The sequence below is a fragment of the Pseudoalteromonas sp. bablab_jr011 genome, from assembly GCF_016464045.1.
GTDB classification, from domain to species: domain Bacteria; phylum Pseudomonadota; class Gammaproteobacteria; order Enterobacterales; family Alteromonadaceae; genus Pseudoalteromonas; species Pseudoalteromonas lipolytica.
Genome location: NZ_JACDWU010000079.1, coordinates 1 through 57671 on the forward strand (window position 1 = coordinate 1; position 57671 = coordinate 57671).

Consider the following 57671-nt stretch of genomic DNA (forward strand, 5'->3'; position numbering starts at 1 on the left):
GATCTTCGGCTTCATGATCGTGGAGGCTGTCGGCGGCGTGCTGTCGGGCTCGCTGGCCCTTCTGGCCGATGCGGGCCACATGCTGACCGATGCAGCAGCGCTGGCTCTGGCATACGCGGCATTCCGGTTCGGGCGCCGACCGGCTGACAGCAAGCGCACCTTTGGCTACCTTCGGTTCGAGGTCATCGCCGGCTTCCTGAACGCTGTGACGCTCTTTGTGATCGTGGCATGGATCGCCTATGAAGCATGGGAGCGACTGCAAGCTCCGCCCGTCATCCTTGCCGGCCCGATGATGATCGTTGCCGTGCTTGGATTGCTGGTAAACGTTCTGGTGTTGTGGATCATGACCCGCGGAGAGACCGAGCACGTCAACGTGAAGGGGGCCATCCTGCACGTGATGGGCGACCTGCTGGGCTCGGTCGGTGCCATCGTCGCTGCAGTGGTCATCTATCTCATTGGTTGGACGCCAATTGACCCCATCCTGTCGGTGCTGGTGGCAGCCCTGATCCTGCGCAGCGCCTGGAAGCTCCTGGCGAAATCGATCCACATTTTGCTCGAAGGTGCGCCCGAGGACGCTTCTCCGGAGCAGGTGGAACAAGGCCTGATGGGCGCGGTGCCTGGCTTGGCGGCCGTCAGTCATGTGCATGTATGGCAGCTTACCTCTGGTCGCACGATGGCCACGCTGCACGTTCGCCCTAGTGTGGCTGAGGAAGCGCGCACCGTGGTCAAGTGCGTAGAGGTGGTGCTTCGAGAGCAATTTGGCATCGAGCACGCGACGGTCGGGATCGAATGGAACTCTCCTGGTGAAAAGAACCTTTGCAGCTTGCAGCCGACAGGTGGGCCGCAAGGGCACACCCCACATGAGCATGACACTAGCCACAGCCATGAAAAGGGTCATAAGCACGACCATTCCGTCCCAGGTCATCAACACTGATGCTGCAGCCAGCGTAGTGCTGGCAACTCAGGGACAAGAAATCCATGACTTCTCGAAAACACGCCAATGGCGACAATGCTCAGAATTGCGCCACCAATGCTCAGCGTTCGGCCCCAGAGCTCTTGGCGCTCTCTCATAGTGACGTCGCTGTTCTCGCTGAGACTTTTCTCCTGTTAGGAGATCAATCGCGCCTGAAGATCCTGCTGCAGTGCATGCGCGGATCAGTCGCGGTGGGCGACATCGCAGAAACGCTCGATCTATCCCAATTCTTGGTCAGTCATCATCTGCGGCTCCTGCGTGGAGCTCGACTTGTGCGTGGATAACGTCAGGCGAAACATATCTTCTACTGCATCGCGGATGAGCACATCAGTCAAGTGTTTCAGGACATGGTCTGTCACTTCTCTGAGGAATGATTGCGAATTGCGTCGAACGCAAAGATGCCTACTTTTTGCTGGGCATTTTCGCGATTGTGCAAGAGAGGTGCCAGCCCGTCAGCAACTGTAATGCGCCATCCCAGTCCTGAGTAAGCGCGACTTCGCCCATGCGTGATGTTTGGGTGACGGTTGTATGAATCTGACCGCACTCAATCCCCTGGGCCTCATCAGCCGACGCCAGCTTTCACTCCCCCCCATCGTGAGCGTAGAAATTAACCATGCTAACTTCATGAATTAAACAATTGAACATATCTTCATATGTGTGCTAAAATTCAATCTGCATTTTGAAAATGTGTCGAAACTGTAAGCACGTGCGCCGCACGCCACAACCACAGACGATCGTAAACAGAAGGACAACAGCCTTCTTTTTTAATGATTAACACATGAATGTATGTTTATGTGTTTGTTTTATTTAAGCGGTTTGTGCGGCGTGCGGCGAACCTAACTTGCAAAGTGTTCAGAGAACTTGGAGGTAGATATGACAAGGGAAATAACGGAGTACCAGGACAAGGCTAGGGAGCAGCTGAGCTTCCGTGTGGAGGGCATGGATTGCGCGAGCTGCGTCGGCAAAATCGAGAAGGCCCTTTCCCGAATGGATGGGCTGACGGACGTGCAAGTCAATTTTTCTAGCGAAACGCTGACGTTGACTCGCAATCTGAAAAGCCGCTTCACTGCTCGCGATGTAGCTAAGAAAATCAAAACTTTGGGGTTCGGCGTGGAAGAACTGCCAGTGTCGTCGCTCTCGATTGCGGCCTTATCGCGCCAATCGGTCCATGCACATGACCACAGCGAAGATCACAAGGATGGTCACGCTTGCGGCGGTGATCATGGGCACGGCCACACGCAAAAGACAAACGGCGGGCATGAACACGGCTCCTGCAGTGGACATGATCACACCTCACACGCTCGCCGCGAGCCCCCTGGTAACCCACCCAACGTTTCGATGCATGTGGAAGGCATGGACTGCGCGAGCTGCGTTGGCAAGATTGAAACGGCTCTTGCTCGCATGGCGGGCGTATCAGATGCCCGCATCAACTTCACGGCAGAAACGCTTGAGCTGACGCTCGCGTCTGGAAGTCCTACACATATTGGCGACATCGAGAAGACCATCAAAAGCCTGGGTTTCGGCGTCTCCGACGTGCGCCGCCTTGATGGATCCTCGCCTGCCGCGCCTGCCCGCGTGCCCTCAGCTATCACTCAACGCTGGTGGCAGACGAAGAAGGGTAAGCATGTGCAGGGCCTAGCAGCTCTCATGGGCTCGGCATATGCAGTTGCTCAATTTATCCCCGGCTATGCCGAATGGATCTTTGCCGCTGCCGTGATCGCTGGCGTACTCCCGTTCGCGCGCAAAGCCTTCGCGCTGGCCATATCTGGCTCCCCGTTCTCCATCGAAACACTGATGGTTGTCGCCTCGCTGGGCGCGCTCGTGATTGGCGAGGCCGAGGAGGCCGCTGCTGTGGTGTTCCTGTTCGCGGTCGGCGAGCTGCTTGAAAGTGTGGCCGCTGGCCGCGCCCGCGCCGGCATTAAAGCGCTGGCTTCTCTGGTGCCTAAAACTGCTGTCTTGCTCGACGCCAATGGTGGGCAGCGCGAAGTGCCCGCTGCCTCCCTGAGCGTGAACGACCGGGTTTTGGTGCGCCCGGGTGATCGAGTGCCCGCTGACGGCAAGATCTTCCGCGGCGAAAGCAGTCTCGATGAATCTCCGATCACAGGGGAGTCCGTGCCGCGTCAAAAGGCCGGTGGCGATGACGTATTTGCCGGCTCGATCAACGTCGATGGTGTGCTTGAAGTTCTGGTTGAGAAGGCTGCATCGGACAACACCATCTCGCGCATCATCCAGCTCGTCGAGCAAGCTCAATCCTCCAAGGCGCCGACGGCACGCTTCATCGAAAAGTTCAGCCGTTACTACACCCCGGCCGTGATGGCCATCGCGGCGCTGATCGTCGTGGTTCCCCCGCTTACCATGGGTGGTGATTGGGGCACTTGGCTGTACCGTGGTCTTGCTTTGCTGCTAATCGCGTGCCCGTGCGCCTTGGTTTTGTCAACGCCGGCGGCCATTGCCTCGGGACTGGCTGTTGCTACTCGCCGTGGTTTGCTGATTAAAGGTGGCAACGCCTTGGAAACCATTGGTCGCGTTCGCACAGTCGCCTTCGATAAGACTGGCACGCTGACAGAGGGCAAGCCGCGCATCACTGAAGTCGTGCCTTTCGGGCAATCCAAGCAGCAACAGGTACTGGCGCTCGCCGCCGCCGTCGAGTCTGGATCGAATCACCCGTTGGCGAAGGCAATCGTTGCCCACGCCAAGAGCCTCGATGTGGAGGTTCCACAAGCCACCGAAGCATTCGCTATCCCGGGCAAGGCAGTTCGCGCTACCGTGAACGGCAGCAAGCTAGCCGTGGGATCGCCCGTCCATGCAGGGCAGATGGCCACGCTGACCCTCGCGCACCAGCAGGAAATCGCCAAGCTGGAAGATGGTGGCAAGACGGTGGTGGTTCTGTTCGACGAAGCAAGCAAGAATGTCATGGGCCTGTTGGCCTTGCGTGACGAACCTCGCCGTGACGCCCGCGAAGGCGTGGCCCAGCTCAAGGCGATGGGTGTGCGCTCGGTCATGCTCACCGGTGACAATCGGAGAACTGCGCAGGCCATCGCCGGCAAGCTGGATATCGAGTGGGAGAGTGAGTTGCTTCCGCAAGACAAGTTGCGCCTGGTCAACGACTTGAAGCGCGACGCGAAGGTGGCGATGGTCGGCGACGGCATCAACGACGCGCCGGCCTTGGCGACCGCCGATGTAGGGATCGCCATGGGCGGCGGCACCGACGTGGCCCTAGAGACCGCAGACGCTGCTCTGCTCAAGAGCCGCGTCACGGACGTTGCGCACCTGGTGGCGCTGTCCCGCGCGACGATGGCCAACATCCACCAGAACGTAGTGTTCGCCATTGGCCTCAAGGGCCTGTTCCTAGTCACCAGTGTGCTGGGTATCACTGGCCTTTGGGTTGCTGTGCTGGCCGACACCGGTGCCACCGCTTTGGTCACGCTCAATGCGCTGCGCCTACTCCGCTTTAAGGGTGCCCAAGAGCCAGCCGATGGCCAGAACGGAGGTCATCAAAGCTCTGTGTCCGTACAGGATGCCCATTGAGGTATTGCAGAGGGCTTGAACTGCCGTTGTTGCGGCGCCAAGCCCTTCCATATCTTCATCTGTAAATCGATCTCCGAAAACATCGATGTTAGGCGATAAACGAATGCCTTTAGAACAACGAGTTTAAATAGATGGGATGATCGGACGTGGATAATGGGCTCAGATGCGTCCCTTTCGGCCGTAACTGCATCTCATGCGTTCACCGGGAGGCCGGAAGGTTCCAGAGCTTGTAGTCCAGTCCCATGCTCGTCATGGTCATCGAAAAAGGCTTGACCTTGACGTGGTTGTAAGGGCTAGCCTTTAGAAACATATGCGAACCGCTTCGGATGGACCGAAGCCCCGTAATAAAAAAGTAACTTCCATGCATAAAAAAATCAGGATCATTTTGGTAGCTAGCGTCATCGCGGCCGTCGGGGGGATAGCGGTGGCTGCCCGAGATGGCAAGGATGAAAGTAAACCAGCAGCACCACCACCAGCTGGCGCACCGATGGCACCGCAGGTGCCTGTGGCTGAGGCCATCACGCGCACAATCACGCCGTCAACTGAGTTCACCGGCTTCTTGGCCGCACCGAAGGTGGTCGAGTTGCGCTCGCGTGTGGGGGGGGCCGTCGACGCGGTGAGCGTGCCCGAGGGAAGTCTGGTACGCAAGGGGCAATTGTTGTTCCAGATTGACCCACGGCCTTTCCAAGTCGCGCTCGACACCGCCACGGCGCAGTTGCGGCAGGCTGAGGTGCTGTCCAGTCAGGCTCAGGCCGACTTTGATCGTGCCGAGCGGCTTGTTGCCACTGGCGCCCTGTCTCGGAAGACCTATGACGATGCAGTCTCCGCACGCAATGCGCGTCAGGCGCAGGTACAGGCGGCAAAGGCCACAGTCGCAGCGGCGCAGCTCGACCTGTCCTACGCGCGGGTATCGGCACCAATTGCCGGGCGCGTGGACCGAGTGCTGGTAACCGAGGGCAACCTGGTCAGCGGCGGCGGTGCAGGAGCAGCCACGCTACTTACCACGATCGTGTCCATCGATCCTGTGCACGTCTATTTCGACATCGATGAGGCAACCTACGTCAATGTGGTGAGCCGCTCGAGACCTGGTTCAGGGACTCATGCTTCGTTGCCCGTTCAAGTAGGCTTGAGCACTGACAGAAACTTTCCGTACAAGGGCGTGCTCGACTTCGTCGGCAATGCGATTGATAGAAGTACCGGCACGATCCGCGCTCGCGCGGTCGTCCCCAACCCTGATGGACGGCTGACGCCTGGGCTGTTTGCGAGGGCCAAGCTCTCCACCGCAAGCTCTCGGCAGGCCGTCCTCATCGACGACCAAGCGGTTGGCACCGATCAAGGCCGAAACTATGTTCTGGTCGTGGGTGAAAACAACCAAGCTCAGTATCGTCCGATTGAGCTGGGTCCCGTAGTCGACGGTCTGCGCGTTATAAACGGTGGCCTGCAGGGTGGCGAAAAAATCATAATCAAAGGCCTCGTACGACCTGGTATGACTGTCACGCCGCGCATGGTGCCCATGCAGGGGCCGGCAGCACCGGCCGCCGGCGCTCCCGACGCGACTAAGACTGCGGCTAGTGCCCCGGCAGTCCCTGCGGAGTCTGCCAAGGCCGCTGGGGCGGCTGGGGCCGATCAGGTCAAGGCTGACAGCGCAGCTGGCTCAGCGGAGGCTCGCAAATGAATTTCCCCCGTTTCTTCATCAACCGCCCTATCTTCGCAATCGTCCTTTCGGTGCTGATGCTGATCGCGGGCGCGATCAGCTACTTCCAGTTGCCACTGAGCGAGTACCCTCAGGTTACCCCCCCAACGGTACAGGTCACGGCGAGCTATCCCGGCGCCAATCCGCAAGTGATTGCCGACACCGTGGCATCGCCGCTAGAGCAAGCCATCAACGGCGTGGAAGGCATGATGTACATGCAGTCCCAGATGTCCACGGACGGAAAGATGGTGCTCACCATCTCTTTCGAGCAACACATCAACGCCGATATCGCGCAAATCCAGGTGCAGAACCGGGTGTCGCGTGCGCTACCCCGGTTGCCACCCGAGGTCCAACGCATCGGCGTTGTGACTGAGAAGACCGCGCCCGACATCCTGATGGTTGTGAACATGCTATCGCCAGGGGATCGTTACGACCCGCTGTATGTGTCCAACTACGCGATGCTCAACGTCCGTGACGAACTGGCACGCCTGCCGGGCATCGCCAACGTGTTGCTTGGTGGTGAGGGTGAGTACGCGATGCGGGTCTGGCTCGACCCCGAAAAGGTTGCGTCTCGTGGCATGACCGCTAGCGATGTGGTCGCCGCCATTCGGGAGCAGAACGTGCAGGTTGCGGCCGGCTCTATCGGTCAGCAGCCTAACGCCTCGTCTGCCTTTCAGGTCACCGTCAACGCACTCGGGCGTCTCACCACCGAAGAGCAATTCGGCGATATCGTCATCAAGGCTGGCACCCACGGCCAGGTTACACGCTTGCGCGACGTGGCACGTGTGGAGTTAGGTGCGGAGAACTACACCATGCGCGCCCAACTTGATGGCGGCAACACGGTTGGCATTCAGATCCTGATGACGCCTGGCTCCAATGCACTAGATGTGTCTAGCGCGGTACGCGCGACGATGGATCGTCTACAAGCAAGCTTTCCAGAGGGCATCGAGTACAAGATCGCCTACGATCCTACGGTCTTCGTGCGGGCCTCGCTTCAGTCTGTAGCGGTCACGCTGCTAGAGGCGATTCTGCTGGTGGTGATCGTGGTGGTGCTGTTCCTGCAATCCTGGAGAGCGTCGATCATCCCGCTGATCGCCGTGCCGGTCTCGCTGGTCGGCACCTTCGCCGTAATGCACATGTTCGGCTTCTCGTTGAACACACTGTCATTGTTCGGCCTCGTACTCTCAATCGGCATTGTTGTGGACGACGCCATCGTCGTGGTAGAAAACGTGGAGCGCCACATGGCACTTGGCGAGTCGCCCAAGGACGCAGCGCTCAAAGCCATGGACGAGGTTACTGGCCCGATCCTGGCCATCACCTCGGTGCTGGCGGCGGTCTTCATTCCCTCGGCGTTCCTGTCTGGGCTGCAAGGCGAGTTCTATCGCCAGTTCGCGCTGACCATCGCGTTCTCGACCATCCTATCGGCGATCAATTCGCTCACACTGTCGCCCGCGCTGGCCGCCATCCTGCTCAAGCCGCATCATGGCGCGGCCCAGCCCGATCGAGTCACGCGCCTCATCGACGGCCTGTTTGGTGGCTTCTTCCGCCGCTTCAACCGCTTCTTTGACAGCGCCTCGAATGCTTATGTCGGAGGCGTGCGCCGCGCAGTTCGCGGAAGTGCTGTGGTGCTGCTGCTCTATGTCGGTTTCCTGGGGTTGACGTGGCTGGGCTTTCATAAGGTACCTGCCGGCTTTGTGCCCGCACAGGACAAGTATTACCTCGTGGGCATCGCCCAGCTTCCGACTGGTGCCTCGCTGGACCGCACCGACGCGGTTGTCAAGGAAATGAGCAAGATCGCGCTTGCCGAGCCTGGCGTCGAAAGCGTGATGGCATTCCCCGGCTTATCCTTCAACGGCCCAGTGAATCAGCCCAACACCGCGCTGGTGTTCGCCATGCTCAAGCCCTTCAACGAACGAAAGGACCCGTCGTTGTCGGCGTTCGCCATTCAAGGCAGGCTCATGGGCAAATTCAGTCAAATACCGGACGGCTTCGTCGGGATTTTTCCTCCGCCACCGGTGCCTGGCCTGGGTTCAATGGGCGGCTTCAAGTTGCAGATCGAAGACCGTGCGGGCCTGGGGCCAGACGCACTTGCACAGGCCCAAGGTCAGATCATGGGCAAAGCCATGCAAGCGCCTGAGCTGGCCAACATGTTGGCCAGCTTCCAGGCCAATGCTCCACAGTTGCAGGTGGACATCGACCGCGTAAAGGCCAAGTCGCAAGGTGTGTCGCTGACCGAAGTTTTTGACACGCTGCAGATCAATCTGGGCTCGCTTTATGTCAATGACTTCAATCGATTTGGCCGAACTTACCGAGTGATGACGCAGGCCGATGCGAAGTTCCGTATGCAGGCTGAAGACATTGGCATGCTGAAGGTGCGGAACGCTTCGGGGGACATGATCCCGTTGAGCGCGATCGCGACGATCTCACGTAGCTCCGGTCCCGATCGAGTGATGCACTACAACGGGTTCCCATCAGCTGACATCAGCGGCGGACCAGCACCGGGCTATTCGTCTGGCCAGGCTACTGCCGCGATCGAGAAGATCGTGAGCGAATCGCTGCCGGACGGCATGACCTACGAATGGACTGACTTGACGTTCCAAGAAAAGCGGGTTGGCAACACCTCCATCTACATTTTTGCGTTGGCAGTGCTGTTGGCATTCTTGTTCCTGGCAGCTCAGTACAACAGTTGGTCGCTTCCATTCGCTGTTCTGTTGATCGCGCCCATGGCGTTGCTTTCGGCGATCGCCGGTGTTTGGCTTACGGGCGGCGACAACAATATCTTCACGCAAATTGGCTTCGTGGTGCTCGTAGGCCTGGCAGCCAAGAATGCAATTCTGATCGTGGAGTTTGCCCGTGCCAAGGAGAGTGAAGGTGTCGATCCGTTGGCGGCCGTGCTTGAAGCGGCGCGGCTGCGGCTGCGCCCGATTCTGATGACGTCACTGGCTTTTATCGCTGGCGTGATACCGCTGGTGCTCGCGAGTGGAGCGGGTGCCGAGATGCGTCACGCAATGGGTATCGCTGTGTTCGCCGGCATGTTGGGCGTGACGGCATTCGGTCTGGTGCTCACGCCGGTGTTCTACGTCGTAGTGCGCAAGCTGGCGTTGCGTCGTGAAGCCAGTCAAGCCCGCGTCGGTATGAGCGACAAGCATAACGGCCAGGAGGAATTTTGAGATGAAGAAACCTTTCGCACTCACACAACCTGCCAAGAGCTTGGCACCGGTAGCTTTCGCGATAGCGTTAGCCGGTTGTTCCATGGCACCCAAGTACGATCGGCCGCCAGCGCCGATTGATATAGTATATCCTTCGGGCGCGGCCTATGCAGAACCGGCGAAAGCGACGCCAGAGGCCCCAGTCACGGACGCGGCCGATATCGGCTGGCGAGATTTCTTCCGCGACCCGCTGTTGCAACAATTGATCGGTATCGCGCTGGAGAGCAACCGCGACATGCGCAAAGCTGCGCTCAACGTTGAGGCGGCGCAGGCACTGTACCGCATTCAGCGCGCTGAGGTGCTCCCGAACTTGGGGGTATCCGGCAGAGGGGCCGCAGAACGACTGCCAGCCGATCTCAGCAACACCGGCGCTGCCGACGTCGTGCGTCGTTACGAGGTTGCTGGGGTGACCGCTGCCTGGGAACTGGACGTCTGGGGCCGTATCCGCAGCCTCAGCAACCAAGCGCTGGCTTCCTACTTGGCTATGGACGAGACTCGCATAGCGACGCAGATGAGTTTGATCTCTGAGGTTGCTAACGCCTATCTCACGTTGCGGGCTGACCAGGAGTTACTGCAGTTAACAGGCGAGACGCTCGGCACGCAAAAGCGTTCGCATGAACTTACTGCCCAACTGTTCGAGGCTGGCAATGCCACGCAACTTGACGTGCGCCGCTCGGAAATTGTACTGCGTACAGCCGAGGCCAACTTCGCGGACTACACACGTCAAACGGCCAAAGACCGAAACGCGCTAGTGCTACTGCTCGGCCAGCCGCTGACGCTTGAGCTGTCGCAGCAACTTGACAAAGCCATAGTGCTGCCGGATGGCATCGTGCCGACCGAACTGCCCAGTGGCCTACCTTCTGAGTTGCTCGTGCGCCGACCGGATGTGCGCGCGGCCGAGCAGGTACTTCTGGGTGCCAACGCCAGTATCGGAGCAGCGCGAGCCGCTTTCTTCCCCACCATCAGCTTGACGGGTTCGGCGGGGACGGCAAGCGCATCGCTTGATGGGCTCTTCGAATCGGGTTCGCGCGCCTGGAGCTTCTTGCCGCAGATTACGGTGCCTATTTTCCGGGGTGGCGCGTTGCGCGCCAATCTGGATGTGGCGCACGTAAAAAAGCGCATCGAGATCGCCAACTACGAGAAGTCCATTCAAGTTGCTTTTAGTGAAGTGGCTGATGGCCTTGCCGGCAAGCGAACACTTGATGAGCAGATTCGTTCAGAGCAATTCCTGGTTGCTGCTAGTCAGGGCATGTATGACCTGGCCGAGCAACGTTTCAGGGAAGGTGTGGACGATAACCTCACCTTGCTTGACGCGCAGCGTACGCTGTACAGCGCGCAGCAGACGTTGGTGCGTACGCGTCTGGCTCGGTTGAGCAACCTTATCGCGCTCTACAAGGCTCTGGGAGGCGGGTGGACAGAGAGCACACCAAGTGGTGTGGCGCAAGCGAGTCGATAGTTAGTTTTTCCCTACTGGCACTGGTATTGGATATTCGTACCAAGAAATGACGCATGGTGGCAGTCGCCTCCATGCGTGTGTAGATGAGTATGAAAACCGGCGAGCTTGCAAAGCTAACGAGGACTCCCTGGGTTCTACGAGGCTCAGGGTCTTTTACCTGCTCCTGATCGTTATAGCAACAACTAAAGGCAATAAAGGCAGGAGCAAGTTGAGCGGTTGCAGCTTATACTAAGTTGCAAAGTATTAGGTATCAGTCTGGAGCAGATCCGGACTATCTCAGGGGGTAGCTTTGACCGACATTTTTGATGTATTACAGGTAAATTTGGGATCGCTTTACGTCAATGATTTTAATGGATTTGGCCGTACCTACCGTGTAATAACTCAAGCTGATGCCCCATTCCGTATGCAGGCAGACGATATTGGATTATTGAAAGTCAGGAATTCTGCTGGTGATATGATCCCTTTATAAGTATTGATCAATATCAAACTAACTTCAGATCCTGATCGCGTTATGAGATACAACGGCTATCCATCCGCTGATATTACGGGAGGTACTGCATCAGGATATTCTTTTGGTCAGGCTACAGATGCTATTGAGAAAATAGTTAAGGAAAATCTACCTGAAGGTATGGCGTACGAATGGACTGATCTGACCTATCAGGAAAAATTAGCGGGCAATTCCGCACTGTATATTTTCCCATTGGCGGTATTCTTTGCATTCTTGATTCTTGCCGCTCAGTACAACAGTTGGTCGCTTCCATTTGCTGTGCTGCTTATTGCACCAATGGCACTCCTTTCTGCAATTGGCGGTATATGGATCTAAACGGTGATAATAACATCTATACTCAAATTGGCTTCGTTGTTTTAGTCGGGCTGGCCGCAAAAAATGCCATTTTAATCGTTGATTTTGCAAGGACTCAGGAGAATTAGTGACGATCACCGCTTGGGGCCGTACTCGAGGCAGCGTACTTACGTTTGCGTCCTATTTTGATGACTTCTCTTGTATTTATTGCTGGTGTGATATCTCTTGTACTAGCTAGTGGTGCTGGAGCAGAAATGCGTCACGCCATGGGTATTGCAGTGTTTGCCGGTATGCTTGGTGTAACCTTCTTTGGATTACTACTTACGCCGGTGTTTTACGTTATAGTAAGAAATCTGTCATTAAGAAAAAACGCAGAAAGTATAGTCAATCTTTAGTGAAAAGATATCAGAGTGAAATGAGTTTAGACCTTGACCTTACAACAGTGGAAAGCCCTACAATCAGAAGTACTCAAACCAAACTGGAGGTATATAAATGCAATTTCATTTAGAAAATATGACATGTGGGGGCTGCGCCCGGACGGTAACTAAAGCAATTAAGGATATAGACCCAGAGGCTACAGTTTTAACTGATCCTCCGACTCGTAAGGTGACGGTAAAAACTTCATTATCAGTTGAAAAGGTCTCCTATGCTCTAATTGAAGCAGGCTTCCCTCCTCGGGATTAGTATTTTCCTTTTACGGTTGCCTCCTGAATGAGGCAACTTTAAATTTCGCATTCAGGGCATTCATTCATAGACTGGACCTTAAGAATTAAGCCCATGCAGTATCCCATCTAACGTGATGTTTTGTTTGTCTTTTGACTGTTGGGCTTTTTGGGCGTTCTTCGTTATATAACGGGTCGCCCAATCTATCCTCTCCGCTATTTCTGACCATGCGTGCTGGCTGATGCTTTCAAGATCGGCAACAGCCAAATTTCCACATTTTTGGCGGCCTTGAATAGCTAGACTGATGGCATGATTTGAAGAAAGACGCTTCGCCGAATGATCAGAGCGAGCAGGCTTGACCATACCAAACCATCTACAATCGCTTTCTGTGCCGCCATAAATTTCTGCAAGTTTGTATGGGATTTCAACTCTTTGAATCGCAACTTCACCTGCCAGCGACAACGATAGATTGCCATAACATCATCCGCTTAGTAGGTTTCCCGCGGGAGGTTGATAAGCCAGATGCAAAATCGTATTTCTCCGGCAAAACAGAGCCTTATTACTCTGAATATCTGCTTTCCTCGACGAACTTGCAAATCGAGCGTAAGCGCCTCATAAACCGCGCATTCTAATCACCTAACACGCAGAATAAGATCAAGTCTCCAACCATAAGGAGATTTAAAATGGCAAACGATGCACCAACCAATAATGGCAAACGCTAATCAAGCAATCTGAATCGAGTTCATTATCAACACTCACATTTTGTAAGCTCAATCAACTCAATCCCTCAACGTTCTCTGCCAAGCGCCAGCAACTCAACAACACTGGCGCATCTCAAGGTTTTGTTAGAGCAGAAGTCGTTGAAAAGATAACTCAGTATCAGGCCCAAGTGGCAACCGCCAACATGACACTCTTCGTCAATGATATCGAACTGCGCAATCCCCAATGCACGCCAGTAAGTAACCTGGCTGAACTCATCGGTGCGCTATCATGAAAGGCATGCTGAGCTCACTAGAGATTTATCTGTATCGTGAAAGTGTCGATTTTAGAAAGTCCATCAACGGCCTTGCCGCGATTATCGAAAGTGACACCGATTTACCGTTAGTAAGTGGCGCATTATTCCTGTTCACCAAAAACAGCGCGATAAAATCAAAGTGTTGTGCTGGCGTGTGCCACGAACAAAAGGTTAATACCTTTTGGATCTGTATTTCTGATGAGAGAAGGCCTCTCGAAATCTACCTGTAGGGGGCGGTTTCAAAACCACCAAGTGCTTCTGTAAAGTGCGGTTTGGAGACTTATCTGATCGCTCATTCAACACTGAGTTCACCTTCGCAGGTGATCTACACTTCGGAGCAGCTATTTAGTAAGGTATTCAATTCTTCAATCTATCTAACCGAGTCCACATAGGACAACTGCATAGACTGGAGCCTCGATTTACATTAACGAGGACTCCTCATGCGAAAACTATCTCCATTTATTCTGGCGCTTGCGCTGTCTCCTTTTGTTCAAGCTGAACCTGTGTCTGAAGTGTCGCCCGTTGGCAAAATTGACGGCATGGTTTCTTTACCTGTCACGGGTATGAAAGCGGTCGAAAGCAATAACCGTATTATTTTTATGTCAGACAGTGGCCGGTTCGTCATTGATGGCACGCTCTATGATGCCTGGTCCAAAAAGCCGCTTACCAGTCTTGAAGAAATTCGTGAAGCGGGGAACACGCTGGACTTAAGTCGTCTTGGCTTAAAAATGGATGATTTGAACCCACTGACGCTGGGCGAAGGCAAAAAGAAAGTGGTGGTCTTTGTTGATCCACGATGCCCGCACTGCCATGAGCTTTTGAAACAAGCTTTACCGCTAACCAAAGAATACACCTTCCAAATACTCCCTGTGCCAGTGCTTGGTCCTGATTCAGAGCGTCAGGTTCGCCAGCTTGGCTGTGCGCGTGACAAGAAAGCGGCCACCGATGCATTGCTCAATGGCCGGATTGGTAACCTAGAACAGGATGATGCCTGCAACTTAGAGCCAATGCAGCGTACCTTGGTGACGGCTCAAATCCTGGGCATTCAAGGTGTGCCTTTCATCGTCGCCAATGATGGTCGCATCAGTCGAGGCCGTCCTTATGATCTTTCTGCTTGGTTGGAGGGGCGTTAATGAAAGCCTCTCTGTATTCAGGGCAACGCGCTTCAGAGCTGTTGCCAGTATTGGCCTATTCAGACGATGAGCAACTGTTTTTCATGGAAGACCAGAGTGTTGGCTTTGGTTTTCTATGTGACCCATTGCCGGGTGGTGATGAGTCTGTTGCAGATAGGGTTAATGTTCTACTCAACAACGACTGGCCAAAAGACACTTTGCTGCAATTTGGCCTGTACGCCTCGCCTGATATTCAAACCGACCTTCAACGCATGATGGGCTTACGGCATCGTCAATCCGATCCATTGCTCAGGGCGTCGATACGCAAACGTGCGGATTTCCTCGATGGGGGCACGGTTCAACCGATAGAAGAATCGACCCAGACTCAGGTACGCAACTTTCAACTGATCGTCACCTGCAAATTGCCTTTGGAAAGTCCTATACCGACGGAGCGTGAGTTGAGTCGAGCATCCGCGATTCGGGCTTCTTTCTCGCAAGCGCTGGCAACGGTTGGTTTTCGCGTCACTGAGATGACTGACCGAAATTGGCTCGCGGCATTAAGTTCGCAACTTAACTGGGGAAAAGATGCTTCTTGGCGCAATCCATCTCCAATCCGCAGTGAGGCAGATAAACCACTTCGAGAGCAAGTGTTGGATTATGACCGAGCTATCAAGGTGGATAGCCAAGGTCTGATGCTGGGCGATTACCGAGTTAAAACCTTATCGTTTAAGCGCTTGCCTGAGCGGATCTGGTTTGGTCATGCCGCAAGTTTTGCGGGCGATATGATGACGGGCAGTCGCGGTTTACGCGGCAGCTTTTTGCTGAATGTCACCATTCACTTTCCTTCAGCCGAGGCCATGCGATCTCGTTTAGAGACGAAGCGTCAATGGGCGGTCAATCAGGCCTATGGCCCGATGCTCAAGTTTGTGCCGGTGCTTGCAGCCAAGAAAAAGGGATTTGATGTTCTTTTTGAAGCCTTGCAAGAAGGTGATCGTCCTATTCGGGCAAACATGACCTTAACGCTGTTTTCCCAAACGGAAGAAGCGTCCATCAGCTCTGTTTCAAATGCTCGAACTTATTTCAAAGAACTCGGATTTGAGCTGATGGAAGACAAGTACTTCTGTTTGCCCATTTTTCTGAATGCCCTGCCATTTGGTGCCGACCGCCAGGCGATGAACGACTTGTTTCGATTCAAGACCATGGCGACACGGCATGTGATCCCTCTGTTGCCTTTGTTTGCGGATTGGAAAGGCACGGGCACGCCAGTGATTAACTTTGTTTCCCGTAATGGCCAGATCATGAGTGTGTCCCTTTATGACTCGGGCAGTAATTACAACTGTTGCATCGCGGCGCAATCGGGGTCGGGTAAGTCATTCCTGGTGAACGAAATCATCTCCTCCTACTTATCTGAAGGCGGCCAATGCTGGGTGATTGATGTTGGCCGCTCTTATGAAAAGCTGTGTGAAGTCTATGACGGTGAGTTCTTACAGTTCGGGCGGGACAGTGGCATTTGCTTGAATCCGTTTGAAATTGTTGAGGACTATGACGAAGAAGCGGATGTGCTGGTTGGGCTATTGGCTGCAATGGCCGCACCTACGCAGTCATTAACTGATTTTCAGATGGCCAACCTAAAGCGTCAGACCCGTGAACTTTGGGAGAAAAAAGGTCGTGCCATGTTGGTTGATGATGTGGCTGAGGCCTTAAAAAATCATGAAGACCGTCGTGTGCAAGACGTGGGTGAGCAGCTCTATCCGTTTACGACACAGGGCGAATATGGCCGTTTCTTTAATGGTCACAACAATATTCGTTTCAAAAACCGTTTCACTGTTCTGGAGTTAGAAGAGCTCAAGGGGCGCAAGCACCTACAACAAGTGGTGTTGCTTCAGCTTATCTACCAAATCCAACAAGAGATGTACTTAGGTGAGCGGGATCGTCGCAAGATTGTGTTCATTGACGAAGCCTGGGATCTGCTGACTCAAGGTGATGTCGGTAAGTTTATCGAGACGGGTTACCGTCGATTTCGAAAATATGGCGGCAGTGCTGTAACGGTAACGCAGTCGGTCAACGATTTATACGACAGCCCTACAGGTAAAGCCATCGCTGAAAACTCGGCCAATATGTACCTGCTTGGCCAAAAAGCTGAAACCATCAACGCGCTCAAAAAAGAAGGCCGCTTGCCACTCGGTGAAGGCGGTTATGAATACCTGAAAACCGTTCATACCGTCACTGGTGTCTATTCCGAAATTTTCTTTATTACCGAGATGGGCACCGGGATTGGCCGCCTCATCGTCGATCCGTTTCACAAGCTGTTGTACTCGTCCCGTGCAGAAGATGTAAACGCGATTAAGCAGTTAACGCGTAAAGGCCTTTCTGTTGCTGATGCCATCTCCCAGTTGTTAAAGGAGCGAGGCTATGAATAAGTCCACGCTTTGGCCATTTATGGCCTCTATTACTTTGTCTATTGCAGGCAGCGGTTTAATGACCAGCTGGCTCTTAATGAAAACACTCGAACCTATCCACAGCCAGTTGGCGTTAAGTACGCCCATTGCAGTCGTGGATTTTGGGGAGGCGGTGCTGTCACTGGGCCCCAATGCCAGCGAACAAGACATCGAATCCAGGTTGCTTCAGACCAATCAGCAAATTGAAAAGCTAAAAGCAGCCGGTTTTATCGTGCTGGATGCCCAAGCGGTGGTGGGTGCTGATGATTCCATATTTGTGCCAGTAGGCTCAAAGGAGGTGTCTCATGCAGATACTCCGTAAAAGAATGCCTTGGCGGCCATATCTCATCCGGTTGGCCGCTCTTGCGTTAATCATGGCCTTGGTAGGCACCTACGCCATGATGCGCTACCGAATAGGTATTGATACCCAGCAAGAGCGCTGCCTGCCTGATACCACGGTGTATCTGATTGACCTATGGAATAAAGAGCCCGTTAAGGATGGTTTGTATGCCTTCCACTCAAAAGGACTTGCTCCGTTATATAACGACGGTACTCGTATGCTTAAACGCCTAACAGGGATGCCAGGGGATGAAGTCAAGGTGACGCCTGAGCATGTGCTGGTGAACGGTGCTGAAGTCTCTACCGGCATGGCATTAGCCCAGCGTCTTGGTGTGGCTGAAACAGAATTTAGCCGTTCATTGATGCTGCAAGAAAACGAATATTGGTTTTCCGGCGAGGCCGCAACGAGTTTCGACTCCCGCTATTGGAATGCCGTTAAGCGCGAGCAGATTGTCGGTCGCGCTTGGCCGCTTTGGTAGGAGGTGGAAGATGAGAAGACTATACCTCTTATTTTTGTTGGTTGCGCCATTGGCTTGGGTTCAAGTGTCCTGGGCACAAGAGCCTTATCCGTTGTCTGACGAGGACAAAAAGATCGTCGAAATGAGCCGCAGCATTTTACAAAGTGCTGTGGATGGTTCATCTGAATTTATCGAGCCTTTTTCACCGATTGAACAACCTGCGTCGCTCAAAAACAACGATGAATGGTTGATATTTGCGTCGTCCTCACTGGGAGATTCCTCACTGAAGCAGCTATTTAAAGAGGCCAGTGCTACCGGCGCTATTGTGTTGTTTCGGGGAATTCCTGAAGGAAAGAACTTGGGGGCGGCTATCCGTGATTGGCATACGCTGATGGTGGGACTTGATCCTGTTCCTCAGGTTCGAATCGATCCGAAAGCCTTTGTGCACTGGCGGGTGACTAGCGTGCCTGCCATTTTCCGCATAGAAGATGACAAGGTGACTGCAAGTGCACTAGGGGTTTACAGCAAGGACTGGTTGCAGCGTCAAATTGAAAAAGGCAATACCGGTTCATTGGGTCAACGCGGTCCTATTCATTCCATTTTAGAACCGGATTTGATGCAAGTGGCGATGCAGCGTTTACAGTCGATTGACTTGGGCGCGTTAAAGAAAAAAGCCATTGAGCGATTCTGGTCTCGCCAAACTTTCACTGAGTTACCCAAAGCCACGCAGTATCGGATAAGAATGGTTGATCCAACCATCGTCATGAAGCGGCCACTATTGGATGCCAATGGCCGAACATTGATCCCAGCAGGAACGCGTATTAACCCGCTAAAAGCCTTGCCGTTTACTCAGCAGCTTGTGGTGTTTAATGCGTCGAACGCTGAAGAAGTGGACGCAGTTGCGCATTGGCTTGAGACGCAAGATAGGACACTGCGCCGCATTACGCTTATCACCACGCAGCTCGACCGTACTCAAGGTTGGAATAGCCTCAATGCGCTCGAAAAGACATTGGACAGTCCGGTTTACCTTCTCAATGCCTCGCTAAAGCAGCGCTTTGATCTGCAAGTCACCCCATCGTTTGTTCAAGCAAAGGGGCTCGCGTTTGAAATAGAAGAAATTCCAGCAAAGGAGCTTGTTCATGAAAAAGCTCAATAATACGTATCGTCTGTTGCGGACTCTCGTTGTCATGTTTGTCCTGGGCGCATCTATTTCTGCTAAAGCCGAACTGACCTGCCCAGACGCGGGTTTATTGTCCGGTAAGTTGCTGACGGATGTTTGCTGGTCATGCATTTTTCCTATCCGGGTTGCAGGTCTTCCACTTGGCTCTGGCAGTGTCCCAAGCGGCGCATCAAACAAGTCGTTTTGCTTATGTGAAGACAACTTAGGTGTGCCAAGGCCAGGTATTGTTACCAGCATGTGGGAGCCAGCGCGTCTGATTGAACTAGTCAGAACGCCGGGTTGTTCGCCTTCACTGGGAGGGATTCGCTTACCGTTAGGTGATAGGCGATTGCAAGGTGGTCATGGTGAAGGTGAATACGATACCGGTGATCTTGCTTTCTATCATTACCATTATTACGCCTTTCCGCTTTTGGTCATGCTCGATTTGTTCATGGATGGCAATTGCAATGCCGATGGTTACATGGATTTTGACTTGATGTATTTGTCGGAATTGGACCCAACATGGCTGAACGATGAACTGGCCTTTTTTACTCAGCCTGAAGCTGCTGCTGTTGCTAATCCATTGGCTATCTCTGCTTGTACCGCTGACGCTGCTTCATCAACGCTTGGTAAACCCATCGATCAGTTGTTTTGGTGTGCTGGCAGTTGGGGCCATCTCTATCCGTTATCTGGCCACACCTTAGCCTTTGGTTCATTAGCAGAAAACACCAGCCATTTAGCGGCGCGTGCAATCGCGGCTCAACACAGGCGTGGTCTTGCAAGACGAACAATGGGGAGCAGTGCGCTATGCCGACCTGTTATCGAACCCATGCTGCCGAAATCCCAATACAAGATGAGTATGTTCTTCCCTGTACCGGAAACTGAAAGTGCGCATGTCATCGGTGAAAGCACCATGAAATGGGGAGAGTGGCGAACGATCCCCGGTGCCGGTGAAGATGCGCTCTACATTTTGTGGCGCTGGCAAGACTGCTGTAACTCGGGAGGTTAACCATGAAACCAACACTTTTTACCCGAGTTTTAGCGGGTATTTTATCAATCACTATGGCGTGCCTGCCCTTACATGGTGTGGCCGCTGATGTGCAGCGCCAATCCGGCTTAAGCGGACAACAAGAAGGTAAGCAATTGCTGCAAAACTGGACGATGCCCGCACTCAATGGCAATACATTGTCGGTGCCGAATGGCAGTGGTAATGAGTCCATTAACTTGCAAGAGCTTTTCCCTGGTATGGATCAGGGCTCATTGGATGTCTTAACGGGCGTTTATGGCTCTGATGCCAGCATGAATCAATTGGGGACACAGCGCCAAGAGAGCATGGCATCCGAAAGTGGCGCTACGGGTGAAGCATTTCGTTCGCTACAGGAAATCAAAGACAGGTCTCGGCCAGATATGGTCAATGATCCGCTTTGGGCATTAACTGATGCGGTTCAAACTGACCCAAATCTATTAACGCAAAGCTTCCCCGGCTGTGAGTCTCAAGGTGAAGGCAGCCCAAACTACCAGCAATGTGACAGGCTCAATACAGCGGTTAACAGCTGCACGATTACTCACGATTACACGGCAGGCATTATTGAGCATGTTTCAGGACCAATGAACCTTCGCTCTTGTGGTGAGGGATGTCTTGAAGTTTGGATTGGACGAATTGGCGACAACTACTGGAGTGGCCGTTGTAAAGTGTTTGAACAGGCCATCACACTCAAAGTCGTGAACCCCGATGCGATTACCTCAGCCGTTCTTGAATACGCCAAATGGGATGACTACATGCAAGTGTGGCTTGGTGATCAGAAAGTCTGGTCTGGGCCGAACAATAACTTTCCACCAGAAACGGCTGGCCGCTGCGAGCTCAGTACAAGTTGGGAGCGCAATCCTAATACTGACTTAACCTCTAAGCTAAAAGCGGTAGAGCCCGGTTTAGAAGTGCCAGTAAAAATTCGCGTATCGGTAACGGGTAGTGGTGAGGGGTATGCACGTATCAAGGTGCGCTTTGATCCAACCAAGGTGGTGATGAATGATAGTTGGTCGCCACAATCCTGTATCGAACAAGCAGCGGATATCCCGACTAAGTTTTCAGACTACAGCATTCAATGCACGGATCAGCCGTCTTCAACCAACGGATGTACGGTGGTCAATGGTGTTTCAGTTTGTGAATCCTACTTTGCTCCAAGCCCTGTGGCTGGCATATCGCCTTTGTGTCGGCGTGTACAAGTCAGTGTGGATGATGAAAGCTATAAGGGGATTGAAAATCAGGCCTGCCAAGTGCTTGAAGCGAATCCTTCCTGTGGATTCATGTCGTCAGAATGTGCCGAAACCAATGATAAAGGTGAATGCATTCGTTTTACCGATACCTATGACTGTGGATTGCAAACCAGCGATCCAAAGTGCGTGGTATCCAATCTTATGCCGAGTAGTTTTGAGGCATGTGAGCCTACTCAGACGATTACGCCATTTACTGAAACCAAGCATGTACCGGATTACCAGGTGTGCGAGAAGATCAGCACGCTTACTCAGTGTCAGTTAGAACGACGTGTATCCGCTGAAACCCATCAACAAAGCTGGTCCATTGAGCGCGGTTGCTTTAGCTCTGAAACGCTCAGCTTTGTTCCACAGCACAGCAGTACCATGCAAACTGGAAACGCGACGCTGAGAGTGTTTGATAATCAAAATACTGAGATAAAAATCACCGAGTCGCCGTCCAAGGCAAATGGCTGGAAAACGACACTCTCATTGACGGGCAACAAGGAGACGGTCACAGAGACGAAACCGTCCATTAAATACCCTGAAATGACCTGTCCAAAAGGAACCTTGGTTGGCTCATTGTGCAAGGTCGTTAATGGGTCGATTATTTCGTGGCATGAACCGCAGGAAGTCACGCGTTCCAGATGTGAGTCCGGCTGGAACAAAGTCGATTTCGATACTTGCAGCCGAGAAGTTCAGAAGTGTTTGGCTCCTGCGAAACTGAGTGCTTCCTTGACCTTCTCTGGCAAATACTTAGAGCAAGACGTTGTTCATCAATCAAGTGATCCGGGCATAGACCAATGCTTGATGCAAACGGATCAGTTCACTGCGGTGCAGTGGCAGTGTTTGGATACGGGCATAAAACGAATCGACGGGTTAACAGTTGGTAGTGGCGAGTTGGCCAATCTTGGAAGCCTTTATCCGACGGTTGTTTCGTCTCCTGCTCATTTAACCAGTCGTGGCAGCTCTGATGGACTGGGGCTCTCATGCTGGAGGGCAAAAGCGACCTACAATGCTTCGACTGCTCATCCAGAATTCAACATGGGCAGCTCAGATAGCTGGGTAGATGCCAATGGTAATACACAAACCATCGTCAATAACGGACAAAACACGACCACCAATACGTGTGCCGCGCTGGAGCAAAACCCGGCCTGCCAGTATGTCAGAACCGAATGCACTGAAGGCGGGGCTGGTCATGAAGGCTTCTGTTATATCCAAAGTTTGGTGTATGACTGTGGACAAAGCGTTGAAGTGCAAAATGCACGAATGGAAACTCAATACAACTGTGAGGGGCCAGTTCGCTGTATGGGCACAGATTGTTTAGAGCCAGAGTCAATCAAGCAGGCTAACTTTGCAGAGGCCGCCGCGATGCTTAATGCGGCGCAGTTTATGACCAATGATATGTCATGCACGGGAGCTGATGGCCAAGATAACGTCGAGTGTACGGTCTTTAAAGGTAATGCTGGCCAGTGCAAAAAAGCCGTTGGCGGTATAGTGGATTGCTGTGAAAAGCCAAGTGGCGTGTCGTTATCGGATTACATCACAATGATTGTGGCGGTCAACAAGCTTGATACGGCAGTCATGGCCATGAATCCGTCGTCGGCAATCTATGGTTCCTGGAATACGCTTAGGGAGCCAATCACGAGTACTTGGAGTGCGGTCAAAGAGCCCTTTGTGTCTGCTTGGGACTCTCTTATGGGGGCTGGGCCATCAACGGCTGCTGGCGCGGGAGCGGAGCAAGCTGCGACTGGCTTCATGCAGGTGTTGACCAACAAAACGGCTGAATGGGTAGGTACGACCTTTGGTTCGGGGGCGCAATCGGCACTGTTTAGTAACGTTGGTGGCGCAGTTGGAGCCGATGGTGTCGTTTCGGGTGGTAACTTTGCGCTGGGTGGCGCTGCGGGCGCGGTTCTGAGTACGGTTATGACGGCCTACATGATTTACTCAGTCACCATGATCCTCATTCAGCTTATCTGGAAATGTGAGCAGAGTGAGTTTGAGATGAACGCTAAGCGGGTATTGAAGAGTTGCCACTATGTGGGCTCTTACTGCAAGTCTAAGTTCTTAGGTGCCTGTGTTGAGAAACGGCAATCATATTGCTGCTTTACTTCGCCGCTTTCACGGATCATTCAAGAGCAAGTGCGTCCGCAATTGGGCCTTGGCTGGGGCAGTGCGAAATCTCCAAACTGTGAAGGATTGACCGCGAGTCAGTTAAACCAGGTGGATTGGAGCCAAGTCAATCTGGATGAATGGATAGGTATCTTATCGATAACAGGCAACCTACCCGAAGTACCGTCACTGGATCTGGAAAGACTCACAGGCTCAGGAAGTACGCTAAACGTTGATGGAAATCGTCAGAGTGCCGCAGACAGAGCCCTTGAACGGCTAAACGGAATGGATGCCCAGAAACTGCGTCAGGAGGCGACGGAGGAAATTTCGGGGAATAACTAGAAGAAAAAATCTTTGTCAGCTCCAGTATATTTTGGAGCTGACATCGCGCTAGATGTTGCATTATATTTAGTAAAGAGAACGTTTTTGAGGACGGTTTATGGCTTTGCAAGTTTTGAACTGAGTAGTTTAGCTAATGACTTTTTAAATGTGCGTTAAATCGGTAATAAACTGTGCTGCATATTGAAGATATTCCTGTTGTGGAGTTCGAATTACATCCCATCTTTTAGCATAGTTAAGGGGCCTGTCGCGTTGTTTAGCGTATGTAAGAACAAGCCGACGCTTGGCACGGGATACACCAACAAAGAAAGCACACAGATTAGAATCTTGATCCCCAAAAAATATTTCGTTCTCAACGGCCAAAATTATCGTTGAGTCGAACTCCAATCCTTTGCTCTTATGGATAGTCAGAATACGCACAGCCTGATCATCAGAGAAACGAGTCAAGGCTTGAGGCAAGTCGGGGGTAAGTTCAAGCAATTCTTCAATGCGCGCTTTGGTATCTCCCACAACTTCACCTAATCTGGCATGTGACTCATAGTCAGGCGAGAGAGCAACAAGAGTCTCCATTCCTATTTTCTTCAAAAATCTACACACAGAATCCCACCATCCCGAAAACGGTTCATCCAACAACTCGGCCATGGCGATGATTTTTCGCTGTTCCTTGAAGAAGCTTTGGAAATTTTGCCTGACGCTAGACTGCACCTCGTCATCGGCAAAGGGAATCAATTGATTCATCAGCCGAATCCAGGCTTTGGGCTCTCGCTGGCCATAGAGACAGGACAAATAGTCAACAACGAGCCTTGCGGCAGGTTCGACAGTAATATCCTGCATCTCCTGCTCATTCCGGTACGGTATTCCCCTAACTTCCAATGCCACCATCAGGTGATTGGCGTAAAGATCTAGTTGTTTGGACACTAATACGGCGATTTCGGATAACGGAACCTGTTCATTTCTTATCCACCCGGCAATCAAATCGGCCAAGTACTCAGCTTCACCCTGGGCATTCTCGAATTGCCACGCGAAGACCTCTCCCTCTTCACCAGCAAGTTGGTGATCTGGCATGACGGAAGCCGGATCGAGCACGCGAATTATCTCGTTCTGCATCCGAAGCAGGCGTGGTTTTGAACGAAAGTTTCGGTACATGTTTAATGGGACCGCTGAAAAATCCCTAGCGAAAGTTTGGAAAATTCCGTCCAATGCACCTGCCCATCCCATGATTTTCTGCTTGGTATCACCGACAGCAGTGAGACGAATGCTCGTACCTTGGAAGGCTACCTTCACGAGTTCATACTGCTGATCCGTGCAGTCCTGGAATTCATCCAAGAAAACATCGCTGTAAGTTTGGCGTATGGCATTTCTTGCGACAGTGGAGGCCTTAAGAATTTGAATTGCTAGCGGTACAAGATCATGAAATGTAATTTGCCTTTTTGTGACTTTTCTTTCGCCAATCGAATAATCCAGATCAAGAGCATCATTACCAGTAAGCACTACTCGGAAGCGATCAATAATACGCTTTGCAAACGCATGAAATGTGTAGCTATCAAAACGGGAAGCCAATTCTTGTCCACAGCGTTGCTGGATTCGCTCCTTCAAGTTTTTGCTGGCGTCAACTTTGAAAGAGATAGCGAGTATTCTCTTCGGATAACGGCAGGTTCCGGTTCGTAGGAGGAAGTCAGCTCTTTGTGCAAGCATTTCCGTCTTGCCCGCGCCCGGCCCCGCCGTCAGTGCAAGACAGCGCGCTTGTTCCTTCGCAGCCCGCAGTGCATTGGGTTCAAGAGTTAGCCCATCCGAAGGCAGCCATGCATCTACAGCAATCACTCGGGCAGTTCCGCAAGCTTGGCGATCACGGCATCAGTGAGTCGTCCAAATGATTCAGGCATGTTCGCCAGCAAATCCTCGTCGCTTAGTTGAGCGAGAGCTTCGATATGAGCAGCGGGCTTGCTGCCCAGTTTAAAAAGCTTGTGATACGTAGAGAAAAGATTTAACTCGTCATAGCTATATTGGGATGGGTCATGATGGCTCTTGCCTAACACGGCTTTAATTGTTGAGTCATCCGGAACTTCCTGCTGAACACCGTAAGCATCTGGGAAAGCAAGGAGCATTGAAAAATCTAAATCCATTGGAAATGAGAAAAACACACCACGCATTTCCAGCTCTGCAAATACACTCTTAGTGCCGTTTTCAAAGAAGTGGTGGGTACGAACAGGTACTTTGTCATCATTCCAATCTGATAAAGAAAAAGTATTTGGCAGAACTTTTTCAGGTTGATATAAGCCAAGTTGGTTATTTACATACTTTATTCTTCCCCAGCCCGCTTGATATCTGCCCACATCTAAATCGAGAAGGGTCAAAAATGGGATTTGCAGTGCTGATAACAGGCGCCAAAAATGATTGACATGCCTACCTCCAAGCGGAGCAATCGTAACCGCTGATTCATCAACTGGCGCACCCTTTGCTTGGAAAAGGCGCGGTAGTACAATTTCTTCGCTATCCCCTTCACCCAACACAACCAAACGTGAGAAGTAAATCTCAGGGAATGCCTGGACAGCCTCGCGTACAAACTTGTGCGCTTCATCGGTTTTAGCGGGTAATTGGATTTTCGTAATTCTTGATTGCCGGGTTTCGGTAAGTCGAAGATATCGAATATGTTCCGGATCGACACGTCGTAACATTGACGGAGCATGCGTAGCGATTAGGGCCTGAGCATCCTCGTTGCTCGTCATGGAGTTCAGAGCGCTGACAATCCGCCCCAGATAGTGAGGCGAGAGGCTGTTCTCTGGTTCCTCAAGGGCAATCAAAGTAAAGACTGGCGGACGCAATTTTTCTGGGTCAAAAGAGCCGTCCTCACCGGCAAGGACAGCACGCCCAATTGCTTGAGATGAAAGAACCAATGACAGATAGAGCATCGACTTCTGGCCGTCACTGAGTCTGGAAAAATCGACAAGATGTTCATCATGTCCAGGCGAGAATGATACGGACAAATGACGAAGCAACGCCTCGATCTCAGATGCCACAAAAGTAATCTTGGGATCTGTAAAGTAGCTGCCTTTATGAAGGGTGCCCCAAGTTTTCTTCAGGTGGGCACTAAAAGCATTGACCGATGGATTAGCAGCCAAACTCTCACTAATCTGGTCGGTGAACCCTTTGACTTCCTCCCGTTCATTTTCCCAGTTCACTGCCCGTAGCAAGCGGCCAAGCAGCGCGTTCGTTCCATATGCTATGTGGTCAGTCGGATCTCTTCTTGCGGGCAGATAGTGGACTTGTATGTGATTTCGTTCAGACCTTGGAACCGTTTGAGGATTTAGAGGCGAACCATCCGGGCCAGCTTCAAGCACATACACAAAAGTCTCATCAATATCCCCATCCAGGCCCATAGTGGCACTTAGGCGATATCGTACCCTAGGAATTCCGTCAGGGTCATCAAGGCGCATGTGACTGAAATGGGGAGCAACGGTCGAGTTATCTTCTTCATCCTCCAACTCGGGGAACACGAAGTCCGCCTCAATCCATAACTGCCTTTCTTCGGGCGCTTCTTGTTCATCGTGCGGGACATGGAAGTCTGAGCGCTGAATACGGCGTAATGATGGATCAAATGCAAACAGTCGGCACAAAGCCTGGAGTGCAGCAGTCTTGCCTGACCCGTTGGGGCCAATCAGATAGGTAATATTTTCCAGTGTCAGTTCTGTTGGTTCAGCACCAAAACTCTGAAAATTTGAAACCCGAATACTGTGCAGTTTCATCCTTTTTTCCTAATACATATGGCCCGAAAAATTAAATCTTCCCGTTCCATGGGTGATTTTTACAGAACAAGAATTCCCTACACTCGAGCCCGTGCACGTTCTCTAGCCTTAAGCTCTATGCGTTGTGATATTTGGCTATACAGCTGGGCTTCCTCATTCTCTCGATCAGTGACAGTCACAACCAAGGCATAGTCTTCTTGTTCGAAACTCAACGCCTCACCCCAATCTCTATCTTGTCGAGTAATTACAACAAACCACTTTTCAGAAGGCTTCGGCTGTTTAATCCGCCAAGTTGAAGATTGAACTGTACCTTTACCTCTTAATTCAGCACTTATGTCCCTATTACTTGTAGCATCATCATTTCTGGTTTTAGTTTCATCCTGAGTACTGTGATTGAAATGCCTTTGAACAGACTCAAGCGACTGATCTTTGACTAACCTAAAAGACATTTTAGTGGCCACATAGTCTATCCTAGTTGTCCTGACCGCTGGACAATAAGACAGAGTAACTCTAATTTCTCTGGAAGCACGCTGAGACCTTAAAAAATCATCGGGAAGCGGCAGTTCGAAAAAGTGATGCGAGTTGTTTTCAATTTTCTCTTCAGCCATTAAGACAACGGCATTTTGTGAAGATCTAAAAAGCTCCCCCTCATCAACAGCACCATAACCAGCTATATCTCTAAACGCATCTCGTCCATTTGCGCTCCTATAAGATTTCTTCATATCTTCAGGAAAGCTGCTTTCAATCTCCGACAGCATATTCGCATGATTAACCAGTAGTGCTCTGAGCAAATTAGCAGAAGCCTTCGGGTAGTTATTCAATAAACGACCTGCAAGATGGGTAATGTAAGGTGCCGCAAAACTTGTTCCGCTAATTTCGCTAAACAATGTGTTCCCAACGAATCGACTATTACAGGTCAGTACCCCCATGCCTCGCATAACTGCATTGAGTTCGTTGCCTGTTCTTATTGGAGAAGCCAAGTTTCCACCCATAGCTACCAGCTCGGGTTTAATTGCACCTTTAATAGTGGGACCGTGACGTGTAAATGGGGATGGTTGATTTTCTGTGGCTGGAGCCAATTGCCCAATTTCAGGATACCGTTGAGCATCGAAAGTCGCATTATGTCGAGCCAAGCTTCCCACCGTTAGAACGTTTAGTGCCGGAGCTGGATCTATGATAATACTTTCGTCAGCTAGAAGGTATTCTGGAAACTCGTCTCTCCAGCTATGTCTTGGCACATCTGGATCGATAGAGCCTGAGAAGTTCCCAGCAGAAACGACAAATAAGATATTGAAGTCCCTAGCCAATTTATCCAAGACATACGCAATTCCTCGAATATGACGATTATCGTAAGGTGCATTGGAATTCCCTAACGACAAATTGAAAATCCGACATTGGTGTTCTTCGACAAAATAGGTTACAGCTTCAATGAGAGTTTTTTCGATAGAACTGGAGTCAAATTCTGCATTCTCATCAAGAATTCTACCATTGAAAATCCAAAGTTCAGGGTGCCAATAATTTGTTGAGTTACACGCTTCCAAGTCACCATACAGAGCTACACCAGCAACAGCAGTGCCATGACCATTCAAATCCATGCCGTCTGTATCACCAATAAAGTCTGCACTTTCCGCAATTGCGGGTGCCAACAGGGGGTGGTTAGTATTTACTCCGCTATCAAGGACGCAAACTCTTGCAGCTTGATGAGTAGGGGATTGTATTCCTTCAGGAATTCTATTGATGTCACAATTTAGTTGGCTATAGCGAATACCGCTCTTGGGGGGGAGATCAACAAGTCTGACATCAGAGTGATTCAGCAGTAGATTAGCCTGACTAGAGTTAACCTCCAAACGGTACATTACTAAGCTATCAAGGTTAACTTTATCTGTTCGCCGTATTCCGTTATGAGCTAGCCAACGCTCAAATGCATCACAAGTGCTTAATCTCTCTGGGTGATGAGCAACAGCTACAGGCCAAAGCTCTACATCTAAGAGAAACTTCTCTGACCTTGGTAAGCCATGCCTTCTTAGAGCCCAACTTTTCCGGTCATCACTTGTCCAGTTATCGATTCCCTCTATGGCCTCGAGAATCTGCTTGTACGTCAATTCTGTCTCGTCCAAACCTAAGCGTTGCAGGTGATCTTCAAACACAGTCATTCCGGTTTCATCAACAAAAACAACACACAGATGATTGTCTTCTTGGCTTACAAACTCGATACCATGTTTGTTTAGATGGGTAATATCGAGAAGTCCTGTATAACGAATTTTCAGTACAAAATTACCCGGACGTGACGTTTGCTGACTTTGTGCGAATCTGATTGATTCAGTTAAGTCTCTAGATAATTTTTGACCATGCCCCCGAAGATCACCTCGTGGATGTTTTGGGATATTGACTTTCCTTGTTCTACGTTCATTTTCAAGCAGTTCTCTTTCAATCTTAAGATGTTCATAATTAGCCATTCCTAGTCCCTTTTTTAACTTTCTCGAGAAGCTGCTTGCTTCAAGTCCTTAACGGTCAAAAATTCCTGACTACGTAGGATCATCCTTTTTACTGCTCTACGAACAATACGTTCAATATCAGCGCCACTCTTTGTAGAAAATATCCCGAGGATAGATTTATCATCTAACTCAAATTGGCGACGTACACCACGCAATTTGAGTGAAAGAATTTGTTGTATTTGCAGCTCATCAGGTAATGGGAAGTCAATTTTTTCATCGAAGCGTCGCCAGATAGCACTGTCTAAAATGTGCTCATGGTTTGTAGCTGCTAAAATTAGACTCTTCCCTTGATAAGCGTCCATCATCTGAAGCACTGCGTTAACGACGCGGCGTAACTCACCATGTTCACCTGAGTCAGAACGTTCTTTGCCTATGGCGTCAAATTCATCAAATAAAACCACCATAGAATGTTCAGAAACAAAATCAAAAACTTTGCGAAGATTCGCGGCTGTTTCACCCAAAAAAGAAGATACCAACGCATCGAGACGAACAATTGCAAGAGGTAAATCAAGCTCAAAAGCAATGACCTCAGCTGCTAAGGTTTTCCCGCAACCTGGAGGACCATGAAAAATAATTTTTCCAGAAGGCTTCATTCCAAAACTTCTCAGTACATCGACACGGCGGTGTTCCTCAAGAAGTTCCTCGATGGGTGCGATACTAGATTCAGGTAAAACCATTTCTTCTATTGGTCGCTGAGCTTGTCGAACATCTAAAAGTGGTAGTCCTCGCTCTTTATCTACAGGAGGAGTAGGCAAAGCGTTACGTCCATTTTGTTTAAGCGGTCTTAAATGCTCACCATACAATATCTGCTCAAGATCATTTGCAAGAAGGTGATGTTGCTTTTGACGCTCATCTTGAATAACAGCTTCTGAAGCAAGCCGAAAGGCCTCGGAATCACCAATGGTTCCAGCCCTAATCAACTGTCTCAGTATTTTACCGTTAGCCACTATTATTCCCCTTTGCAATGTTCATTTATAATCGAATTACTCAGTCGTTTATCGTATTAAATACTAATTATTTCATCATATTAATAACGATTTAAAATAATCAGACGTAACTACTTAGTATTATCTGAGGCTATGATGGTGCTTAGCCCATTCGATTTTGCATAATCCAAAATTAGTATTTCTATCATAGACGCTTGAGAGCGATGTTCTTTTTCCGCTGCTGCTTTTAGCAACAGCTTGATTTCTTTAGATGTTCGTATTGACAAAGTCTCTTCTTTGGAACGCGACACTGTGCTTCTCCATGATAAATAAGCAATACAATGTACTGCATTATGCGTACATTGTATACTGTTTATTGAACTCATTACCGATAGCATGGATAGCGATATAGTGCCCCTTCGAGAGGGGCTGGTTGATGGGAGCCTAGTTGGCTAGTTGGCGGGGTTATCTGTTTCCTCTTCAGTGATATCGTCATCGGTTGAAGGCACCGCTTGCTCAACTTCTGCTTCTTTACCCTTAGCTTGGGCTGATTTTCGTGCTCGAATTTCGATATCAATAATGCGTCGTGCAAGTTTGATAATGCGCTGTTGCCATGCGTAGTTGCCATCAACGCGTTGCTTGTTGCTAAGCACGCTAGATAACCAGAGTGTGTCCATTGAGATCATCAACGCATCGAGTTTGCGCACTAAGCCAACAAACTGGCCAACCTGAGGCGAGCTGATTTTGGCGTTGAAGGTAATCGGATCGGTGTAGTCAGGTACTTCATCGATACCGTTGGACTCCATCAGTTTGTCCAAACGAGCTTGTTCGTTGTCTACCGCCATAGCGCAATCCTCGATCAGCTGGCTAATGATCTGTTCCACTTCATCAATTTCGTTCTCATCGCCAATGATGCGTAGGATGACATCGATTCCGTAGAGCGCACTGACCGTGCGCCTAAAAACACGGTCAACGACACGTTGCGCCTGTAAGCTGTTAATTGTGAATGATTGTTCAAAGATGGGTTTTGAGTAATTGGGTTTTGCTTGGGCCATAAGTTTGCTCCTGATATGACAATAATCAGTCCCTAGACTAATCCTCTGTGAGGTAATGGCCTTTCAGCTAGGTGGAAGAATTGAGCATCTTTCTAACTATCCTGTCTGGATAAGACGGTTACACTGACTATCAAATATTGCTGATCTGTTTCAGTGATATCTGCGCCTGAGAGCATGAGCTCAAAGGAAGCCCGCCGCTGAGTTTTCTCAGTGGTACTAAGAGGTAGCTAGCCTCCTTAAACAAATAGCCTGCATGTTTTTACATGCTCAACCATGCGTTCCTTACGGTTCGCCTTTTCACCACCCAGCTGGGGGAGTTTTCCCCAGTTGGGGGTGACTCCTTCAAAACCAACATAAGGAGTCACCAATGGAATATATCTTCGGATTTATTATCCAAATCGCAGGCATTATGTTGCTTGCAAAACTGAGCTGGTCGCTTTTGCGATTGCTTGCTCGTCAAAGCGTGCGCCCGTTTCGATTTGTACTTACTCAAATCAAGCGATTGCTCACACCAACACCAAAACGTCGTCCAATGGCAGTGCCTAAAGCTCCTGGTATGCCCCGTTTGACATCTGCGTTTTACAAAGAGCCACATCAGTACGACATGGCTTTACTCGAAATACCAACCTATCTGCGTCGTCAGTCTTCTTTGCCCAGCCGGGTAGAAGCGACTGTGTGCACAGAGTTCAACTAAGACGAGGAGAACATCATGAAAAACCAAGTAACACTCATAGGCTACGTTGGCTCTGAGCCAGAGACGCGAGCCTATCCATCAGGTGATTTGGTGACCAGCATTTCGCTGGCCACTTCTGAGAAATGGCGCGACCGTCAATCCAATGAGCTCAAAGAGCATACGGAATGGCATCGGGTCGTTTTTCGAGATCGTGGTGGATTTAAGTTAGGGCTCAGGGCAAAAGATTTAATCCAAAAAGGAGCAAAGCTTTTTGTTCAAGGGCCTCAGCGCACGCGCTCATGGGAGAAAGATGGCATTAAACATCGATTGACCGAAGTGGACGCGGACGAGTTTCTGCTTCTTGATAGTGTGAACAAAGCATCTGAGCCATCACCGGCGGATGATGCGGGCTCCCAAACTAATTGGGCACAAACTTATCCTGAACCAGATTTTTAACCGAGCGAAAACGCTTTAACCCAGCCGGGAGTACTTTCCCGTCAGGGGCAGACTCCCACTTTGATTGTCGGAGTCCACAATGGAAAAACCAAAGCTAATCCAACGCTTTGCTGAGCGCTTTAGTGTCGATCCAAACAAGTTGTTCGATACCCTAAAAGCAACAGCATTCAAGCAACGTGACGGTAGTGCACCGACCAATGAGCAGATGATGGCGCTCTTGGTGGTTGCAGATCAGTACGGCTTGAACCCTTTCACCAAAGAGATTTTTGCGTTCCCTGATAAGCAAGCTGGAATTATTCCAGTGGTAGGTGTCGATGGCTGGTCTCGCATCATCAATCAACACGACCAGTTTGATGGCATGGAGTTTAAGACTTCAGAAAACAAAGTCTCACTGGATGGCGCGAAAGAATGCCCGGAATGGATGGAATGCATCATCTACCGGCGCGACCGTTCGCACCCAGTCAAAATCACTGAGTATCTGGATGAAGTCTATCGACCGCCTTTTGAAGGTAACGGCAAAAATGGCCCTTATCGTGTAGATGGTCCATGGCAGACGCACACTAAGCGAATGCTAAGACATAAATCCATGATCCAGTGTTCTCGCATTGCGTTTGGCTTTGTGGGAATTTTCGATCAAGACGAAGCGGAGCGAATTATCGAAGGCCAAGCAACACATGTTGTTGAGCCATCTGTGATTCCACCCGAGCAAGTTGATGATCGAACCCGAGGGCTTGTTTACAAGCTTATCGAGCGGGCGGAAGCTTCAAACGCTTGGAATAGTGCATTGGAATATGCCAATGAACATTTTCAAGGTGTTGAACTGACGTTTGCGAAACAAGAAATATTTAATGCACAGCAACAAGCAGCGAAAGCGCTCACACAGCCTTTAGCTTCTTAGCGCCACGCATTTAGTTTACTAACCCTGGCGGGATTATTCTCCCGTCAGGGGGAAGGTCTCGTCTTTTTTTGGAGATCTTCCATGACTAAATCAGCCTCACTTTTTCGCTTGGTATTGGTTGTTGCCTTTGTCTTAGGGTCGATTCAAGCCGGTAAAGCGGCAATTGATTCGGTTCAAGCAAGTGTTGTTCAGCACCAAACAGCGTTAGCACAAGCTGCAAAGTAACCACTTAACCCTGAAGGGGAGTTCTCTCCTTCGGGGGAGTCTCCCCTCAAAGGAGGCAATATGAAGGTTATCGACCTATCACAACGTACTCCTGCATGGCACCAGTGGCGCATTGCAGGGGTTACGGCATCTGAAGCCCCAATTATTATGGGGCGTTCACCCTACAAAACACCTTGGCGATTATGGGCAGAAAAAACTGGATTCGTTTTACCGGAAGACCTGTCGAATAATCCAAATGTGCTTCGCGGTATACGGTTGGAGCCTCAAGCAAGGCGAGCATTTGAGAATGCGCACAATGACTTTCTTTTGCCGTTATGTGCTGAAGCCGATCATAACGCAATCTTTCGAGCCAGCTTTGATGGCATCAACGATGCGGGCGAACCCGTTGAATTGAAATGTCCTTGTCAGTCAGTTTTTGAGGATGTGCAAGCTCACCGAGAACAAAGTGAGGCGTACCAGTTGTATTGGGTGCAGGTACAACATCAAATACTGGTCGCCAATAGCACGCGTGGTTGGTTGGTATTCTATTTTGAGGATCAACTGGTTGAGTTTGAAATACAACGAGACGCGGCGTTCTTAACTGAGTTGCAAGAAACAGCGCTTCAGTTTTGGGAGTTAGTACAGACCAAAAAAGAACCGTCAAAATGCCCTGAGCAAGATTGTTTTGTTCCCAAGGGTGAAGCGCAATACCGCTGGACATCGCTGTCTCGCCAGTATTGCTCAGCACATGCCGAAGTGGTTCGACTGGAAAATCACATTAAATCTTTGAAAGAGGACATGCGAGACGCTCAGTCGAAATTGGTCGCCATGATGGGTAACTACGCTCATGCGGATTATGCTGGGGTCAAACTCAGCCGCTACATGATGGCGAGTACGGTGGACTATAAGCAATTGGCCACCGATAAATTAGGCGAACTGGACGAACAGGTTTTAGCCGCTTACCGAAAAGCGCCACAAGAGCGGTTGCGTATCAGCACCAATAAGCCAGAGCAGCCCGTTGAAACACCAATCAAAATCAGCCTTGAGCAAGAGAACTTGGTTCTGCCAGGTGACTCGCCGAGCTCATTTTATTTTTAACGTTCACTTGGAGCCGATTTCGGCTCCTTTCTCATGCGCTTACATCGAGTGCATCAGAAAGCAGTTTCACTCGTAGCCAATGCTGGGTACGAATGATAGAGCGAGCTGAACTCTTACATACACAGCCATACCACAATCCACACACCACCCGACGGGGACTTCATTCCCTGTTGGGGCATGGGGCCTCGTTAAAACTAATGAGGTTTACCATGACTGAACATTCCCCATTTTTGGTTCAAGTGAATCAAGCGTTTAATGTCCCGGCTCCTGATGCTTTCGTTCTGGAAGGATTTAGTGCCGACACTACCCATCCAAACATTCCCGTTCGTAAGGACGAGTATGTTTTTAGAAAAGAAGACTTACGTGACGTATTGGCGTTCTTGTCTAACCCAGACGGTGACGGTTTGTATATTACAGGCCCCACCGGATGCGGTAAGACCTCGCTAATTTGCCAAGTTGCTTCTCGATTGAATTGGCCTGTTCAGCAAATTACTGCGCACGGTCGATTGGAGTTGTCCGATCTTATCGGTCACCACACACTGGTTAATGGCAACATGACCTTTGTGTATGGACCACTGGCACTGGCTGTCAAGCATGGCCATTTGCTGATCATTAATGAAATGGATCTTGCTGAGCCAGCTGAACTGGCTGGGCTCAATGACATTTTGGAAGGTGCCCCGTTGGTCATCGCACAAAATGGCGGAGAGATCATCATGCCACATATCAAGTTTCGTTTTATCGCTACCGGCAACAGTGCGGGCAGCGGTGACCAAACGGGCTTGTATCAAGGTGTGCTCCAACAGAATTTGGCTTTCCTTGATCGCTTTAGAATCATTGAAGCGACCTATGCAGAGCCATCTGTAGAAGAAGCCATTCTGGAGAACGTTGCGCCGGGCTTGCCAGAAGTCTTTCGCCAAAAAATGGTGAAAGTAGCTGGTGACATTCGTCGTCTTTTTATTGGGGGCGCGGATGGCGGTGCTGAGCTTAGTATCACCATGTCCACTCGGACCTTGGTGCGCTGGGCAAAGTTAACACTTGCTTTTAAAGGCGCTCCTAACGCAGTGGAATATGCACTGGTTCGGTCTTTGACGGCTCGTGCTGAGTTGGAGCAACGTGAAGCCATTCACCGTATTGCCGCTGATGTCTTCGGTGATCACTGGGAGGATTGATGATGGAAAAGTGCTTTGCTCTTTACCGTTACAGTCATTCTGATGGGACAGCCAAAGAATGGGCCATTTACGTTGGATCAGATAACCAGGAGATTGAAGTTCGATTTGGAAAAGCAGGTCAACTGTCGCAGCAGCGATTGATTGATTCGACTGATCCTAACGCTGAAGCAGACCGACGAATCAATGAGAAAATCAACAAGGGTTATCGACTTGTTGGACAAGTCGGCATTGATCATCAAGGGCGGCCATTTGAACTCTCAAATGCGCTAGATAGCGTCGCGTGTGCCAATAACGTCAGTTGGGAGTTTCGTACTCGCAAGGACGTCAATGGCCAAATATCGCTGGCGCAAAAAGCGTTGTTCGATATGGCAAAGCTGCTTGAAGCCTATGGCTTGGCTGTTATTGATGATAACCAGGTCAGGATTGGAGAATGGTCATTAGGGTTTTGCAAAAGCGGATTACCTAGTACCAATCAAATCAGCATGGTGTCAGGTGAAGGCGCTGGCATTGTTAACACTGATGATGGCCCGTGGCCATTGTTGCTGTTACTGGCCTTTAAGCGTCAATTACCACCACTGTGTTCGCTCACAGTAGCGAGTCCTGAAGGGATAGAAGTATCTGACCAACTGAAGTTGGAAAAAGATGTATTGAGGCTGTTAGGCAGTGATTTAGAGCGGGTTCGCCCGATAGCTGAAGCACTGGATTTAATGCCTGCGAAAATCGATCTCAACCAATCGTCGCCTGATTCGCAAAATTACTATTTCTGATAGTGGTATTGCCATTAGCGCGTCAACTACTACCACCCAAACGGGGGCCATTGCTCCTGTTGGGAGTGGTGCGTCCCCATCTTACATGAGGATGCACTATGAGTATTCAAACCCTCGACAAACTTTTGATTTGTCACATCGACTGTTCCATCTGGAGCGGTAGAAAAAAACTAAGGCCTGAAGATTTCAGATTAGCCAATGGCAGCCAACTTCCACCGAAGGATGTTGCCAGCTTAGGGAGTAAAAAAATTTGCGACCCTGAGGCATTGGCGAACTTTGAACGGCTTAAGAAAGAAGCGCAGCGCTTGTGTGAGCAAGTCGGTGTGCGGTTTTTAGGTGGCTATGCCGTCCCTGAAGACCGAATTGATCAGATTGTTCCAGAGCTTGACCGGATCGGTCAGGAGTTTGCGCAGTGCAAGCAGTTGTTCTTGGACAACTATGATCAGGTGACGTTTGACTGGGTTGCAAAACACCCGGAATTTGCAGATGCAATCCGACGTGCATTATCACCCATCGAAGACGTGGAACAACGGCTTCAGTTCGATTATGCCATCTATCGAATGCAACCGGCTGACCAAGCTGGTGGCTTAGATGACAAGGTCAATGGTATGGGACACACCCTCTTTAGGGAGGTGGCTCGTGATGCCAATGAACTGTTTGAGCGTTCCGTTGCAGGTAAGAATCAAATCAGCCAGCGAGCCCTTAATCCTCTCAAACGGTTAAGAGACAAGTTGGATGGTTTGTCATTCCTGGATCATCGAGTTCAGCCGATGGTCGAAGCGATGGACAATTTATTTGTTCGTCTGCCGAAGACCGGCCCTGTGACAGACAATCTCTATCACGAACTGATGGCGACCATTTTAATTTTGTCTGATCCAGACAAGATGAGAATGCACGGTGAAGGTCAATTGGATATCAGACAACTGATGCCCAAACCTGAACCTAAACCCGCACAGCCAGTATCTGCTCAGGCAGATAACTTAAGTGCAATACCACAACCAACCGTCAGACCAAACCTTGGTTCGACTGTACCAAACTCATTTTATTTCTAACGTCCTTGAGGGCATGTTGCCCTTAAGGGCGCATGTCCTCTGAACTATGTAAGAGGAAATTATGCAATCAACCATCCATAACCCCAGCCAACTGAACCAGTTTGAAGCACATTTTCGTGGTGTGACTGATGCGGTTGAAGGTGAATCGATACCAGAAGTGGCGTGTTGTCGAACGTTAGTACAACGGTCGTACCCAACACATAGTGTCGTGATCCCCAAGAACCCTGTGCTGATCGCAGATGCGGACGCACAAGGAGCTTGGGTAACGGCCATGGTATTTGTTCCAAACATGGCATTGCAGCAAACCGCTCATGAGCGAGCTTGGCTGCAATATCAACACGAGGTGTCTACTCAGTTACAAGACCAGTACGGTCTGACATTGGATGACATCCTGAGTTTAGACCAGCTTAAAACGTCATTTGAGCAGCACGAGAGTCCAGCCCAATTGGTGGCTTGGTTAGGTCAAAAATACGACCTGGATAAGCTAAAAGCACAGGTTTAAACACTTACATTCCCAGCGGGGAAACGCTCCCGCTGAGGGAGTATTCCCCCTAATGATTAGGAGACTCCCATGAATCATCCATTAAAAAACGCACTGCCAATCGTTGCCGCTGCTTATGGCGAAAAGTTTGGTGTGAAGGTGCTTATTCAAGGACAAGATGCGTTTACCGATGGTGAGCGGATTGTGATCCCAACAGCAAACCCAGACGACCCACACTATCAACAGATAGCTTGGGGTTATCTGGCTCATGAAGCGGCGCATATTCGGCATACCAATTTTGACATGGTGCAGAAGGCGTCGTCCAAGCCGATCCGTAAGGCACTTCTCAATATCATTGAGGACGTTCGCATTGAAAACGAATTGGCAAAGGATTACCCCGGAACCCGGCGCAGTATTTCGCAAGTGATTGAGTACATGGTGGACACACAGCAAATGTGTGTACCTGAACAGCCTGAGCCTGCATCTAACTTGCAAGCATGGTTGTTGTTCCGTTTGAGATGCCATTTTCTCGGTCAGAAAGCACTGACGCCTTTGTATCAAGCAGTCGATGAAAGAGTGAGACAACTCTTTCCTGCCGCAGCGATGAGCCGGTTAAGCGCCATGCTGACAGCAGTGCCTAGCCTGGCATCTACAGGTGAAGTGCTGAAACTTGTCGATGCCATTGTTGCCATGTTGGAGGAAGAATCTCGTCCACCACAGGATGAGTCGGATGCTGATAGCGGTAATGACATTGGACAAGATGCGAGTAATGACAGCAATAACAGTAGTGACAGTCAAACCCCAGAAACAGACTCGTCTGCAACAGGGGATGCTGCTGAAACGAGTGATTCAGATAACTCTGATCAAGCTGACAATTTGCGACAAGCCTTAGAGGCCAGTGCCGCTCAGTTTGAACCCGATACCTTTGCACAAGTGGCAGAAGTGTTGTCGGAACAAGCTGAAGGACATCAGGGCGTCACACCACTCAGTTTGCCCCAAGCAGAGCAGGCTATGTTGGGTGATGAGGCCATTTTGACCTTATCGGCGTCTGAGTCCGCTCAAATTCGAGCCAGGCTTAGGGGCATGGTTCAGTCCAGTCAGGACAATCGGAATCATGCCAAACGGCACGGTCTTCGAGTTGCAACCCATCGTCTTGCCGCCTCACAAGCAGGTGAATCGAGATTGTTTATTCAAAGGCAGCCGCGCATTGCGCCTAATGCTGCTGTGCACTTGCTTGTCGATATATCGGGCTCAATGGGTAAACCCATTGGCGAAGGTAATCGAAAGTACTTTCATGTTGCCAATGAAGCCGCTTTGGCTTTAGCCATGGCACTGGAAGGCATACCGGGTGTTGTACCTGCGGTCAGTTATTTTCCGGGTATTCATCAGGAAGTTTCTATCGCGTTATTGCCCAAGCAATCGGTTCGACATCGGGCCGCCTGTTTTGACCAAAAACCACGAGGTTGTACGCCTATGGCACAAGCGATGTGGTTTGCGGCAAACAGTTTGTTAGCGCAAAAACAGAAGCGAAAGCTAATGATAGTGCTAACGGATGGTGACCCAGATGATTGGGCTGCCACGCATGACATTGTTGACCGGTGCAGACGAAGTGGCTTTGAGCTGCTGGGAATAGGGATTCAAACACGCAGTGTTGAGAAATTCTTTCCTCAAAGCATCGTGATTAACGACGTCAAAGATCTGAAGCGTGAGTTATTCGAAGTAACACAACAACTGTTAATTCAGTAACCACATCAATTTTACCACCCTGCGGGGACGATTCCGTCCCCTTCAGGGCATGGGTTCGTCTCCGCTTTTTTTTGGAGACTCCTATGAAAAACAAAAAGTTCTTAGCTGGCGAAGAGGCCGGTACTTATATCGTTCCTGAGCAAGTGACTGAAGCGGATATCTTAGATATGGCGCTTAAGCTTGCCCGTAGTCGATTGAGTAAAGGTCGAAAAATTGAACAGCCATCGTCGGCGTTCTCATACCTGCAAACACTGATGCACGAGTATGAGCACGAAGTCTTTGGCGTGCTGTTTCTTGATACAAAGCATCGCGTTATTCGATTTGAAGAGCTATTTAAAGGCACTTTAGATGCGGCGAGCGTATATCCAAGGGAAGTAATAAAGCGGGCATTGAAACTTAATGCGGCAGCAGTGATACTGGTTCATAACCATCCATCGGGTGATCCTGAACCCAGTGAAGCTGATAAACGCATCACTCATCGACTTCGTGACGCCTTGTCACTTGTTGATATTCGAACGCTTGACCATGTCGTGGTCGCATCCGAGGGCTGCGTTTCGCTTGCCGAACGCGGTTATCTGTAATGAATGGGCGTATTGCCCATTCTCCTACATCACAAAAGCAGTCCCATCAGCACACATCAGCACAGCTCGAATTTCTATTTGAGTTTGATGATGCCCCAGTCACTTGGTCTGACACGGAAATCTGGCAGTTACGCGAAGGCATTCTATTGGATGCGATCCGAGTATTGCTGGACGGTCGTGTCAGCACTCGGTTGCGCAAGGATGTGTTGTCGTGGATTCAAAATGACGAATTAGCGCCATTTTGCTTTCGTGTTTGCGCAATGGCTGCGGTTGTCGATCCTGATGTGCTTCGTGATTCCATCATGTGGCTATTAAGACGACATGGTATCCAGCTTGACTAACGTTCCTGCATTAACCAAACGGCTCAATGCAGGACCCAAGCTGACTTTTACCACCAGTGGTAGGAGTCGGCTTTTAACTTAAGGAGGTTATATGGCGTTACCTTTACAAATTGAAACAGTAAGGCCATATCTTAATGGCCAATGGCTTCAAGTATTAGCGGCATTGGTGCCAGAACTTGATGCCGCCATTGCTCGAAAAGGCCGTCATGTGGCGTGTCCTGTTCATGGCGGTCGTGATGGCTTTAGGCTATTCAAAGATGCTGAATATACCGGAGGTGGCGTTTGTAACACCTGCGGTATCTTTCATGATGGCTTTGAACTGTTGTCTTGGATTAATGGATGGAACTTTGCTCAGTCTATTGAAGCAATCGGCCAAGTTCTAGGTATTCAACCCGGACAAATACAAGCGCCTACTCGGCCAATACCGAGTAACGCTGTTGATTGGAAGGCTAAAAAGCAGGAAGAGGACAAAGCGATTATCTATCGCTTGAATCAAACCTGGGGAGAAACGTTTTCTCTTGCAGATACTCGTGCGCAACCAGTTTGGAACTACATGCATCGTCGTGGCATTGTTATCCGGCTTCGTCCTGAATGGGATTCGGTGCTGAGGTTTCATCCAAACTTGCCTTACCATGATGAAGATGGCCAGTTTATCGATAGCTACCCAGCACTGCTAGGTAAAATCGTTACTCAGCAAGGGCGTTCGGCCACGTTCCATCGGATCTACCTAAGTAAAGATGGATTCAAAGCGCCGGTTGAAAAGCCTAAAAAGATGATGCCGATACCAAGTGACAGAACAATCACAGGTGGTGCCATTCCGATAGGTGAGCCTGGTGAAGTACTAGGTGTTTCTGAAGGCATCGAAACAGCTTTAGCGGTTACCAGAGCTACGGGACAAACATGTTGGTCGGTTGTGAATGCAACGCTACTGGCTAGGTTTGAACCACCAAGTAATGTGAAAATGCTGTACATCTGGGCAGATCACGATCTCTCTGAGACCAGCCTGAATGCAGCGAATGAACTCAAGAAAAAAGCCTGGCAAAAAGGCATTCTGACACAAGTCCTGATCCCTCCGATACCAACGTCACTTGGCGTGAAAAGTTGGGATTGGAATGATGTGCTGAATGTTTACGGTGCCATGGGCTTTCCTAAAGTTCATATCTAATCCAAGGGGCTTCGGCCCCTTTTTTTGCGCCTTGCATATTTGAAAAAACATGGAGAATGAAAAATAGATAACCAATAGGAGAACAAACATGATGGTATTAACCCTGTTAACAAAGCAGATTGATGGTGAGTTTACGGTTTACTGGAAGACCGGCCTTCGAAGAGGTGGTGAGCTAAAGGTCGATTTAGGTGAGCAATACGACAAGCTAACTGAGCAGCAAAAGGCAATTGCAGCTGAGCTTTATGCTATTCATCACCTACTGTCAGTGAAAGAGGTGATGGGGAGTAACCGAAGCGGTAATGGGCTTCAAATCCGGGTCAGTAAAGGAGCCATCAAAAAGTTACAGAAACAACGCTCAACTCAGCATTCACTTTACAGCCTGACTAGGTTCTTGCTCACCCGTTACCAAGAAGCACAGATATCGGTAGAAAAGCGTGACGATTGGCTCTCATATCCCTTCGAGGAATACAGCGTCGATAATGCTACCGTCAGAGAAATCGATGAGCTAATCAATGTTCCGAACATTGGACCTGTTGTGGTGACTCGTCATGCACTGGAACGGTTTGTGGAACGGCTTTCAGACGGTGCACCTAAGCATCCTTGGAAGGCTTTGACTTCAAGGTTATTTAGCTCATCATTGACAAAAGCAATTTTGCCTGAAAAGGTAGCTCTTCATAAGAACCAAAAATATAGTAACAAAGCTGATATTTGGCGGCACAGTAACAGTGATTTGCATTTTGTGGTCGTTCCGTCAGGAGCAATGAAGACTTTGGTTACTGTTTTCAGGCTAAATGAGTCTCTCACAAAAGCGCAAAATGAATTCAAGATGTGTGTTCGATAATCCAGTAACAAGGGAATAAATGAAAAGTAGACTGAAAAACCTATATAAATATCTTATTGAGAACAGGAAGCATGAAGTCAATGGATGGCACAAAGCCTATCGTGACTTTTACAGTCAGGTCGCTCAAATCCGTGAGCGAATCACATCTGGAGAAGGCTTGTCTCAAAATGATGAAGCCTTTCTGAAGCAGTTAATCTATGAGAAGAGCAACGGTATCGCTTCTCGCGGACAGTCAGTGTTGAGCAATGACAACTTCCAGTCATTCATTAAAAACAAGAATTTCATATCCGCATTAGAAAAATTTATATTGATTCCAAACAGTGAAAACTTCACGATTTTTTCTGATTCGTGGTCTAACCAAGGTAAATCCAACAACCCTGTTCTCGTTAATCGAGTGGCAGCAGCTTGTACGCTCGAAGTCTCCACAACGGTTGATTCCGGTAAATTTAATCAGGTTTTTAGTTGGCTTATACGCGAAGGAATAATTCCAGCATACCCAGCAGAAGAAAATCAAAGTTGGTTTGCTAAAAACATTTTTCTATTAAAGAGCATCAAAAGCGAGTTTGATAATGAGCTTCGGGAAGGTAAAACTGATGAGTTTTATCTTAGTCAGTTTGTTTGGGTGCTTTACGAGAATTTGTCAAACCCATTCAGTTTAAAGAAGCAGATTGTTAAATACGGTGCGCCGGGGACAGGGAAAACTTATCAAGCTCGCCTACAAACTTCGCTCTTGTTTGACATCTGGAAAGAGGAATTTGCTCCCTACAGCCGTCTCACACATGCAAGTCAGATTGAGTTGGTTCAATTTCATCCTTCTTTCAGTTATGAAGACTTTATGGAAGGGCTACGTCCTGTTTTGGACAGTGATGGGAACTCTCAATTAACGTTGCAAAATGGTGTTTTTAAAGAGTTTTGCCGAAGCGCTGGTAAGTGGGAAATCGATGTATATGGGCTTGGACTTACTCAGAAGTGGGAGTCTCTTACTATCAAGGAACTTCTCCCGTTTAGAGAAAAGTTATCAGGCGAGCATTGGCAGGATATTTTCGAAATATCAGATATATCCAAGCTTGTATCGGAAGCAGTACCACCATTTTTCTTTATAATAGATGAGGTAAACCGAGCTGAGTTGTCTCGCGTTTTTGGTGAGTTAATGTACTGTCTGGAATACCGAGGCACTAGAGGTTGCGTTAAAACCCAATATTCCAATCTGAACAATGAACATACTGGTATGCTTAAGGACGCACAAGGGTATTTGTTCTTCATTCCAACAAACATCTATCTTATTGGAACGATGAACACGATAGACAGAAGTGTCGAAAGTTTTGACTTCGCTTTGCGTCGAAGATTCCGTTGGGAAGAAGTGGTGCCTGATATGGCGCTATTGAAATACCATTTGAACCAATTTTGCAAAGCTTGGCTGCCCTTGGTGGATAACCTTGAACGCTTGAATGAATTGATAGCTAAAGAACCTTTGCTTGGTAATGATTACCAAATTGGTCATGCCTATTTGATGGACTTGAAGTATGCAACCAGCCTTACAGTTTCGGAGGTACGAGAGCGTGTATGGGATGATTGTATTCGTCCGTTATTACAGGAGTATCTTCGTGGAACAGGTAAGGAGACTGAACTGATTAGCTCCTTCGGAAAGGCATTTGGGGTTTAAACTGTGTGGCTTTTCGATATCATTAAGAACGGCACACTGGTCGATAACCAGTCCTATTTTGTCAGCGAAGGCATTTTGACAAATAGACGTTTAGGAAAGTCGATAACCCTTAGTGCCAAATCAAAAGGACAATGGACCTATCCTCATAACGACGAGTCTGCAATTTGGCACTTTTTGAATTCGGTATCTCGTGATGTCGAAAAAACGCTGAATGATAATATTTCCGATGCTTTAATACTCTTCAATGATGAAGATTACGAACACAATACAGATGGCGGTTTCATCGGTGTCTCTGGTACGGATGCCAGAAATTTTAATCTCGACACGGGCAATCTAATCGGATTTGTTAAGCGAGGAGATTACTCTCTGAAGATCAGCTCACGTTTTGGTGATGCTTTCCTTCAATACATCATTGCAGATGCCGATGGATTTCTCGAATTAGAAAACATTGGAGGAGAAAGTCACGCAGACGGTTACGAGTGGCTTTTAGCATATCTATGGAACATTAAGTTTAAGAGAGCATACCGCCTGGGCTTGCCAAAGACTTATATTACAAGAAATGATCGTATTTCCCGCGTAAGGGGAACTATAAATGCTACAGATTATTTCCAGAATAAATCATCTGGAAAATATTTATGCTCGTACCGAGAGCACAGCTACGACAGCCCTGCAACTTCACTATTTATAAAAGCTTATGAAGCAGTCGCACATTACTCATTTTGTCACCAAACACGAAATATCTATAGTGCATTTCTGACTGCCAATCAGGGGACTAAAAGGTCACAGCAAGAAATTTTGAGGACTTCTCATTTCACCAACCCTTTCTACAATGATTATAACGTGCTCATTGACTTATCTAAGCAAGTCATTGACCGGAAGGGCTCTGATTTTGATTCGCAGCAGGATTCGAGTGCTTTCTTTTTCGATATTTCGATGTTGTTTGAATATTTCATTCGTAAGCTCATCAAGCGAGATGGGCTACGCCTGCTAGGTAAGTTCGAGCAACGTCAGCAAATAGCATCTGGTGCTCTCAGTGGTTATATGAGAAAACTTGAACCTGATCTTGTTATAGAAATCGATGAGAGTTTATTCGTATTTGATGTGAAGTATAAAGCATTTGATTCACAATTTGGGGTGAAGCGTGAAGATCTTTTTCAGCTACATACTTACATAGGGCAGTATGGAAATGTTGCCGCAATCAAGGGATGTGGATTTATTTACCCTATATCAGAAGAACGATGGGCTTCACTTAACCTTGAAAAAACACAGGGTGTGATTTCAGATATTATTCACCAGCAAGGACAAGAGATACCGTTCCATGTGCTTTTTCTAAAAATCCCTGAAGATACGTATATTGATTTTAATAGGAAAATGAAAGAGCAGTGCAGCATTTTTATTAATGCCCTTTATTCTAAGGTTTTTAATCGGTGACGTTTTTTGTGGAGAAAGGCCATTGTTCAACGAAATGTCATTTTTTTGAAGTCGAGATTGTTTATTGAGTTGGGTATCAGTTTTATATCATAGGCATTATCGAGATAGTGACAAGTCAGCTGAGTTGGGTTGACAGTTCCCTATAGTCAGAAACACACACGATTCCTTCATCTATCTGGCCAATCGCTCTTACGGGGATCTTTAGCATGTTAGCTCTGTGAAATTTCTGGAGCTGACAATGAGAACGCCTTTGTTACCTTGGTTCATCCTATGGGTGACCATCCCAATCATTATTTTCTTTCTTTTCATCCTGCCCGCCCATGCCAGTGATGGGCCATTCTATCAACGTGGTCAGGAAGGCTGGTTTTGGTATCAGGTCATTCCTGAACCTGAACAGCCTGATGAGCTGATAGAGCCGGAATCTGGTGTCGTGGAGTCCAGTCAGAGCGAACTAAAGCCCTTCAGTGCCGCATGGTTCCGAGAGCATATGCAATCGTTTATGGACAAGGCAATTGATGAACCAACGACTGAAAACGTCAGAGCCTATCTGTATCTTCAGCGCGTTATGATGGATAAAGGCTCACTATTTGCTGATGTTAGTCAGCAGGTGGTCATGGGCGATCCTGTTTTGGATGAAATCAGTCGCAGACCCTTGGCGACCTATGCTGCCAATCGGATGGATCGAGAAGCTGGCGCTCAACGTGATGTAGCTTTAGGTGAAGTAGCGAAGCGGGCTGGTTTGTTCTTTTTCTATCGTTCGGATTGCCCTTATTGCCATGCTCAAGCGCCTATCATCGAATCTATGGCCTTGAACTATGGGTTCGAGGTGTTTGCTATTGCTGTCGATGGCTTGCCTTTACCCGGTGGAGAGTTTCCCAATTACAAAGTCGATTCAGGACAAGCACAATCCTTGTCCGTTACGACTGTCCCTGCCGTGTTCTTAGTTGACCCGCCTAACGTTATTACTCCGATTGGACAAGGAGCAATGAGCCTTGATGAGCTCAATAATCGAATCATTCTCGCAGCCCATCAAGCCGGTTGGATTGACGATCAAACTTACTATGCCACCAGACCTGTTCAACCCGGCGTGTCACTCGCGATGTCAGCCCAAGAGCTTAACGAAAAGATATTACAGGACCCTGAGTTCCTTGTTCGCTATCTGCGTGTACAAGGAGGGTTATAACAATGAAAAAAGTATTTCGAGTATCGCTAATCGCCTGTGCGATTGGTTTTTCATCTATGAGCCAAGCAAGCTTGCAACAGGAGATGAACCAGTTGTTTGGTTCAATGACCAACACCACTGCGCCTGGTGTATTCGAGAGTCAGCGGCGTGGCGTTATATCTGGAGGAAGCGTTGTTGTTCGTAACAGGATCATGAACGAGAACCTCGTCTCTATGGTGCCACCGTCATTCCAAGCCGGTTGTGGCGGCATTGATATGTTCGCGGGAAGTTTGTCATTTGTTAACGCGGATCAGTTTGTTCAATTACTTCGCTCTGTTGCTGCAAACGCCAAGGGGTATGCATTCCAATTGGCGCTCAGTGCTATGTGTGAGAAATGCTCCCAGCACATGGAGACACTGCAAAAGAAAATCCAGCAGTTGAACGAGTATTTTGGTAATTCCTGTCAAATGGCTCAGGGAGTCGTGAACGATACCCTGGCTGCTTTTGGTAAAAAGGGGCAAACAGAAGCCAGCATGTTGAGCTCACTTAAAGGGGCTGGGGACATTTTTACCAGTTGGAGTGAGTCCAATGGTAAGAACCCATATGAGAACGCTTCGAGTGTCGCGGCATCTGATGTAAACAGAACGATTAAAGGTAACTTGGTTTGGCGAGCACTGAAACGTCATTCGGCATCAAGCTGGTTTGCATCGGGGGATGACCGTTTTCTTGAAGCAGTTATGTCGGTGACGGGTTCGATCATCGTTGGTGATCTAGCTAATGCCGCTGATGGCCAAGGTAAAGCCCCGAAACTGACCAGACTGAATGGCAATACAGTGACTATTGAGCATCTAATTCACGGCGGTAACGTCGCTATGTACCGATGTGACACAGTGACACAAGACGGCTGTCTGAATCCGACAATCACTAACGTGACCCTGACGGGGTTATCAACCCAAGTAGAAAATTTACTTCTTGGTACAGGTTCCAGTAACGGCATTATTTTTAAGTTTGCTCGAAATACAGGAGCTGCTAGCACCACCGAAAAGGCTTTTATGACATCGGCTCCTGCGAGCATTGGCGGCATGATTCGAACACTTTCTGCATTAAATGAAGGGGCTGCTAGGTCGTTTGCTTCACGAGCGGCGCCATTTATTGCTGTTGAGATGGCCCGAGCATTGGTTGAAGACATGCTCAATGCAGCTAGAAGCACCTCTGGTGTAGAAGATCATGCCTATGCGAAGTTGTTAACTGAAGACCTTGAACGTGCACGTCGCCAAATCAATGAGGAATACGCCGCGTTACAGCGAAGATACGGTTCAGAGCAAGAATTGCTGGCGCATTTTAATCAGGTGATTCAGACCATTCGCAAGCAGCGTTATTACACCGTTAAATCTACGGCACTGGGGGAATAGATAATGTGGGAAATCTATTCCATCGGGGATTCGGCTTTTTTAGAGCAGGTCTTGAACGCTGTCGCGATGATCACTGGTACAGGCGACTTTACTTCAATGGTTCGCATTGGCTTACTCATTGGAGTATTGATGGTCTCTGTTCAGGCCTTAATACAAGGTGGTCGTGGGATTAACTTTCAACACGTTTTAGTCTCATGGCTAGTCTTTGCAATCATGTTTGGACCCAGTACCCGCGTGAGCATTGAGGATGCGTACACGGGACAAGTTCGAGTGGTTGATAATGTGCCCATCGGTGTTGCTGCCGCAGGCAGTACGATTTCGACTGTTGGCTTTCAAATCACGCGATTGTTTGAAACCGCCTTCTCAACTCCCGCCATGACGGAATACGGCTTTGCATCCAGTTTACAGTCACTGATTAAAGTGAGAAAACAGGTGATGGATCGCTCTGGTTTGGGTGATGCAAATCGTGTCGCCGGTTCGGACATCGAGCAATCGTGGCTTAACTACATCAAAGAGTGCACCTTGATTGGTATCGACATTGGACAAAAGAACCTCGATCAGGTGCTGAGTGACCCCAACCCGATGACTGCGATTAGGTTTGATTCGCGCATTTATGGCACGCGCATCATGCTCAGTGGTAGCAGTAGCGATTTGGACTGCACCGATGCTTATAGTCAGCTGAAACTCATGACAGAATCAACCTTCATTCCAAGGCTTAAACAGGTTCTGTCAGCCTCATTGGGGACTTCGTCTGCAACGGACACTGATGACGTGATCCGAAATGCACTGAATAACCTTGGTTTAGCTTCGGTTAACACCCAAGAGTACATGACCGCGTCAGTGCTTTTGCCTATTTATGAGCAAAGCGTGACAGGCAAGTATATGGATGATCAAGCTTTCACCGCAGCCGTGATGGTTAACCAAGCGATTGAGCAGCGCAATACACAATGGGCGGCGGAGCAGACCCTGTTCCAAAGTATCGTACGTCCGATGATGACGTTTTTTGAGGGGTTCATTTACGCCATCACCCCATTGATGGCCTTTGTGATTGCCCTTGGCCAAATCGGGATGCGAATGGCCGGGAAGTACTTGTTAATCCTGCTTTGGATTCAACTTTGGATGCCTGTCATGGCCATTATTAACCTATATATCCATTTAACTGTTGCTGGGAAAATGTCGGCTCTTGATGCCTTTGCAGGTACAGAAGTGCCATCTTTTGCTGGGATGATGCAGATGGATTCAGTGCTGCAAACCTGGATAGCTACTGGCGGCATGTTGGCGTCGAGTGTTCCGGCGATTTCGCTCATGCTCGTGTATGGCTCAGCAATAACCGCTACCCACTTGGCTGGACGTCTTCAAAACGGTGATGCAATTGATGAAAAGATGGCAAGTCCAGATGTCGCGAAAAATGCCCCGGTGATGCAATCACAGTCAATGTTCCAAAATTCAGCCCTCACTGGTTCTGCTATGACCGGCGCGTCAAACCTACTTAGCAGTTTCTCTGTCGGAAATGCGGTGGGTTCAATGGTCGGCTCTGCAAAAGAATCCATGACTCAGGCAACTCAAGCCTTTAGCCGTCAAGTTGGCAACACCATGAGCCGAACTTTTGGTGAAAAGCTAAGTTACGACAACCTTTCTTCGGTTGGACGTCAGATTGGTTCTTCTAATTCCGCATCTAGCGCCGTTGTTAATCAGGTCACTGATGACCTGCAAACACGGTATGGTTTCGGTGACGATAAAAAAGACGCTGTACGTGGCTTGGTATCGGGCGTGTTATCTGGCGGACTAAGGGTTGGTGGCGATGGAACCATTACTAATCCCGGTGAGAAAGAAGTTGCCGATAAGGGTTTTCTTGGGAGGCTTCTTGGAACGGGAGGCAATGATTCTCCACAAGGTAATTTGCCTGGAGTTGATAAGCCAGATTCATCTCGTGTACCAAAACTATCAAGGGTACGAGCTGGGTTGGATCTAGGTGGTAACTTTAGTGGCCAAGTTGAGTCGTCAGAAGGCAGTTCTCGGTCTACGACCGCAAATACGCTCACTGGGGAGATGCAAAGCTTGGCATCGAGTGATTCACGACGTGCTGAGTTTCGCGATGCGATGGTTAAGGACCTTTCAGATTCAAGACGCTCTGGCGTTGAGATGTCGTTGTCTAATCAAGACTATCAGTCACTTCAGAGTTCAGCACAAGACGTTATCACGGCATCAAACCGCTTTAGTGAGCTTGATCAGGCCAGCTACAGTCTATCAGGACAAAGGAACACGGATGGTGCGACGTTAACTCGATTAGCAGCGGATAATCCTGAAGTCATGGATTATTTAGGTCGCTATATGAACCAGCATGTTGAAGCAGGTAACCGATTACGTGAAAACCTTCCAATGTATCAGCGCTTGCTACCTGATGATAATCAGGCGTATGTGGCCGCAGCTATGGAGTCTTTAACCTATAGCAACTCCTCGACGCCCGCTGAACGAGACAATGACTATCAAGCAGCAATGACTGTTATGGCCATGGCTACCGGAGCCGATTTACGATCTATTCAGCCACGCTCTAATGAAGGCTTGTCATCAACTGCACCTACTTTTGGTGGCACTCAAAGCCAAGTGGAATCGGGTGTATTGGGCGGCTACGAGGATGCTGCAACTGTTCAAACTCAGTTCAACGCAGCTCAATCAGCTTACCAAACTAATTTGTCTGGTGTTGATGGACAACTAAATGCGCATCAACAACAAGCCCAACAGGCCGTAGTTTCTGACACAAGTACCTATCAATCTGGACTAAACAGTGAAGCTGGCTCTCAGTGGCGATCTCGCATTATGGCTGATGATAGCGGAGTTTCTGGTGCTGAAATGTTCTTCAACAGCGCCAGTGCTATTGGTGACTTCAGTGGCAAGCATACTGATGCAGCACTGCATACCTTGAATCACTTTGGCGAAGACTATGAGAGTTACAAGGAGCAAGCACTTGAAGACCCTAGCTCACGAGGTTTCTTGCACAATGCAACGGTGGCCAGTAAATCAACCTGGGATGGCTTAAAAGCAGCCGTTGACGCCGGAACCTCTTTGGAAAACCCATTGACGGCGTTTAATGATGCATACAGTGGATCGAGTTCGCAGTATGCCTCCGAAGTAAACTGGGGTACTAAGTCTGAAGCCATGTTGGCTGGGGCATTCGGTGCGGCAGTTAACAATCGATATGGTGAGTTCTTAGAACAGTATGCCGATGATTTTAAACAGGAAGCATACAGCGAAGGGCAGAGAATGGGATTGACCCCGATTCAAAGTCAAGTGTTCGCTCAAGCTTTCAATGAAGGTTTGGCGGGGCGCGTTTTCAACTCTGAAGACTCATCGAGTTGGTCGCCTGAAATGCTTGGTCTAAGGGAGCAAATGCTAAATGAGTATCGTCAAAAAGATGAGAGCGGTGCTTACATCCCCGACAGTGTGTCCGAAGAAGATAAAGCATTTGTGGATAAGCAGATTGCAGTGATCTCAAATGCATCCCTCGCTGGAGATTATGCTCAGAACAACTTGATCGATATTAGGGCCTATAACCAGGCTTCAGGAAGGAACTAAAAACAGAAGGTAGCCAGCTTGTGATGGGCTGGCTATTTTTTTGGCTTTTTGGGATACCTTGGATAAAAGCCATCAAAAAACGAATGGAGCTTATACCAATACCATTTTTCTTCAATGCTCAAAGTTCTACCCGAATCTTTAACTTGGCTACTCAAGAATCTAATTCCAGTACAAATAGCTAAGAAAAAGAGTCCCAAACCAACAATTGTCCAACTCGCTTGCCAATATGCGATTGCTACAAGCATAGTGATTATGGCTATAAGTCCGATGGGATTACAGGTCGCTTTGAATCCCAAGTAGCTGAAAAAAACGACGGTGCAGAACAGAAATGGCAAAGCCGCTAACTTGGCAGATGCCGTTAATATTTCTGATGGAAAGAAATGAGCCGCTGCCAAAGTCGCCAGAAAAAGCCCCAGTGATATAAACCAGCAGCGTGCTGGTAAAGATTTAAGTAAGTTTGTCATCTTCTTAGTACTCTCAAAGTGCACAGACGGTGCACAATCAAATCATGCATCAGCATGTTAGTTCTCAAAAAGTGCTCTAGTGGTTTGCTCGGCCATAATCTCACACACAGGGCATTTAAGCTGAATGCGCTGTTGTGATACCGTCAAATACAGACTGCCGCATCGACACCGGTGTAAGGATGCAAGCTGTGATCTTAAATCACGAGCTAGAACCCAACCTTCATTGATGGTCAGTTTTTTCCAGGGGATCTCAGCTGGAAGATCTGCTTCTTCTCTTGCAACCAAATACGCATCGTAAGCCTTCATCAAAGCATCGATATTTAATTGCTTGTAGACATTATCACCACCAATATTGACATAAAGCGCCATAAGCAGGGAGCCTTCAACTAATGCTCTTCTGCTTTTGACGATGGCATCAGATTCTGGCAATTGACCAGGACAAGGTGACTTGCCAGTCACTTCTTTATGGAGCCTTCTGATAATGTGGATTGGCAAACCTGTATCGAGCGCGATAATGGTTGTTCGAAATCCGTATTTAATAAGCAGCGAGGCTCGGGTAAATAGCTCACTTTTGGACAGGTTATCAATCATGCATCCCCCTTGTTGTTTAGGGTTGATAATAAATAAGCGATTCTTGGGATACCTGTGCCTTTGCTCTTCACCATCTCAATCAGTTGGCTTTGGTTACCCCTTGGTTGAAACAGCATGAATGATGAGGTCGCCACTCGTTGCAGGTCATCAACACCAGCATTAATCAAAGCATCAACCACGTCGCGTGTAAGTCCAAAGCGCAAGACGGCCTCTTGCGGATCAATTCGCGCTAATTCTCGTGCTGCGTGTAGGTACGCCAAATTTAATTGATAGAAGTCTTGTTGATTGGTTGTCATTGACGGACCTCCAGTTCATGTAAAATATTGCGATAGATAGAAAGCACTCTTTGCCCATACCAGCGTGCACGCTCTTCGTTCCAACTGTGATAGCGGCCTATGCCAAGCTCTAAATCATTTGGTGAAGACTTGATTGCTTCGGCCAAAATACTTGAGCCGACCGTAAGGTTGGTGATGGGGTCTAGCAGTTCCGCTGCTGAGCTCACCCGATGCCCATGCCAATGCAAATTGATTTGCATAAGGCCAATATCGAGCTGATATTTTTCAGTCTCTTGCAGTGCTTGGTTTAACAGTTTCTCTGCTTCTGTCTTAGATTTGGCGTAGGTTGCGTTTGAACCATTGCGAATTGCGTATGGCCATGGACTGGTCATGTTGAGACCACGATGTGAGGCCGACTCAGCCAAGGCAACGGCGTAGAGCATGACTGGATCAATACCAACGCTTTGTGCTGCTTTTTCCCACTGATAGCCCGGAAACGCATAGACTGAAGTGCTTGCGGACATGGCTATCACTAGGGCAATGGTTTTTGATTTAATCGTTTTCATTTTTGTCCTCTAATTGATTTCCGAGAAGCGCCTGAATGGCTTTCGGGCTTATTCTTTTCAAAGGCACTGCGCTAAAGTCGGTGATGCCTCTTGTATAAACTTGTGCTGCTTTTGACCAGTCGCCCACGGCAACCGGCGCTTGCATATCAAATCCTTTTTGCTGGTTCTGATGGTCTGCAATACCTTGTAATAGCCTTGGGTATTCACCCACTTCGTCCCGCAACAAGTAAGCCTGGTAGCGTGTTAAAAACTCTTTTTGTTTAAAGGGGTATTCCCTGTCATCTACCTTGCAGAGTTCAACCCATCCCCCCATGTCTGAAATAACGCGGTGAATAAGCGCATCGTCAAACATCACGGATGTCCAAGCGCCAACCTGACGAACAGCCTTGTCAACTTTGTTCCAAGCAACCATGGCTCTTGAACCCGAGTTGCCATCGATATGCTTGATGACGTCAGCGGGCTTTGGAAAAAATTGCCCAGTATCCGGTGATTGAATATGCCGAGTCAGACCGATTCGCACTTCTTCAATGCTATAAGCACGAAGGGCTTCAAATGCGATGGATAGCAATTGTGGTGATACGCTTTTGCCATACATGGCCCAAGCAGCTCCCCAAACTTCAGCAAACTCGCGTTTATCAACCTCCTGCACTTGAACGAACCTCCCGAATACCTGGTCCGGCCCAGCTTTCAGCAATGCGGCGATTGCTTTCTTCAATGTTCAACTGGTGATTGCTGCCCTTTAGGCTCGTCGATGATTGCTGTACTTCATCAATGCGAACGTACTCGTCTTCCCATTGCCGGTTTAAAAGCCAGTTATGTGGCATAGGGGTCTTAGTCCGATCTTGATACTGCAATCGGTTGTCTCGTTGCTCTTTCCAGCGTGTTAGCACTTCCAAGGCGAGTTCATGGTCTTCATTGAGGCCCATGCGTAGCCATTCTTCTTTGGCTTTCGCTTTTTTTTCTTTGCGTATTTGTACATCCCAGAAGTCTTCAAACTGTATGTGGCCAACAGTTTTAACTGTTGGTTTATTGCTTCTCTCAGAGTCATCCGACCGTTGAGAGTCCCTTACCGGGTTGCCATCAGGCATAAACAATGATGAAAATTCTTCTGGAAGCCGAGCTTGAAAACCGGCAAGAGATTTCAAAAGCGATGCCATACCAACGAAGTCGGCAGGTACATCTTTTAGCAACCGAAAGGCGGCCTTACCTTGGTTCGGGTTTTCGATTGGGTTGTGCTTCAGAAAGCTCCGAATCAAAGTCCAACCGGATTCCTCGCAACGAATGAGGAACTGATCTTGTTCTAACTCATTTAGAGCCTTGGCAACCTGTTGCTCATCCCAGTTCAAGTCAGAAGCAACGTAACCAATCGGCAATCGAAAGCAGCCAAGCAAATTACAATGTGGGCATGTAAGCAAATACAGTCCTAGCAACTTCGCTGAGTCACTCCAGGACAAAACGTTTTGCTTTAGCCAAAAGCGGGTATAGACCTTGCCATAATCACGCATGGAGGAACTCGCTTTTGTGTTTACGTAAAATGCTGACCATTATTTGCCCTTAATCCTACTGGTTACTGGCTTTCAGCTCGCTTGGGCATTCGGGATAGATGTCCGGTCTTAACTGGGATCGGGTTACCTGTCCTTGCGTAGCTTGTTCGATGGGTAAAACGAATTCAGCGGGCACACGCCCTGATTTATTCAACCAAAACCAGACGTTTTGCTGTTTTGAGTTGATGGCTCGTGCTAATGCTGATTGCCCGCCGACCAAGTCAATGGCACGGCGGAGATGTTTTTGTGTCGTGTTGAACACTTCCATACCGTCTCCTGTTACAATAATAACTGTTACAAGATTGAATGTTACAGTTTAAACTGTAGATAAGTCAACAGTTAAAATTGTTGAAAGACTACAGTTTTATTTGTAGAATGCGGGCTTATGAAAACTTTATCCGAACGACTAAACCATGCCTTGCAGCTTACTGGGGTGACTCAGTCTGAGTTGGCTCGTCGCATTGGTATCAAACAGCAGTCGATCAGCCAGATTTGCTCTGGTAAATCGGCTAGGTCTCGTTACACCATGCAGATCGCGGAGGCGCTTCGCGTGAATGCTCATTGGCTCGCCACAGGTGATGGCGAGATTGGCTTGGGGGTCGGTAATGTAGAAGTCGGGCCTGATATTAAGGGAAGAATTCCTCTCATTAACTGGGTTCAGGCCGGTGATTGGACTGAAATAGCGGAGGGATTTGCCCATGAAGATGCTGAGGAGTGGCGTGAAGTCACTGGGAAAGCACATGAGGGTTGTTTCGCACTTCGCGTAAAAGGCGACAGTATGGAAAATCCAAGCGGAAAAAAATCCATACCTGAGGGGGCAGTGATCGTTGTTGATCCTGAGTTACCTTACTCTTCAGGTTCATTGGTTGTTGCGCGTTTGGATGATTCGAAAGAAGCAACCTTTAAGCAGTTAGTTATTGATGGTGAACAGAAGTACCTAAAACCTTTGAACCCGCAATACCCTGCAATACCGATCAACGGCAACTGCACCATCATCGGTGTAGTACGACAAGCTATCATCGATTTCTGGTAGCGAAGGAATTTGTGGTTTAGCCACAGTTGTTCATGAGCTGAAGAAGCAACGATTGCAAACAGCTACAACTGAGCATTGGCGCACGCTGAGAGTAAATGGTAACCGATTAGATAACCATTGATTGTTTATAAAGTCAAGATCAGCGAAAATAGCGGCCAATTACGATTAACACGACGGGTTTGACAAGCGAAGAACTGAAAAGAGAGTACTTCCAAAAGTGTGTACAAATCCGTGTACAAACTAAAAGAATTTATACATGGCAAACCAAGATTTTCTTAATGAAATCAATAAGCGAAGGACCTTTGCTATCATCTCGCACCCGGATGCGGGTAAAACCACCATTACAGAAAAAGTGCTGTTATTCGGACAAGCAATCCAAAAAGCAGGTACCGTAAAAGGTCGTGGCTCAAACCAGCACGCTAAATCTGACTGGATGGAAATGGAAAAAGAACGTGGTATCTCGGTAACTACGTCAGTAATGCAGTTTCCCTATAACCAGCGTTTGGTAAACCTTCTTGATACACCAGGACACGAAGATTTCTCTGAAGATACATACCGTACCTTGACCGCAGTTGACTCGTGTTTAATGGTTATCGATGCGGCAAAAGGTGTTGAGGATCGCACACGTAAATTAATGGAAGTAACGCGCTTACGTACCACGCCAATCGTTACCTTTATGAATAAGTGTGACCGTGATATTCGTGATCCTATGGAGTTATT

The 57671-nt window shown here is 49.0% G+C and carries 50 protein-coding genes and 4 pseudogenes (1 of these 54 running past the window's edge); 40 read left to right on the forward strand and 14 right to left on the reverse strand.

Annotated elements, in window-relative coordinates; genetic code table 11:
• Positions 1-934: cation diffusion facilitator family transporter (locus tag JIG41_RS01960; protein ID WP_199524194.1), on the forward strand; the 934-nt coding region annotated here is incomplete at its 5' end.
• Between the two features lie 44 nt (positions 935-978).
• A pseudogene (locus JIG41_RS01965) lies at positions 979-1347 on the forward strand (ArsR/SmtB family transcription factor).
• Here the strand turns inward: JIG41_RS01965 and JIG41_RS01970 are convergent.
• Positions 1329-1517 (reverse strand): hypothetical protein, encoded by a 189-nt coding sequence (locus JIG41_RS01970; RefSeq protein WP_199524195.1) that lies wholly within the window; start codon positions 1515-1517, stop codon positions 1329-1331. The pseudogene JIG41_RS01965 and the gene JIG41_RS01970 overlap by 19 nt on opposite strands.
• A 329-nt stretch (positions 1518-1846) precedes the next feature.
• Between JIG41_RS01970 and JIG41_RS01975 the strand changes: the two genes are divergently transcribed.
• The 8 genes and pseudogenes from JIG41_RS01975 (at position 1847) to JIG41_RS02020 (ending at position 12345) form a co-directional block, all read left to right on the forward strand.
• Complete coding sequence (locus tag JIG41_RS01975) at positions 1847-4501, forward strand: heavy metal translocating P-type ATPase (protein ID WP_138558325.1); 2655 nt, start codon at positions 1847-1849, stop codon at positions 4499-4501.
• 361 nt (positions 4502-4862) lie between these two features.
• Positions 4863-6176: an efflux RND transporter periplasmic adaptor subunit gene (locus JIG41_RS01980; protein WP_063527725.1), complete on the forward strand. Its 1314-nt coding sequence runs from the start codon at positions 4863-4865 to the stop codon at positions 6174-6176.
• A complete protein-coding gene (locus tag JIG41_RS01985) occupies positions 6173-9364 on the forward strand; it encodes an efflux RND transporter permease subunit (RefSeq protein WP_063527726.1) in 3192 nt (1063 codons plus the stop codon). The genes JIG41_RS01980 and JIG41_RS01985 overlap by 4 nt, the downstream gene beginning before the upstream one ends.
• A gap of 1 nt (position 9365) precedes the next feature.
• On the forward strand, positions 9366-10859 hold the full coding sequence (locus JIG41_RS01990; RefSeq protein WP_011788495.1) for an efflux transporter outer membrane subunit: 1494 nt from the start codon (positions 9366-9368) through the stop codon (positions 10857-10859).
• Between the two features lie 216 nt (positions 10860-11075).
• Positions 11076-11165 carry a hypothetical protein gene (locus JIG41_RS23250; protein ID WP_122040756.1) on the forward strand — a complete coding sequence of 30 codons (90 nt, stop codon included), beginning with the start codon at positions 11076-11078 and terminating at the stop codon, positions 11163-11165.
• A gap of 16 nt (positions 11166-11181) precedes the next feature.
• Positions 11182-11682, forward strand: a pseudogene (locus JIG41_RS23255) (efflux RND transporter permease subunit).
• Positions 11673-12056: pseudogene (locus JIG41_RS23260) on the forward strand (efflux RND transporter permease subunit). Before JIG41_RS23255 ends, JIG41_RS23260 begins: the two co-directional pseudogenes overlap by 10 nt.
• Positions 12057-12153: 97 nt before the next feature.
• Positions 12154-12345, forward strand: a complete 192-nt coding sequence (locus tag JIG41_RS02020; RefSeq protein ID WP_015066565.1) for a heavy-metal-associated domain-containing protein — start codon at positions 12154-12156, stop codon at positions 12343-12345.
• A 78-nt stretch (positions 12346-12423) separates the two neighbouring features.
• On the opposite strand, the pseudogene JIG41_RS02025 reads toward JIG41_RS02020, so the two are convergent.
• Positions 12424-12926, reverse strand: a pseudogene (locus tag JIG41_RS02025) (IS4 family transposase); the annotation flags it as partial.
• 119 nt (positions 12927-13045) lie between these two features.
• Between JIG41_RS02025 and JIG41_RS23265 the strand changes: the two are divergent.
• The 9 genes from JIG41_RS23265 to traN all read left to right on the forward strand — a co-directional run bounded on the left by JIG41_RS23265 (position 13046) and on the right by traN (position 23549).
• A complete protein-coding gene (locus JIG41_RS23265) occupies positions 13046-13318 on the forward strand; it encodes a hypothetical protein (protein ID WP_071979591.1) in 273 nt (90 codons plus the stop codon).
• A complete protein-coding gene (gene tnpB / locus JIG41_RS02030; RefSeq protein WP_011788498.1) occupies positions 13315-13569 on the forward strand; it encodes an IS66 family insertion sequence element accessory protein TnpB in 255 nt (84 codons plus the stop codon). Before JIG41_RS23265 ends, tnpB begins: the two co-directional genes overlap by 4 nt.
• A gap of 210 nt (positions 13570-13779) precedes the next feature.
• Entirely contained in the window at positions 13780-14472 is a 693-nt protein-coding gene (locus JIG41_RS02035) for a DsbC family protein (protein WP_063527513.1), read from the forward strand.
• Positions 14472-16871, forward strand: coding sequence for a type IV secretion system protein TraC (gene traC / locus JIG41_RS02040; RefSeq protein WP_011788499.1), 2400 nt, complete (start codon positions 14472-14474; stop codon positions 16869-16871). The genes JIG41_RS02035 and traC overlap by 1 nt, the downstream gene beginning before the upstream one ends.
• Complete coding sequence (locus JIG41_RS02045; protein ID WP_011788500.1) at positions 16864-17211, forward strand: hypothetical protein; 348 nt, start codon at positions 16864-16866, stop codon at positions 17209-17211. The genes traC and JIG41_RS02045 overlap by 8 nt, the downstream gene beginning before the upstream one ends.
• The gene (locus JIG41_RS02050) at positions 17195-17707 is read left to right on the forward strand and encodes a S26 family signal peptidase (protein ID WP_011788501.1); all 513 of its coding nucleotides are present in this window, start codon (positions 17195-17197) and stop codon (positions 17705-17707) included. Before JIG41_RS02045 ends, JIG41_RS02050 begins: the two co-directional genes overlap by 17 nt.
• 10 nt (positions 17708-17717) lie before the next feature.
• The gene (locus JIG41_RS02055; RefSeq protein WP_063527514.1) at positions 17718-18842 is read left to right on the forward strand and encodes a TrbC family F-type conjugative pilus assembly protein; all 1125 of its coding nucleotides are present in this window, start codon (positions 17718-17720) and stop codon (positions 18840-18842) included.
• Positions 18826-19854: a TraU family protein gene (locus tag JIG41_RS02060; protein ID WP_015066572.1), complete on the forward strand. Its 1029-nt coding sequence runs from the start codon at positions 18826-18828 to the stop codon at positions 19852-19854. Before JIG41_RS02055 ends, JIG41_RS02060 begins: the two co-directional genes overlap by 17 nt.
• A 2-nt stretch (positions 19855-19856) precedes the next feature.
• Positions 19857-23549, forward strand: coding sequence for a conjugal transfer protein TraN (traN, locus tag JIG41_RS02065; RefSeq protein WP_015066573.1), 3693 nt, complete (start codon positions 19857-19859; stop codon positions 23547-23549).
• 141 nt (positions 23550-23690) lie between these two features.
• Here the strand turns inward: traN and JIG41_RS02070 are convergent, their stop codons facing one another.
• The 5 genes from JIG41_RS02070 to JIG41_RS02090 all read right to left on the reverse strand — a co-directional run bounded on the left by JIG41_RS02070 (position 23691) and on the right by JIG41_RS02090 (position 31765).
• Positions 23691-25367, reverse strand: a complete 1677-nt coding sequence (locus JIG41_RS02070; RefSeq protein WP_015066574.1) for a UvrD-helicase domain-containing protein — start codon at positions 25365-25367, stop codon at positions 23691-23693.
• Positions 25364-27289: an ATP-dependent endonuclease gene (locus tag JIG41_RS02075; RefSeq protein ID WP_015066575.1), complete on the reverse strand. Its 1926-nt coding sequence runs from the start codon at positions 27287-27289 to the stop codon at positions 25364-25366. The genes JIG41_RS02070 and JIG41_RS02075 overlap by 4 nt, the downstream gene beginning before the upstream one ends.
• A gap of 77 nt (positions 27290-27366) precedes the next feature.
• The gene (locus JIG41_RS02080; protein ID WP_015066576.1) at positions 27367-29745 is read right to left on the reverse strand and encodes a S8 family peptidase; all 2379 of its coding nucleotides are present in this window, start codon (positions 29743-29745) and stop codon (positions 27367-27369) included.
• Between the two features lie 14 nt (positions 29746-29759).
• The gene (locus tag JIG41_RS02085) at positions 29760-30731 is read right to left on the reverse strand and encodes an AAA family ATPase (protein ID WP_020744900.1); all 972 of its coding nucleotides are present in this window, start codon (positions 30729-30731) and stop codon (positions 29760-29762) included.
• 431 nt (positions 30732-31162) lie between these two features.
• Positions 31163-31765 (reverse strand): hypothetical protein, encoded by a 603-nt coding sequence (locus tag JIG41_RS02090; RefSeq protein ID WP_015066579.1) that lies wholly within the window; start codon positions 31763-31765, stop codon positions 31163-31165.
• A 367-nt stretch (positions 31766-32132) separates the two neighbouring features.
• Between JIG41_RS02090 and JIG41_RS02095 the strand changes: the two genes are divergently transcribed.
• From JIG41_RS02095 to JIG41_RS02185, 19 genes are all read left to right on the forward strand, one after another.
• Positions 32133-32459: a hypothetical protein gene (locus JIG41_RS02095; RefSeq protein WP_000455722.1), complete on the forward strand. Its 327-nt coding sequence runs from the start codon at positions 32133-32135 to the stop codon at positions 32457-32459.
• 15 nt (positions 32460-32474) lie between these two features.
• Complete coding sequence (locus JIG41_RS02100; protein ID WP_000795986.1) at positions 32475-32894, forward strand: single-stranded DNA-binding protein; 420 nt, start codon at positions 32475-32477, stop codon at positions 32892-32894.
• 79 nt (positions 32895-32973) lie between these two features.
• Positions 32974-33792, forward strand: a complete 819-nt coding sequence (gene bet / locus JIG41_RS02105) for a phage recombination protein Bet (RefSeq protein ID WP_000414662.1) — start codon at positions 32974-32976, stop codon at positions 33790-33792.
• Between the two features lie 81 nt (positions 33793-33873).
• On the forward strand, positions 33874-34017 hold the full coding sequence (locus tag JIG41_RS02110; RefSeq protein WP_199524196.1) for a hypothetical protein: 144 nt from the start codon (positions 33874-33876) through the stop codon (positions 34015-34017).
• Positions 34018-34077: 60 nt separating this feature from the next.
• The gene (locus JIG41_RS02115) at positions 34078-35094 is read left to right on the forward strand and encodes a YqaJ viral recombinase family protein (protein WP_199524197.1); all 1017 of its coding nucleotides are present in this window, start codon (positions 34078-34080) and stop codon (positions 35092-35094) included.
• A 209-nt stretch (positions 35095-35303) separates the two neighbouring features.
• On the forward strand, positions 35304-36263 hold the full coding sequence (locus tag JIG41_RS02120) for an AAA family ATPase (protein WP_199524198.1): 960 nt from the start codon (positions 35304-35306) through the stop codon (positions 36261-36263).
• Positions 36263-37030, forward strand: a complete 768-nt coding sequence (locus JIG41_RS02125; RefSeq protein ID WP_025574387.1) for a hypothetical protein — start codon at positions 36263-36265, stop codon at positions 37028-37030. The genes JIG41_RS02120 and JIG41_RS02125 overlap by 1 nt, the downstream gene beginning before the upstream one ends.
• A 98-nt stretch (positions 37031-37128) precedes the next feature.
• A complete protein-coding gene (locus JIG41_RS02130; protein WP_033931126.1) occupies positions 37129-38082 on the forward strand; it encodes a DUF3150 domain-containing protein in 954 nt (317 codons plus the stop codon).
• Between the two features lie 61 nt (positions 38083-38143).
• The gene (locus tag JIG41_RS02135) at positions 38144-38584 is read left to right on the forward strand and encodes a hypothetical protein (protein WP_199524199.1); all 441 of its coding nucleotides are present in this window, start codon (positions 38144-38146) and stop codon (positions 38582-38584) included.
• A 69-nt stretch (positions 38585-38653) separates the two neighbouring features.
• Complete coding sequence (locus JIG41_RS02140; protein WP_199524200.1) at positions 38654-40309, forward strand: VWA domain-containing protein; 1656 nt, start codon at positions 38654-38656, stop codon at positions 40307-40309.
• An 83-nt stretch (positions 40310-40392) separates the two neighbouring features.
• On the forward strand, positions 40393-40890 hold the full coding sequence (gene radC, locus JIG41_RS02145) for a RadC family protein (RefSeq protein ID WP_188727049.1): 498 nt from the start codon (positions 40393-40395) through the stop codon (positions 40888-40890).
• Positions 40890-41231, forward strand: a complete 342-nt coding sequence (locus JIG41_RS02150; RefSeq protein WP_011788518.1) for a hypothetical protein — start codon at positions 40890-40892, stop codon at positions 41229-41231. The genes radC and JIG41_RS02150 overlap by 1 nt, the downstream gene beginning before the upstream one ends.
• Before the next feature lie 91 nt (positions 41232-41322).
• Positions 41323-42396 carry a primase-helicase zinc-binding domain-containing protein gene (locus JIG41_RS02155; RefSeq protein WP_063529582.1) on the forward strand — a complete coding sequence of 358 codons (1074 nt, stop codon included), beginning with the start codon at positions 41323-41325 and terminating at the stop codon, positions 42394-42396.
• Positions 42397-42484: 88 nt separating this feature from the next.
• Positions 42485-43237 (forward strand): hypothetical protein, encoded by a 753-nt coding sequence (locus JIG41_RS02160; protein ID WP_138558323.1) that lies wholly within the window; start codon positions 42485-42487, stop codon positions 43235-43237.
• 19 nt (positions 43238-43256) lie between these two features.
• On the forward strand, positions 43257-44900 hold the full coding sequence (locus tag JIG41_RS02165; protein ID WP_085627009.1) for an McrB family protein: 1644 nt from the start codon (positions 43257-43259) through the stop codon (positions 44898-44900).
• A gap of 3 nt (positions 44901-44903) precedes the next feature.
• Positions 44904-46331 carry a 5-methylcytosine restriction system specificity protein McrC gene (locus tag JIG41_RS02170; protein WP_063527525.1) on the forward strand — a complete coding sequence of 476 codons (1428 nt, stop codon included), beginning with the start codon at positions 44904-44906 and terminating at the stop codon, positions 46329-46331.
• Between the two features lie 238 nt (positions 46332-46569).
• A complete protein-coding gene (locus JIG41_RS02175; protein ID WP_063528981.1) occupies positions 46570-47514 on the forward strand; it encodes a thioredoxin family protein in 945 nt (314 codons plus the stop codon).
• Positions 47515-47516: 2 nt separating this feature from the next.
• A complete protein-coding gene (locus JIG41_RS02180; protein ID WP_063528980.1) occupies positions 47517-48905 on the forward strand; it encodes a conjugal transfer protein TraH in 1389 nt (462 codons plus the stop codon).
• 3 nt (positions 48906-48908) lie between these two features.
• Positions 48909-52478, forward strand: coding sequence for a conjugal transfer protein TraG N-terminal domain-containing protein (locus JIG41_RS02185; protein ID WP_199524201.1), 3570 nt, complete (start codon positions 48909-48911; stop codon positions 52476-52478).
• 32 nt (positions 52479-52510) lie between these two features.
• On the opposite strand, the gene eexS is transcribed toward JIG41_RS02185, so the two are convergent.
• The 7 genes from eexS to JIG41_RS02220 are packed head-to-tail and all read right to left on the reverse strand — an operon-like array spanning position 52511 to position 56186.
• Positions 52511-52942 (reverse strand): entry exclusion protein EexS, encoded by a 432-nt coding sequence (gene eexS, locus JIG41_RS02190; RefSeq protein WP_063527794.1) that lies wholly within the window; start codon positions 52940-52942, stop codon positions 52511-52513.
• Positions 52943-52999: 57 nt separating this feature from the next.
• Positions 53000-53533 (reverse strand): FlhC family transcriptional regulator, encoded by a 534-nt coding sequence (locus JIG41_RS02195; protein WP_000566753.1) that lies wholly within the window; start codon positions 53531-53533, stop codon positions 53000-53002.
• A complete protein-coding gene (locus tag JIG41_RS02200) occupies positions 53530-53829 on the reverse strand; it encodes a flagellar transcriptional regulator FlhD (RefSeq protein ID WP_000210563.1) in 300 nt (99 codons plus the stop codon). The genes JIG41_RS02195 and JIG41_RS02200 overlap by 4 nt, the downstream gene beginning before the upstream one ends.
• Positions 53826-54374, reverse strand: coding sequence for a lytic transglycosylase domain-containing protein (locus JIG41_RS02205; RefSeq protein WP_004249402.1), 549 nt, complete (start codon positions 54372-54374; stop codon positions 53826-53828). Before JIG41_RS02205 ends, JIG41_RS02200 begins: the two co-directional genes overlap by 4 nt.
• Complete coding sequence (locus JIG41_RS02210) at positions 54361-55023, reverse strand: DUF6475 domain-containing protein (protein WP_032081042.1); 663 nt, start codon at positions 55021-55023, stop codon at positions 54361-54363. Before JIG41_RS02210 ends, JIG41_RS02205 begins: the two co-directional genes overlap by 14 nt.
• The gene (locus JIG41_RS02215) at positions 55010-55879 is read right to left on the reverse strand and encodes a hypothetical protein (RefSeq protein ID WP_063528188.1); all 870 of its coding nucleotides are present in this window, start codon (positions 55877-55879) and stop codon (positions 55010-55012) included. The genes JIG41_RS02210 and JIG41_RS02215 overlap by 14 nt, the downstream gene beginning before the upstream one ends.
• Before the next feature lie 55 nt (positions 55880-55934).
• Complete coding sequence (locus tag JIG41_RS02220) at positions 55935-56186, reverse strand: helix-turn-helix domain-containing protein (RefSeq protein ID WP_000451746.1); 252 nt, start codon at positions 56184-56186, stop codon at positions 55935-55937.
• Positions 56187-56303: 117 nt separating this feature from the next.
• Between JIG41_RS02220 and JIG41_RS02225 the strand changes: the two genes are divergently transcribed.
• Both JIG41_RS02225 and prfC read left to right on the forward strand, forming a co-directional pair.
• Positions 56304-56951 (forward strand): LexA family transcriptional regulator, encoded by a 648-nt coding sequence (locus JIG41_RS02225; RefSeq protein WP_000854920.1) that lies wholly within the window; start codon positions 56304-56306, stop codon positions 56949-56951.
• Positions 56952-57207: 256 nt separating this feature from the next.
• Positions 57208-57671, forward strand: partial view of a peptide chain release factor 3 gene (gene prfC / locus JIG41_RS02230; RefSeq protein ID WP_199524202.1) — the 5' portion only. The gene runs 1126 nt beyond the window's last position; only the first 464 of its 1590 coding nucleotides appear in the window; its start codon is at positions 57208-57210; its stop codon lies beyond the right edge, outside the window.

Excerpts from the sequence above, each read along its gene's own strand:
- tnpB (WP_011788498.1), top strand. The coding sequence starts at position 13,315 with ATGAAAGGCATGCTGAGCTCACTAGAGATTTATCTGTATCGTGAAAGT.
- JIG41_RS02220 (WP_000451746.1), bottom strand. The coding sequence starts at position 56,186 with ATGGAAGTGTTCAACACGACACAAAAACATCTCCGCCGTGCCATTGAC.
- JIG41_RS02100 (WP_000795986.1), top strand. The coding sequence starts at position 32,475 with ATGAAAAACCAAGTAACACTCATAGGCTACGTTGGCTCTGAGCCAGAG.
- JIG41_RS02055 (WP_063527514.1), top strand. The coding sequence starts at position 17,718 with ATGAGAAGACTATACCTCTTATTTTTGTTGGTTGCGCCATTGGCTTGG.
- JIG41_RS02180 (WP_063528980.1), top strand. The coding sequence starts at position 47,517 with ATGAAAAAAGTATTTCGAGTATCGCTAATCGCCTGTGCGATTGGTTTT.
- JIG41_RS02075 (WP_015066575.1), bottom strand. The coding sequence starts at position 27,289 with ATGAAACTGCACAGTATTCGGGTTTCAAATTTTCAGAGTTTTGGTGCT.
- JIG41_RS02205 (WP_004249402.1), bottom strand. The coding sequence starts at position 54,374 with ATGAAAACGATTAAATCAAAAACCATTGCCCTAGTGATAGCCATGTCC.
- JIG41_RS02135 (WP_199524199.1), top strand. The coding sequence starts at position 38,144 with ATGCAATCAACCATCCATAACCCCAGCCAACTGAACCAGTTTGAAGCA.
- JIG41_RS02150 (WP_011788518.1), top strand. The coding sequence starts at position 40,890 with ATGAATGGGCGTATTGCCCATTCTCCTACATCACAAAAGCAGTCCCAT.
- JIG41_RS02090 (WP_015066579.1), bottom strand. The coding sequence starts at position 31,765 with ATGGCCCAAGCAAAACCCAATTACTCAAAACCCATCTTTGAACAATCA.
- JIG41_RS02225 (WP_000854920.1), top strand. The coding sequence starts at position 56,304 with ATGAAAACTTTATCCGAACGACTAAACCATGCCTTGCAGCTTACTGGG.
- JIG41_RS02185 (WP_199524201.1), top strand. The coding sequence starts at position 48,909 with ATGTGGGAAATCTATTCCATCGGGGATTCGGCTTTTTTAGAGCAGGTC.
- bet (WP_000414662.1), top strand. The coding sequence starts at position 32,974 with ATGGAAAAACCAAAGCTAATCCAACGCTTTGCTGAGCGCTTTAGTGTC.
- JIG41_RS02175 (WP_063528981.1), top strand. The coding sequence starts at position 46,570 with ATGAGAACGCCTTTGTTACCTTGGTTCATCCTATGGGTGACCATCCCA.
- JIG41_RS02155 (WP_063529582.1), top strand. The coding sequence starts at position 41,323 with ATGGCGTTACCTTTACAAATTGAAACAGTAAGGCCATATCTTAATGGC.
- radC (WP_188727049.1), top strand. The coding sequence starts at position 40,393 with ATGAAAAACAAAAAGTTCTTAGCTGGCGAAGAGGCCGGTACTTATATC.
- JIG41_RS02080 (WP_015066576.1), bottom strand. The coding sequence starts at position 29,745 with ATGGCTAATTATGAACATCTTAAGATTGAAAGAGAACTGCTTGAAAAT.
- JIG41_RS02060 (WP_015066572.1), top strand. The coding sequence starts at position 18,826 with ATGAAAAAGCTCAATAATACGTATCGTCTGTTGCGGACTCTCGTTGTC.
- JIG41_RS02115 (WP_199524197.1), top strand. The coding sequence starts at position 34,078 with ATGAAGGTTATCGACCTATCACAACGTACTCCTGCATGGCACCAGTGG.
- JIG41_RS02215 (WP_063528188.1), bottom strand. The coding sequence starts at position 55,879 with ATGCGTGATTATGGCAAGGTCTATACCCGCTTTTGGCTAAAGCAAAAC.
- JIG41_RS02110 (WP_199524196.1), top strand. The coding sequence starts at position 33,874 with ATGACTAAATCAGCCTCACTTTTTCGCTTGGTATTGGTTGTTGCCTTT.
- JIG41_RS02095 (WP_000455722.1), top strand. The coding sequence starts at position 32,133 with ATGGAATATATCTTCGGATTTATTATCCAAATCGCAGGCATTATGTTG.
- JIG41_RS02130 (WP_033931126.1), top strand. The coding sequence starts at position 37,129 with ATGAGTATTCAAACCCTCGACAAACTTTTGATTTGTCACATCGACTGT.
- eexS (WP_063527794.1), bottom strand. The coding sequence starts at position 52,942 with ATGACAAACTTACTTAAATCTTTACCAGCACGCTGCTGGTTTATATCA.
- JIG41_RS01980 (WP_063527725.1), top strand. The coding sequence starts at position 4,863 with ATGCATAAAAAAATCAGGATCATTTTGGTAGCTAGCGTCATCGCGGCC.
- JIG41_RS02160 (WP_138558323.1), top strand. The coding sequence starts at position 42,485 with ATGATGGTATTAACCCTGTTAACAAAGCAGATTGATGGTGAGTTTACG.
- JIG41_RS02125 (WP_025574387.1), top strand. The coding sequence starts at position 36,263 with ATGATGGAAAAGTGCTTTGCTCTTTACCGTTACAGTCATTCTGATGGG.
- JIG41_RS02035 (WP_063527513.1), top strand. The coding sequence starts at position 13,780 with ATGCGAAAACTATCTCCATTTATTCTGGCGCTTGCGCTGTCTCCTTTT.
- JIG41_RS02140 (WP_199524200.1), top strand. The coding sequence starts at position 38,654 with ATGAATCATCCATTAAAAAACGCACTGCCAATCGTTGCCGCTGCTTAT.
- JIG41_RS01985 (WP_063527726.1), top strand. The coding sequence starts at position 6,173 with ATGAATTTCCCCCGTTTCTTCATCAACCGCCCTATCTTCGCAATCGTC.
- JIG41_RS02050 (WP_011788501.1), top strand. The coding sequence starts at position 17,195 with ATGCAGATACTCCGTAAAAGAATGCCTTGGCGGCCATATCTCATCCGG.
- JIG41_RS02020 (WP_015066565.1), top strand. The coding sequence starts at position 12,154 with ATGCAATTTCATTTAGAAAATATGACATGTGGGGGCTGCGCCCGGACG.
- JIG41_RS02045 (WP_011788500.1), top strand. The coding sequence starts at position 16,864 with ATGAATAAGTCCACGCTTTGGCCATTTATGGCCTCTATTACTTTGTCT.
- JIG41_RS01975 (WP_138558325.1), top strand. The coding sequence starts at position 1,847 with ATGACAAGGGAAATAACGGAGTACCAGGACAAGGCTAGGGAGCAGCTG.
- JIG41_RS02200 (WP_000210563.1), bottom strand. The coding sequence starts at position 53,829 with ATGACAACCAATCAACAAGACTTCTATCAATTAAATTTGGCGTACCTA.
- JIG41_RS02120 (WP_199524198.1), top strand. The coding sequence starts at position 35,304 with ATGACTGAACATTCCCCATTTTTGGTTCAAGTGAATCAAGCGTTTAAT.
- JIG41_RS01990 (WP_011788495.1), top strand. The coding sequence starts at position 9,366 with ATGAAGAAACCTTTCGCACTCACACAACCTGCCAAGAGCTTGGCACCG.
- traC (WP_011788499.1), top strand. The coding sequence starts at position 14,472 with ATGAAAGCCTCTCTGTATTCAGGGCAACGCGCTTCAGAGCTGTTGCCA.
- traN (WP_015066573.1), top strand. The coding sequence starts at position 19,857 with ATGAAACCAACACTTTTTACCCGAGTTTTAGCGGGTATTTTATCAATC.
- JIG41_RS02195 (WP_000566753.1), bottom strand. The coding sequence starts at position 53,533 with ATGATTGATAACCTGTCCAAAAGTGAGCTATTTACCCGAGCCTCGCTG.
- JIG41_RS02165 (WP_085627009.1), top strand. The coding sequence starts at position 43,257 with ATGAAAAGTAGACTGAAAAACCTATATAAATATCTTATTGAGAACAGG.